Genomic DNA, 57,671 nt, shown 5'->3' on the forward strand with positions numbered 1-57,671 from the left:
GGCCGACGGCGACGTCCGCTACGACGGCGGCATCTGCTACGGCGGCGACGTCCGTTGAGTCGGACGGCGTTGGGTCACCCAGCAGGCCCAACGACGTCGTGTCAGCGGACGCCGCCGCCGAGATGAGGGCGGAGGCGGAAAGATCCGATCCGCTGGTGGTGTCCGCAGCGTTTGCCGCGGTGCAGCCGAGGGCTAGGAGCCCGCCGGCAAAGAGGCTGCCGAGCAGCCCCCTGCGAAGGTTGGAACTCATGGTGATGTCTCCTGAAAGAGTTGAGGTTCGGGCGGCAGTGAGCTGCCCGTATGGCCACGTACTGCCCAAAAGGGCAGGGTGGACTCAACTAGTCAGGAGAAGAACCGGGGTCGAAGGACACCGGTGCGGGAGCGTGCTCGGAAGCCTCGCCGGCGCGTACCGGGCCAGCATCAGGAATGTTGAAGTTGAAGGTGTTCAGCCATGCGGCCGAGCCCGCGGAATTGGCGGAGGAAGCGCCGCTGCCGGTGCCCGAACCGGGCGCAGCCGGGACCTGGGCAGGGTGCGGCGAGCCATCCGTCGTTTCGGACTGGTCACCGCTCATGGCGGGCAAAGCTTGCCCGGCCGGTGGACCGGCGGATGAGCGCGCAAGAGTAGTTGCGTCCGTGCCAGGAGTTGCTGCTGTAAACAGGGCTGGAGCAGCGTTAGCAGACAGGTCACCGGCAAACGCCGCATCGGTTACTGCAGATTCAATTCCGGTATCTGCGGGAACGGCCTGAAGAACGTCCGCTGCCGGTTCCGCGGACGCCACCTCGGCCAGTTCTGGAACTGGAACAGGAAGCGGAGCAGCGCCGGTCACGACATCCGCGACTGGCTGCACGACCGGCTCAAGCACAGGGAGAGTCGCCACGACCGGCGGGACAACAGTCTCCACCACGGCCGAGGTTGCGCCGTCTGCAATCTGCGCGACGGGCTCGGAAATTGCAGTAACGGTGCCGGCCGGGACAACCTGGTTAACTACCGGTACAGATGCTACGAGGTTATCCGCCACAGTTGAGACCTGCTCCGCCACGGGTTGCAGCAGGCCGGCCGCAGGTGGTGCGGCGGGGGCCTGGACAGGCGGTGCGGGCACTACCGGCACAAGATTCTCCGTCACCGACTGCGTAGAGCTAGTGACGCCCCCCAACAGGGATGACGTGTCCGGAAGCAGGTCTGCAGAGGCCGACGTGGCCGAGAATGTCAGCCAGGTAAAGGCAGCGGCACCAGCAAGAAGGACCGGCCGCAGGGCACGCCACGGTGAACGAGATTCACCCATGCGTACCACCCCCAGTACTGCTGCATTCGACGATGCCTATAGCGTAAGACCGGATATTGCAGAAAGTCTAGGGACTTCTAAAACAAATCGACAAAATCAAAACATTCACAGGCCTCATCATCACAGGGGCATTTAAGTCCGTCATGCAATTGATTCCGCATGAAAAACAGGCGTATGAGTCATGAGGATCTTGACTGCTTAGTCATGCCCTTCAGTGGCTGTCATTCGGGTAGCTGACGCCGAGCTGGGCACGCACGCCGTCAAACAAGCGCATGACGTTCAAAGAATCCTCGAGAGGCATGACGGGGCTTTCGGTGAGGCCCTGCTGGATGCAGCGCGTCACCTCGCGCAACTCATAGGTGTAGCCCTTGCCCACGACGTCGAAGGTCTCGGTCCTGTGGTCGGAACGGCCCGTGACAATGCTCAGTTTGTGGGGGTTGTTGATGGATCCGACGCTTTGCAGGAAGCCGAGGTTGCCGGCCACGGTGGCGGTCCGTGGCCCGTGGGACAACAGCGACGAGGTGAGTTGTACCTGTGCGCCGTGGCTGTAGCCAAGGGTCATCGCATTTTGGGCGTCCACGCCGTCGTCGTTGACGACGCCCATGGCGCTGACCGTCTGCGGAAAGCCAAGGGTTCCCAGCGCCCACAGGAGGGGGTAGACCGAAATGTCCAGGAGCGCTCCGCCGCCGTCCCCGCGCGCCCAGAGGCGGGAGGTGGGGGAGTAGGGGGCGGGGAAGCCGAGGTCGGCCGACACCCAGTGAAGGTCTCCGAGCTCGCCGGAGGCCGCGATTTCGAATGCCCGCTGCATGCCCGGCAGGAAGCGGCTCCAGACCGCCTCCATCAGGAACAGGTTGCGGCTCCTGGCGACGTCGATGAGCTCCCTGGCTTCGCGCGCATTGACAGTGAAGGCCTTTTCGCAGAGGACGTGCTTGCCGGCGTTGAGGGCTGCGAGGACAATCTGGTGGTGCTGGGCATGGGGCGTGGCGACATAGACGACGTCCACCGCCTCGTCGGCGAGCAGTCGCTGGTAGCCGTGCACGCCGTCGTCGTCCCCGTACGCCGTGGAGACGCCATAGGCTGCGGCGAAGGCATCTGCAGTCTCCTGTCCGCGGGAACTGACAGCGTACAGTTCCGCGTCCCCCAGCAGGGCAAGGTCCTGGGCCACCGACCGGGCAATGCCGCCGGTGGCAATGATTCCCCAGCGCAGGGAGTTCCCGGTGGCGGAGCGGGGGTCTGTGTTGGGCTGGTTGGACAGCCACGGCGTGGCGATGGGCGCGGTCATGGCCCAATCCTGTCACAGCAGTGCGCAGGGGTTTGCTGTCTATCCGCTGTAAGTGAGCGGGCGTTGGGGAATTGGGTGCTAAAAGTGAGCGGGCGTTGGCGGGGAGGGCCCGACGCCGGCCCTCCCCGTCCGCTCGCGGCCTGCGGCTTAGACGGGGGCTGCCGCCGCGGTGGCCCGGTTCCGGACCGGTTCCTCCGTCAGCCTGCCCTGCTGCAGCCGGAAGCGGCGGTCGGTCTTGTTCGCCAGGGCCCGGTCATGCGTGACCACCAGGATGGTGGTGTTGTGGTCGCGGCACAGCGCACTGAGCAGTTCGATGATGTGGTCGCCGGTCTGTTCGTCCAGGTTGCCGGTGGGTTCGTCCGCCAGAATGAGCTTGGGCTCATTGGCGAGGGCCCGGGCAATCGCCACGCGCTGCTGTTCGCCGCCGGAGAGCCGGTTGATCCGCCGGTCATGCTTTTCCGGGACCAGCTGCACCTGTTCCAGCAGCTCTTTGGCGCGCTGCAGCCTGGCCGCCTTCCTCATCCCGGCGAACTCCATGGGCAGCATGACGTTATCCACGGCGGACAGGTTGGGGATCAGATTGAACTGCTGGAACACGAAGCCGATGTCCCGGCGCCGGTACTGGGTCAGCTTCGCGTCCGGCATGCTGGCCAGGCTGACGCCGTTTACTGCGACGTCTCCGCTGGTGGGCTTGTCCAGCGCGCCCAGGAGGGACAACAGGGTGCTTTTTCCGCTGCCGCTCTTACCCACGATGGAGGCAAGGGTCCCCTGCTCCAGTTCGAAGCTGACATCGTTTACTGGCTTGATGGTGCGGTCACCGGAGTTGAAGGTGCGGACCAGGTTCTTGACTTCAATCATGGTTATTCTCCTCGCAGGACTTCGATGGGCCGGATACGTGCGGTGAGCAGGGCCGGAACAAGCGCGCCGATGGTGGCAACGCCGAACACGGCCGCGATGCCGGCGACGATAACGTCGGGGGAGGCGCTTGCCGTGACCGAAGTCAGCAGCTGTGAAGCCCCGCCGAACGGGCCTCCCGGGCCGCCCCCAGGGAAGCCGGTGCCTCCGGGCATGCCCCGGCCGGTGGTGGCGGCCGCCGTCGTGGTGGTGTTGGTTGAGATCAGGGCCGAGGCGATGCCGCTGCTGGCAAACGCGGCGATGACAGCACCCGCTGCACTGCCCAGCGCGGCGAGGACGAGGGCTTCAAGGACGAACTGGAGGCCGATGGTGCGGTTGGGTGCGCCGATCGCCTTGAGCACTCCGATTTCCCGGCGGCGCTCGCGGACCAGCATGACCATGATGAGCAGGATGATCAGGCCCGCCGTGCCCAAAGCGGCAATGAACGCGATATAGGAGATGTTCTTGACGCTGTCCAGGGAGCTGACGGCAGTTTCAAGGTTCTGGCCCTGGGTGACGTCCGCCTTATCCGTGCCGAGTGCCTCCTGGAGGGCGGCCTTGGCTGCCTCGACGTGTTCGAGTGAGTCGACGGTGACGATCATGCTTGAAAGTTCACCGGGGAGGCCTGCGAGGGTCTGCGCCGTGGGGAGCGTGACGTAGACGGCGTTATTTCCGAAGGTCGTCCCGGCGTCAAACAGGCCGGCCACCGTGTAGGTCTGGTCGTTGATGGTGAAGGTGGATCCGACGGCCAGTCCGTTCTTCTCCGCGAGCGTGGTGCCGAGCAGCGCATTGGTGGACTCGGCGTTGTAGTCGCCCAGGCCGTTGCCTTCGGTGATGGCCAGCGCCTTTCCAGTGGTGTCAACCTCCGCGCCGATACCTGTTGCGGTGATGGGCAGCGAACGGACTGGCTGGGTTGCTGTGGTGCCCGTGGTGCCGTTGGCGGCCTGGTTGCGGTTGCCCAGTGTCCCGGCGTCGACGGCGGCCGTGAGGCTCGTGGTCAGCGTTGCCGCGGCCTGTCCACCGGATACGCCCTGGCCGCCACCGGGGCCAGTCTGACCACCGGCTGCCTGTGCCGCAGCTTCGGCCGCGTTTCGCAGCCGAAGGGAGGAAATCCCGACAACGGCACTGACGTTGGGGACGGCAGTAGCGGTTGCTGCCTGCTCGCTGGTCAGGGGCTCGCCGCCGCCCTCGAACCCTTGGCCGCCTGCCGGGTTCACGGTGAGCACCGTACCCACCGAGGCATTCAGCTCCTGGACCTTGGCTCCGACGGCCTGGTTGGCCACAAGCATGGCCAGGGCCAAACCGATGGCGACTGCCAGGACTGCCACGACGGCAGCCGTTCGAACCTTGTTTCTGAAGGCATTGCCAACACTGCGGGCAAGGACGCTCACTGTACTCCTAGGAATCGGTGCAGGCCGGCGGGCCCGCTTTCAAGCTCCACAGTTGTTAGGCAGCCTGTGCGGGCATCGGGCCGGACCTATGTTTCAGCTGTGAAATGCCCTTGACACCCGGGTGACAGCGCACGTAAGAATGAAGCACCGCTGAGAAACCGATTTCTCAGCGGTCATCAATGTTTATCTTTATCCACACCCAGCAAGGCATGTGGTTTATTTGGCATGCCGGAAATAAGGCCGATGACGTCCCTGAAACGCGATAAGACAGGCACTTCCACCCCCAGCAGGCTCCGACGGACTGCAGGAATGGCAGCCGCTGCCTCGGCACTGGCGCTCGTTGCCGGGTTGTCCGTTGCAGTTCCCGGAACTGCCAGCCCGGCTCCTACAGGCGGCGGGACCATCCGGCCTGATGATGCGGCACCTACTGGTTGGGCCGCCGTCGGACGCGGGACAAACGGCGGTGCAGGCGCGCCGGCGGAAAATCGGTATGAGGTGGAGACGTTGGCAGATCTCAAGTCGGCGCTGGCCAACAACGGCCAGCCGACGGCGCCCAAGATCATCTATATCAACGGAACCATCAACGGCAACCAGGCAGCGGACGGCCGGATCCTTGGCGAGCAGGACTACGCCGCTGGCTACGACATCAATAAATACATCTCCTGTTTCGGGCCTGACGGAAAAATGTGGAGCGACCAGACTTTCGAATACTGCAAGAAGCAAAGGCAGTTGCGGCAAACCGGCAGCAACAACATGAAGCGGCAGATCGAGGTGAGTATCCCCAGCAACACCACGGTGATCGGGCTGGGCGCCGACTCCGGTTTTGTGGGCGCGAACATCGTGATCCTGAGCGCCACGAACGTGGTGATGCGCAACCTCAGCGTGGAAGCTCCGGTGGATTTCTTCAGCACGTGGTCGCCCGATGACGGGGACGGGGCCTGGAACGCCCGGTTCGACGCCGTCTCCTCCGTAACGTCCAACCACCTGTGGATTGACCACGTGCGGCTGACTGACGGCCGGTACCCCGACAGCGAAGCGCCGGTTGGACCGAACGGCAAGCCGGCCAACCGGCACGACGGCCTGCTGGATCTCAAGGACGGCACCGACTACGTCACCATCTCCAACAGCAAACTCACCAACCACGACAAGACCATGCTCCTGGGCTCCGGTGACGAGCACGTGGACAAGGACGGCGGCAAGCTGCGCGTCAGTTACATCGGCAACCACTTCGAGAACATCCAGCAGCGCGGACCGCGTGTGCGTTTCGGCCAGGTCCACGTCCTGAACAATTACTTTGTGGGGAGCACTGACCATCCGCAATACCCCATGGTGAGTGAAGGCCAGGGCGGCAACAGCTACTTCCTGGGCGCCGGCTACGAGTCACGGATCTTCTCCGAGGGCAACGCCTTCGACTACACGGGGCCCGGAGCTGATCCGACCATCATGGTGAGCAGCTACAACGGGCACCGCTTCAGCGATACCGGTTCCTGGTTCAACGGGGAGGCCGCGGACCTGAATGCCGCGGCGAGGGCCTCCTTCGAACAGAACCGGGCGGAGGCGCTCGCGGAAGCGGAATCATCCGGCACCGCCGCCCCTGACTGGACCGGGTGGGAGTTCACCACCGACGTCGGCTGGGACCCGGCGGATGCCTACCGCTACAAGGCGTTCACTACCCCGCAGGCAGTGCGGAACCACGCCCTGCAGTTCACGGGCCCGGGAGTGCTGGCTGTCAAGCGCTAAATCACCTGCGACATAAGAAAAGCCCGGCCCTCCGAAAAGGAGGACCGGGCTTTTCCGGAGTGAATTACTTGGTGATGGGTTCGAGAACCGGATCGCGACGTAGGCGGTCTTCACGTTCTCGGCCGTGACGATAACCGGCTCCAGCAGGTATGCCGGGACAGTCTTGACACCGTTGTTGTAGGAGTTGGGATCGTTGATCTCCAGTTCCTTGCCGGCCTGGAGGTCCTTCACCATGGTGATGGCGTGCTCCACGAGCTTTCGGGTGTCCTTGTTGATGGTGGAGTACTGCTCGCCGGCCATGATCGACTTGACCGACTCAACCTCGGAGTCTTGCCCGGTGACAACCGGAAGCGGCTTGCCGGCGGCCTTGACGGAGGTCAGGACTGCGCGGGCCAGGGTGTCGTTGGGGGAGAGGACGCCGTCCAGCGACTCGCTGGTGTAGCTGCCGGTCAGCAGCGTGTCAGCGCGGCGCTGGGCGTTCTCAGCCTTCCAGCCCTGGGTCACAGCCTGCTCGAAGCTGGTCTGGCCCGAGACGACCTTGAGGGTGCCGTCGTCGATCTTCGGCTTCAGGACGCTCATGGCGCCGTCGAAGAAGACCTTGGCGTTGGCGTCATCCGGGGAGCCAGCGAACAGCTCGATGTTGTAGGGGCCGGACGGCTTCTTGGCTTTGAGGCCTTCCAGCAGGGCCTGGCCCTGGAGCTCGCCCACCTTGAAGTTGTCGTAGGCCACGTAGTAGTCCACGTTCTCGGTGTTCAGCAGCAGGCGGTCGTAAGCGATAATCGTGGCGCCGGCGTCCTTGGCCTGCTTGAGCTGGGTGCCCAGCTGCGAGCCGTCAATGGCGCCCACAATGATGACCTTGGCACCCTTGGTGACCATGGCGCTGATCTGGTTCTGCTGTTCGGATACACCGCCGTTGGCGAACTGCACGTCAGGCTTGAACCCTGCCTCGCTAAGGCCGTCGTTGAACAGCTTCTCCGCAAGGACCCAGTTCTCGCTGGTCTTCTGCGGAAGCGCGACGCCGATGGAGGAGTCCTGTTCGAACCCCCCGGCGCCTTCGGTCCCGCCGCCGGTTGTGGTCTCGGAGCGGCCGCAGCCCGTCAGCGCCAGTGCTGCGATGGCAGCTACCGCTGCGGCCTTTCCTGCTTTACCAAACATTCGCATTGTTGGTTCTCTTTCTCTTTGTGGTGAAACGCTATTCAGGCTTTAAGGCTCAGGCTTCCCGGGCGATGGCTTCTTTGGTGGAGGTGGTTTCGTCGGGCTGGATGGGGTTGCTGGGGCCGCCGGAGGAGCGGCCGGAGTTCCTCATCAGAAGGCCGATGATGGACTTCTTGCCCTGGCTCTTGTTGTAGACGTCGAAGGCGACGGCGATCAGGAGCACCAGGCCCTTGATGATCTGGGTGAGGTCGGCGCCGACGCCCAGCAGTTGCAGGCCGTTGTTCAGGACGGCCATGACCAGGCCACCAATAATGGATCCGACCACGGTGCCCACACCGCCGGTGACGGCGGCGCCGCCGATGAAGACTGCGGCGATGGCGTCAAGTTCCCAGCCGACGCCGTCGAACGGTCCGGAGGCGGTGGACCGGCCGACGAAGATCATGCCTGCCAGGCCGGCGAGGATGGACATGTTCATCATGACCAGGAAGTTGACCTTCTTGGACTGGACGCCGGACAGCTCGGCCGCGTGCCGGTTGCCGCCCACTGCGTAGACGTGGCGGCCGAGGATGGTGCGGGAGGAGATGAAGCCGTAGATCAGCACCAGGACGGCCAGGATGAGGCCGGGGATGGGGAAGGAGGTGCCGGGCCGGCCGGTGGCGAAGAGGTAGGTGGCGTACAGGATGGCGGCGGCGATCAGGACGAGCTTCAGTGCGGTGACCCACATTTCCGGGACTTCGGCGCCGAGGGCTTTGGCGCGGGCCCGGGAGCGGAGTTCGCCCCATACAACGAACGCGGCGGCGGCGATGCCCAGCAGGAGGGTGAGGTTGTTGTAGCCGGTGTCGGGGCCGACTTCGGGCAGGTAGCCGGCGCCCAGGTACTGGAAGTCGTTGGGGACCGGGATGGTGTTGGATTTGCCGACGAACTGGTTGAAGCCGCGGAACAGGAGCATGCCTGCCAGCGTGACGATGAAGGCGGGAATGCCCACGTAGGCCGTCCACCAGCCTTGCCATGCACCGATCAGTGCACCCAGCAGCAGCCCGAGCAGGACGCCGGCATACCAGGGAATGCCCCAGTCGCGGATGGCCAGGGCCACGGTGACGCCCACGAACGCTGCCACGGACCCGACAGAGAGGTCGATGTGGCCGGCGATAATGACCAGGACCATGCCGATGGCCAGGATCAGGATGTAGGAGTTGCCGTTGAAAAGGTTGATGACGTTGCCGGGGGTGAGGGTCCGGCCGTCGGTGGCGATCTGGAAGAAGACGATCAGTGCCACCAGGGCGAAGATCATGCCGAATTGGCGGGTGTTGCCGCCAAACAGCTTCTTGAGGGCGTTCATGGTGTCAGTCCTTGTGTCCGGAAGGTTCTGGGATGATCCAGAGGGTCAGGCGGCTTCGGCTTTTCGTGCTGAGGTCATCAGTTTCATCAGGCTTTCCTGGCTGGCCTCGTCTTTGTTCAGGACGCCCGTGATGGCGCCTTCGAAGATGGTGTAGATACGGTCGGACAGGCCCAGGAGTTCGGGGAGTTCCGAGGAGATGACAATGACCCCCTTACCCTGGTTGGCGAGTTGCTGGATGATGCCGTAGATCTCGTACTTGGCGCCAACGTCGATGCCGCGGGTGGGTTCGTCAAGGATCAGCAGGTCCGGGTCGGTGAACATCCACTTGGCCAGGACCACTTTCTGCTGGTTGCCGCCGGAGAGCTTGGCAACGCCTTCCTCCACGGACGGGGTCTTGGTGCGCAACGACTTGCGGTACTGCTCGGCCACCGTGAATTCCTGGTTGGGGTCCACCACGTAATTGCGGCTGATCTTCCGCAGGTTGGCCGATACCGTGGTGGTTTTGATGTCATCCAGCAGGTTCAGCCCCAGGGACTTGCGGTCCTCGGTGACGTAGCCCAGCCCGGCGTCGATGGCCTGGCGGACGGACTTGAGGGTGATTTCCTTGCCGTCCTTGTAGATCTGGCCGCTGATGAACCGGCCGTAGGAGCGGCCGAATACGGAGCGGGCAAGCTCGGTGCGGCCCGCGCCCATGAGCCCGGCGAACCCGACGATTTCACCCCGGCGGACGAAGAAGCTGGAGTTCTTGCAGACCAGCCGGTCCTGCACATTGGGGTGCCCCACGGTCCAGTTCTTGACCTCGAAGAACACCTCGCCGATCTTGGGGGTGTGGTCCGGGAACCGGGACTCGAGGGTACGGCCCACCATCCCTTTGATGATGCGGTCCTCATCCACGCCGTCGGCCTTGACGTCCAGCGTTTCGATGGATTTGCCGTCCCGGATGATGGTGATGGAGTCTGCGATCTGCTCGATCTCGTTGAGCTTGTGGGAGATGATGATGCTGGTGATGCCCTTGGCTTTGAGGCCGAGCATCAGGTCCAGCAGGTGCTGGGAGTCGGACTCGTTGAGCGCGGCAGTGGGCTCGTCCAGGATGAGGATCTTCACGGACTTGTTCAGCGCCTTGGCGATTTCCACGAGCTGCTGCTTGCCGACGCCGATTTCCTTGATGGGGGTGTCCGGGTCTTCCCGGAGGCCCACCCGGGCCAGCAGGTCCAGGGACCGGAGCCGTGCTTCGGCCCAGTCGATGATGCCGCGCTTGGTGGGTTCGTTGCCCAGGAAGATGTTCTCCATGATGGAGAGTTCCGGGATCAGTGCCAGCTCCTGGTGGATGATCACGATGCCGGCGTGCTCGCTGGCCCGGATGTCCCGGAACTGCTGGACCTGCCCCTGGTAGACGATGTCGCCGTCGTAGCTCCCATAGGGATAAACACCCGAAAGGACCTTCATCAGGGTGGACTTGCCGGCGCCGTTCTCACCGCAGATCGCGTGGATCTCGCCCGCCTTCACCCGCAGGCTTACGTTGTCCAGGCTTTGACGCCTGGGAATTCCTTGGTGATGGACCGCATCTCGAGGATGATCGGTTCGTTTTGCGTGGCCTGGGACGTCATAAGCCCTAACCCTCCAATGCAATGACTTCTTTGTCCGGCCGGCAAAGCGCAGGGCCGTCTGATGAAAAAGTAAACTGGATCACAGCTGTTGTCGTCAAGTCTTGAACGCAATTGCCGGATAACGAAACGGTCTAGGTTTTCCTGATTCCAGCGTGCTGGAAGACGAGTGCTGCCGCGCCGAGCGCTTCAGCACGGTCCCCGAGGGAGGACATGGTGAGGGTGGTGGTCTCACCAATCACCGGCACCGCATGCCGCACCAGGCCGCGGCGGATCGGGTCCAGCAGCAGGTCACCCAGGCCCGCCAGGGGTCCGCCCACCACGATCACCTCGGGGTTGATCAGGTTGGCCACGTTCCCCAGTGCGCGGCCCACGGACAGGCCCGCATCGTCCACCACCCGCAGCGTCGCCGGGTCCCGGTTCAGGGCCTTCCGGACGATGTCGGCCGGCGTCAGGGGCCTGTCCTCGCCGCGGCTCAGAAGCTCGATCATGGTGGTGGTGGAGGCGATGGTTTCCAGGCATCCCCGGTTCCCGCAGCGGCAGACGAGGCCCTGCTCGTGGATGGTGGCGTGGCCTATTTCACCGGTGATCCCAACGTTCCCGTAGTAGGGGGCGCCGTTGAGGATCAGCCCCGCGCCGATGCCCGAACCGATCTTCAGGAACATCAGGTTGCTGACCCCTGTGTGCTGTCCCCAGGTGACCTCTGACCACGCTCCCAGATTGGCGTCATTGTCAACGAACACGGGGATTCTCAAGGTTTCCTCAAGATGCTGGAGGATGTTGATTCCCACCCATTCGGGAAGGATGGCCCCCTGCGCCACGGTCCCGGTCCGGCGGTCGATGGGCCCCGGAATTCCGACGCCGGCACCCACTACGGCGGACCGTTCAATGCCGCTGTCCTGCAACAGTTTGTCCAGGAGGACGACGGCGGCCTGGATCCCTTCCTCAGCCTGGTGGCCGAGGGGAAGCATGACCGATTCCTCGGCGATGATGTGGTAGCTGAGGGAGGCCAGGACCACCCGCAGATGCCGGCGGCCGAAGTCGATCCCGACCGCCACGGCACCGTTGCTGTTGAGCCGGACGTTAAGTGCCCGGCGGCCGGAACTGGTGATCGGTTCCGTGGATGCCAGGCCCGAGTCGAGCATGATTTTGACGATGTTGGACACCGTTGCGGTGGAGAGGCCCGTCTGCCGGGCAAGCTCTGCCTGCGTGGAAGGACCGCCCATCAGGCTCTCGATGATCCGCTGCTGGTTCAGCTGCCGCAGGGCGGACTGGGAACCCGGATTTTTGGGCTTGCTCCTCGTTGAGCGCGGGGTTGCGGACATGCTAAGAAGATTGCCCTATTCCCGGTCTTGGCGTCAAGAAGTTAACGCATCAGTCCGCAGCCCTCGTTGCCTGAACCGGGACGATCCGGCCGTGAACGTTCGTCCCGCGGTGCAAATGGCCCCGGCCCGCCGGCGCATCCTCTGGCTACGCTGGGAGGAGCGGCCCACCAGGCGGCCGCTCCAACGATGGAAGGTGGTAGCGGTGCTGCTGGCACTTCTGCAGGCCAACTCTGCAGTCCTTGATCCTGAGGCCAACTGCGCCGTCATCGATGCCGCCGCCCGGGAAGCGGCAGCGGCCGGAGCCCGGGTGCTGCTCACCCCGGAGCTTTTCCCGGTGGGGTATGCCCCGCGCAAACTGCGGTCCGGGCTGGATCCGGAAGTCCTCCCCACGCTGCGCGCAACACTTGCCGCCACCGCCCGCCGCCACGGCATCGGGCTGGTCTACAGCCTTCCGCGTGTCATGGCCGAGGGGGACTGGCAGATCAGCGCCACCCTGCTGGACGCGAACGGGGAGGTGTTGCTGGAGTATGGAAAAGTCCATCTGTTTGGACCGGACGAGCGTGCGGCCTTCAGTCCGGCAGCAGAGCGTCCCGCCGTGGTGGACTTCCAGGGAATCCCCACGTCCATGGTCATCTGCTACGACGTGGAATTCCCGGAAGCCGTGCGGGCCGCGGCGGCCGGCGGCGCCGAGCTGCTGCTGGTGCCCACGGCGCTGGCCCACGGGTTCGACGACGTGCCCCAAGTGCTGCTCCGGGCCAGGGCACTCGAAAGCCAGCTGACCGTCGCCTACGCCAACCACTCCGGAGTGGAGGACGGCTGCAGGTTCCTCGGCGGCAGCGTCATCGCCGGCCCGGACGGGAAGCTGCTCGCCGCAGCCGGGGAAGGGCCGCAGTTGCTCTTCGCCGACGTGGATGGAGAAGCGGCAAAACGTGAGCGCGCCGCCGTGCCCTACCTGGACGAGCGCCGCCCGGACGTCTACCGCGCCTGGGAAGACTAAGCACCTGTACCGTTGTCCGGCGCTGCGCCGGTTATCGCTGCGGAATCGGCAAACTGCAGGGCGATCCACAGCTCCGCCCGCGTTCCGGCCTGCGCCAGGTCCACATCCAGGATTTCCGCCAGGGCGTTGATCTGCCGGCGGACGCTGTTCCGGTGCAGACCCGTGTCCTTGGCTGTCGCGTCCCAGTTGCCATTGGCGCCCAGCCATGCGCGGAGGACCTGGAGCTGGGCTTCGCGGCGCTCCGGCTCCTGCCCAAGAACGGGCGCCAGCAGGCGGGAGGCCAGCATGCCGCCTGCCTCACCGCCCAGCAGGCCGGTGACAGACCAGGTCAGTTCCTCTTCGCGGACGGTGGTCCCCGTAGCCTGGACCCGGGGACGCAAAGCCGACGCGCTGCGGTAGGCAGCGGCAAGGGCTGGCAGTTCCGCGGCGCCGCCCACCACCAGACGCCAGCCCAGCTGCTCCACCTCGGCCAGCAGTTGGTCGTCAACCTTAAGCCGGGTCACGGCGGCGAAGCCGTAGTCGGTGAGTTCCACCATTTTTGTGTCGAACAGCCGCCGCCATTGCAGCAGTTCGCGCACGGGACCGTCGGCCGCAGCCGCTGCTTTGGGCCGGATGCCCTGCACCACCCGGACCAGCCCGCTCCGGGTGCCCCCGACGCTCTGCGCCAGCAGGTCCCGCAGGGTGTTCAGCCGGTGGTGCTGGCCCCTGCAATGCTTTCCGGATGCAGGAGCAACGCCGTGGCCAGCTGGCTGGGCGCCAGGGAACCGCTGGTCCGCTGCCGGACCAGGAGTTCCAGGAGGCCCACCACCGAGGAGACTACGTTGTTCTGTGCGGGGGTCAGCGGCTTGTCCGTGCCGAGCAGCAGGCCGCCCAGGGTGGCATCCCTGGTGCTCCGCAGCGGGTGGCCGAACACCAGCGCTGACCCCGGAACGTCAAAGGCTTCAGTTTCCACCCGCGGGCCGCTGCCCGCGAGGAGCCTTTTGAGCAGCGGCTGGAGCGTGGAAAGTTCGACGGCGGTACCGGCGCGGGCGCGTACCCTGCCGTCCGCGCCAACCAGGACGGCCCAGGCCGGAACCCGCTGCGCCAGGGCCGCCAGCAACTCGTGCTCCGGGCGGGGCGACAGGACCGCCCGCATGAGGTGGCGGTTGGTCTCGGCGAGCTGGCGGAATACCTGGGCGTTCCCTGACTCGAGCAGCTTGGAGAACTCGAGTCCCAGCGCGGCGAACGGGATGCTGGCGGGTACCGCCACCAGCGTCAGGCCGTGGTTGCGGCAGGCCGCCAAGACATCAGCGGGCACTTCGTCGAAGTACGGCTCAAGGCCGAACCCCAGCGCCGCGACGCCCGCGGCGACGAGGCGGCGGACGTACGCGTCGGCGACGGCTGCACCCGCTGCGGCTACCTCGCCACCGGGGCCCGTTCCGGCGTCGTGACCGGCGCCGTTGACGCTGCGCCGGAAAGGCAGTCCGGCGGTCAGCACGAACTCGCCGTCAAGCAGATACGGCGTGGGGTCTTCAAGCTCGCTGGGCTCAACCCACCGCAGGGGAGTATGGCCGTTGCCGGCATCGTGCAGCATGGCCACGCCCGCAGGCAGCGAGGCAAGGAACTGGTTCAGCGTCACGGCGTCCAGGGCCGGAAGTCCCGCGGAAGCAGACTCGCTTGCTGGTGCATTGCGTCTCATGAGTGAAGACTATAGGTCATTTTGCACAGCTTGAGATGCGGCTCACACCCCTACGCTGGGGGAGGGGAAACCAGTCCAACCATTCAACGACACGAACGGACGTCAACGATGACTGTGCCTACACTTTCGGGCCAGGTACCTGCCCGCGCGGCCGCCCGGCCCACCCTTGGAGCGCAGCTGCTGCGCCGCAAGCCCATCGCGCAGATGGTCAACGAGGCCGAGGCCGGCCAGGGCGGACCCCGCCTCGTCCGCAGCTTCGGCGTCCTGCAGCTGACCATGATCTCCGTGGGCGCGACGCTGGGCACGGGCATCCTGGTCATCCTGGGTGAATCCGTGCCGCTGGCCGGTCCCGCCATCTGGATCTCGTTTGCGATCGCGGGGCTCGCCGCGCTGTTGTCCGCGGTATCGTACGCGGAAATGGCCGGCCTGGTGCCCGTGTCCGGCTCCAGCTACTCCTACACGTACGCCACCATGGGCGAGGGCATGGCATGGATCTGTGGCTGGTGCCTGGTCCTTGAATACGCGGTGTCCGTAGCTGCCGTGGCCGTTGGCGCCGGTCAGTACGTGAACGAGAGCCTGGCTGTGTTCGGCACAGCGCTGCCGGACGCCCTTTCGCAGCCTCCGGGCGACGGCGGCATGGTCAACATTCCCGCAATGGTCATCGTGGTGCTGGCCACCGTCCTGCTGGTCCGCGGCGCCAAGGAAAGTGCCTGGATCAACACCGCCATCGTGGTGGTCAAGGTAGGCATCCTGCTTTTCTTCTGCGCCGTCGCCTTCACTGCCTTCAACGCAGGCAACTTCGAACCCCTGTTGCCGATGGGCGCTGCCGGTGTTTCCGCCGCCGCGTCCCGCGTCTTCTTCTCCTACATCGGCTTCGACGCCGCCTCCACCGCCGGCGAGGAAGCCCGCAATCCCAAGCGCGACCTGCCGCGCGCCATCATGCTCTCCATGCTGATCGTCACCACCATCTACGTGCTGGTGGCAGTGGCCGCGATCGGTGCCCGCCCGTGGGGCTGGTTCGACGGCACCGAGGCCGCCCTGGTGAAGATCCTGGAGGAGACCACCGGCCAGCCCTGGATTGCCCTGGTCTTCGCCGTCGGCGCTGTCCTGGCCATCGCCAGCATTGTCCTGACGGTCCTCTACGGCCAGACCCGCATCCTGCTGTCCATGTCCCGCGACGGCCTCATCCCTGCCGTCTTCGGCCGCGTCTCCCGCCGCACCGGCACCCCCGTTGCCGGAACCCTGCTGGTGGGCATCGCCGTCGCGCTGACCGCCGGACTGGTGCCGCTGGGTTCGCTCGCTGACGCCACCAGCATCGGTACCCTGTTCGCTTTCGCACTGGTGAATGTGGCGGTCATCTACCTCCGCCGGACGCGGCCCGAACTGGAACGCACCTTCCGGGTCCCGCTGTTCCCGCTCACCCCCATCCTTGGCGCCTGATGTGCGGCTACCTGATGGCCAACCTCGGCGCGGACACCTGGGTGACCTTTGCCGTGTGGATGCTGGTGGGCCTCGCCGCCTACCTCGCCTACGGACGGCGCAACTCCAGGGTGGCGGCCCTGGATGAGGGGGAATACCGTGAATTGTCCGCCATGTCCCTCACCAGCAAGCCCTGACCGCTCCCAGCCACGTACCGACGCCCCGAACCAACAAAAGGCAGACCTTCCATGACCATCGCCACCGAACTTCCGGCCTCCGACCCGTCCAGCACCTCCACGTTGACGGAGGAAGGCGCCAGCCGGCGCCCGGAAGAGCAAACCGCGCCCATCACCATGCTCAATCCGGACTTCCCGTTCAGCTACGACCACTACCTGGCACACCCGGACGGCCTGGGATCGGTGCCGGAGGACATGCTGGGCACCGAGGTTGCGGTCATTGGCGCCGGCCTGTCCGGCCTGGTGACGGCGTATGAGCTGATGAAGCTGGGCCTGCGCCCGGTGGTCTACGAGGCGGACCAGATCGGCGGGCGGCTCCGCACCGCCGCCTTCCCCGCTGCCCCCGGCGTGGTGGCGGACCTGGGCGGCATGCGGTTCCCGGTCTCCGGCAGGGCGTTCTACCACTACGTCGACCTGCTGGGCCTGGAGACCCAGGATTTCCCCAACCCGCTGGCCGCGGCCACCTCCAGCACCGTGATCGAGCTCGCGGGCAAGAAGCACTACGCCGAAAAGCCCACCGACCTTCCGGCCTTCTTCCGCGAGGTTGCGGACGCCTGGAAGTCGGCAGTGAACGACGGCGCGAAGTTCGCGCAGATGCAGGACGCCATCCGTGCACGGGATACGGCCCGGATCAAGGAGCTGTGGAACGAGCTGCTGCCGCTGATGGACGAGCAAACGTTCTACGGGTTCATCGCAGCGAGCGAGTCCTTTAAAAAGGCAGGCTTCGCGCACCGCGAGGCCTTCGGGCAGGTGGGCTTCGGCACCGGCGGCTGGGACACCGACTTCCCCAACTCCATCCTGGAGATCCTGCGGGTGGTGTACACGGACGCGGACGACCAGCACCGGCTCATCCGCGGGGGAGCGCAGCGGCTGCCCGAGGCACTGTGGCAGCACGCGCCGTCGGGCATGAGGCACTGGCCCGAGGGCACGTCGCTGGCGTCACTGCACTCCGGCTCGCCCCGCGGCGCCGTGGGCAAGATCAGCCGCGACCAGGACGGCAACCTGCGGGTCCGCGAACGGTGGGGCCGCGAAGCCAGCTACCCGGCGGTGGTGACAACGTGCCAGTCCTGGCTGCTGTCCACCCGGATCCACACCGAGGAGGCGCTGTTCCCGGCGGAGCTGTGGACCGCCATCGAGCGCTCGCACTATATGCAGTCGTCCAAGACGTTCGTGATGGTGGACCGGCCGTTCTGGAAGGACATCGACCCGGAGACGGGCAACGAGGTCCTGTCCATGACCCTGACCGACCGGCTCAACCGCGCCACGTATCTCCTGGACAACGGCCCGGACCAGCCAGCAGTCATCCTGCTTTCCTACACCTGGAATGATGATGCGCTGAAATGGCTCGCCCTGGACGCTGATGAGCGCGTGGAACTGATGCTCCACTCGCTGGAGCAGATCTACCGGGCGTGGACATCGCCAGCCACATCGTGGGCCAGCCGATCACCGTGTCCTGGGAGGCGGACCCCAACTTCATGGGCGCCTTCAAGGCCAACCTGCCCGGCCAGTACCGCTACCAGCAGCGGCTGTTCACCCACTTCAAGCAGGACCGGCTGCCGGAATCCCAGCGCGGCATCTTCCTGGCCGGCGACGATGTGTCCTTCACCGCCGGCTGGGCCGAAGGCGCGGTCACCACGGGCCTGAATGCAGTGTGGGGCGTGGTGAACCACCTGGCGGCTCCTCGGCGCCTGCCAACCCCGGCCCGGGCGAACTGCTGGACGCGATCGGCCCGATCAGCCTGGACTGACGTGTTCTATGGGGCGTGAAGCTCCCGGTGCTTTGCCGCGAGCTCCACGTACCGGGCAGCATTGGCGCGCACGCCGTCGTACTCCTCGTCGGTGAGTTCACGGCGCACCTTTCCCGGAACGCCCGCCACGAGCGAGCGGGGCGGGACCACGGTTCCTTCCAGGACCACGGCGCCGGCCGCCACCAGCGAGCCGGCGCCGATCACCGCGCCGTTGAGGACGGTGGCGCCCATGCCGATCAGGCAGTCGTCCTCCACCGTGCAGCCATGCACGACGGCGGCGTGCCCCACGCTGACGCGTTCGCCCACCGTGCAGGGGAAGCCGGGATCGGCGTGCAGCACCACGTTGTCCTGCAGGTTGCTGCCCGCGCCCACCGAAATGGCGGCGGTGTCCGCCCGCACGGAGACGCCGTAAAAGGCGCTGGCGTCCGCGCCCAGGCTGGCGTTGCCGATGATGGACGCCGTGGGAGCAACGAAAGCTGATTCATGGACTGCCGGGCTGCTGCCGGCGAAAGGGTACAGGGGAGCCATGGCAACACCCTAGGCCACTCCCGGGTGCGGCTGCTGCCCCCGGCCCAATGTGACCGGCGGGTCAGGCGGGGGAGCCCGGGGTGCGGAAGACCAGGAACTGGTAGTGCTGCGTCCAGGCGCCCCGCCCCGGCCCCGACTCGTCCCCTGTTCCCTCCGGCCAGGTGCGGAAGTGTTCCACCTGGCCGTGTTCGCCGAAGATCCCCCGGACGGAAGCGTCGCTCCGGCGGCTGAAGAACCGGCGCGGCTCCTCATCGTCTTCCGGGTTCAGGACCTCCTCATCGTCCCCGGACCACAGTCCGACGGCGATGGGCGAGCCGGGCGCACACACCCGGACCAGCTCGCCGGCCACCTCGTGGATGAGGGTGTTGGGCACGTGCAGCAGCGTGCTCATGGTCCAGCCTGCGGCAAAGGAGCCGTCCGGAAACGGCAGGCTCCGCCCGCTGGCAACACGGGCATTCAACCCCTTGGCGGCGGCAAGGCGGACGCTTTCCCCGGACAGGTCCACGCCGCAGTAGTGCAGGCCGGCACGGACAAACTCAAGTCCCTCCACGCCGGTGCCGCACCCGAGTTCGAAAACGGACTGCCGGTGTTCGCCCTTGAGCAGCCGGATGAACCACTCCCGGCATTCCACCCGGTGGGGCGTGCCAGCCGGGTGTTGCGGAGCGGGGCCTGCCGGTCATAGAACAGGGCGAGGTCAGCCTCATGGTCCGCGTGCCCCGGTGCGTCAGCCATGGCTTCAGCCTAAAGCCGGACGGCTGGTTCCGGAGCTAGTTGGAAACCGGCTAGTTGAAAACCACCGTCCGGTTGCCGTCCAGCAGCACCCGGTGCTCAGCGTGCCACTGCACCGCCTGGACCAGGGTGCGGCCCTCAACATCGCGGCCCATCTGCACGAACTGCTCGGCGGTGCGGGCATGGTCCACGCGGATGACTTCCTGCTCGATGATGGGGCCCTCGTCCAAGGCAGCTGTCACGTAGTGTGCTGTTGCGCCGATCAGCTTCACGCCGCGCGCGTGGGCCTGGTGGTACGGCCTGGCGCCCTTGAAGGACGGCAGGAAGGAATGGTGGATGTTGATGGCCTTGCCCGTCAGCTCGGTGCAAAGCTCATCGGAGAGGATCTGCATGTAACGGGCCAGGACCGTCAGTTCGATGTCATGCTCGGCGATCAGCGCCCGCAGCTTGTCCTCGGCCTGGACCTTGGTGTCCTTGGTCACCGGAATGTAGTGGAACGGGATGCCGTAGAAGCCGGCCAACCCGGCCAGGTCCTGGTGGTTGGAGACAATGGCCGGAATCTCTATCGGCAGGGTGCCGGAACGCTGCTGGAACAGAAGGTCGTTCAGGCAGTGGGCTGACGTGCTGGCCATGACCAGGGTCCGCACCTTCTGGCCCACGGCGTGCAGGCCCCACTGCATGCCGAAGGCCTCAGCAACCGGCTCAAGCGCCGCACGCAGCTCGGCCGCGGACGCCGCCGTCGTCACTTCCACGCGCATGAAGAAGTTCCCTGTGGCGGGGCTGCCGTACTGCTGCGAGTCCAGGATGTTGCAGCCTGCGACCAGCAGGGCACCTGCCACGGCGTGGACGATTCCGGGGCGGTCCGGGCAGGACAGGGTCAATACATACGCTTGGTTCAGCTGCTGTTCACTCACGCGTACAAGCCTACCCGCGCGGCGGGCGCCGGTTTTGGTAGGCTGGAAGGGTCGCAACTGGCGTTGGGTGGCTAACCACCAGGGAGCGGCAATCACGAAGACCACGGATCGTACGCCTGGGCCGAGGGTCATGTTTTGCCGGAGGGTGGGGCTGCACTGCGTCCAGTGCTGCAGCGCCATGCCCCCGCGCTTTCACGCCCGTTCATCAACGCGGTGCGAAGACGCGCCAGCCGGTAGCCTGACCTAAGCAGTGCCCAATCCCTAGCCAGGAGTTCCCCGTGACTACCACAGCCACCTCAACCACAGCCGTCAGCAACCAGCCGCTGGCCGAGCTGGATCCCGAAATCGCCGCAGTCCTGGACCAGGAGCTTGGCCGCCAGCGCGGCACCCTGGAGATGATTGCCTCCGAAAACTTCGCGCCCCGCGCCGTGATGGAAGCCCAGGGCTCCGTCCTCACCAACAAGTACGCCGAAGGCTACCCGGGCCGCCGCTACTACGGCGGCTGCGAGTACGTTGACGTCGCAGAGCAGCTGGCCATCGACCGGGTCAAGGCCCTGTTCGGCGCCGAGTACGCCAACGTCCAGCCGCACTCCGGTGCGCAGGCCAATGCCGCAGCACTCTCCGCCATGATCACCCCCGGCGACAAGATCCTGGGCCTGTCCCTGGCCCACGGCGGCCACCTGACCCACGGCATGAAGCTGAACTTCTCCGGCAAGCTCTACGAGGTAGCGGCCTACCAGGTGGAGGAAGACACCTTCCGCGTGGACATGGACAAGCTCCGCGAACAGGCCATCAAGGAAAAGCCGCAGGTCATCATCGCCGGCTGGTCCGCCTACCCGCGCCACCTGGACTTCGCAGCCTTCCGCTCCATCGCGGACGAAGTGGGCGCGCTGCTCTGGACGGACATGGCGCACTTCGCCGGCCTCGTCGCCGCCGGCCTGCACCCGAGCCCGGTCCCGTACTCCGACGTGGTCACCTCCACCGTGCACAAGACCCTGGCGGGTCCGCGCTCCGGTGTGATCCTGGCCAAGGAGCAGTGGGCCAAGAAGCTGAACTCCAACGTTTTCCCCGGCCAGCAGGGCGGGCCGCTGATGCACGTCATCGCTGCCAAGGCCGTGGCCTTCAAGATCGCCGGCACGCAGGAATTCAAGGAGCGCCAGGAGCGTGTCCTGGAAGGCGCCAGGATCATCGCTGACCGCCTGAACCAGGCCGACGTCGCCGAGGCCGGCGTCTCCGTCCTGACCGGCGGCACCGACGTGCACCTGGTCCTGGTGGACCTGCGCAACTCCCAGCTGGACGGCCAGCAGGCCGAGGACCTCCTGCACTCGGTGGGCATCACCGTCAACCGCAACGCCGTGCCGTTCGACCCCCGCCCGCCGATGGTCACCTCCGGCCTCCGGATCGGTACCCCGGCGCTGGCCACCCGCGGATTCGGCGCAGCCGAATTCACCGAGGTTGCCGAGATCATCGCCACCGCACTGAAGGCCGGCAGCAGCGCCGACGTCGAAGCCCTGCAGGCGCGCGTCGACAAGCTGGCAGCGGACTTCCCGCTCTACCCGCAGCACGAGCAGTGGTGACCCATGCCTGAAACCACAACTGCACAGATCCTCGACGGCAAGGCTACCGCCGCTGCCATCAAGGCCGAGCTGACCGAACGCGTGGCCGCACTCAAGGCCAAGGGCGTCGTTCCCGGCATCGCCACTGTGCTGGTGGGCGCGGACCCGGCTTCGCAGCTGTACGTCTCCATGAAGCACAAGCAGTCTGTGCAGATCGGGATGAATTCGATCCAGCGCGAGCTTCCGGCAGATGCAACCCAGGCGCAGGTTGAAGCCTCATTGATGAACTCAATGCGGATCCCGCCTGCCACGGGTACATCGTGCAGCTGCCCCTGCCCAAGCATTTGGACACCGATGCATCCTGGAACGCATCGACCCCGCCAAGGACGCGGACGGCCTGCACCCCACCAACCTTGGCCGCCTGGTGCTCAACGTCAACAGCGAGATCACCTCGCCGCTGCCCTGCACGCCCCGCGGCGTGATCGAGCTGCTGGAGCGCAACGGCTACAGCCTTGCGGGCAAGCACGTGGTGGTGGTGGGGCGCGGCGTCACGATCGGCCGGTCCATCGGGCTGCTGCTCACGCGCCGGGACGTCAACGCCACGGTCACCCTGACGCACACCGGCACCACCAACCTCTCGGAGCTGCTCCGGCAGGCGGACGTGATCGTGGGCGCCGCAGGCGTGAAGCACATCGTCAAAGCCTTGGACGTCAAGCCGGGCGCGGCCCTGCTGGACGTCGGGGTCACTCGGGAAACCGATCCCGAAACGGGCAAGAGCAAGGTCTACGGCGACATTGATCCGGCCGCTGCCGAGGTGGCGGGCTGGATCTCGCCGAACCCCGGCGGGGTGGGTCCCATGACCGTGGCGCTGCTGATGACCAACGTGGTGGAAGCTGCGGAACGCCAGGCAGGCATTGCCAGCTAGTCTTCCGCTTCCCCAAACGCCCGACGGCGGCACGCCACCTTTCCGCGAAAGGCGCCGTGCCGCCGTCGGGCGTTTAAACGGAACTGCAAGTCCCCTTCCACATCCCCGGGCCCTCCACTAGTCTGCGGAGGGTGCACAACGAAGCCATCCTGCCTGCCGGAACGCGTGCCGGCAGCCCGCCGCCGCGCGGCACGGTCATCGCGGCCGAAAACCTGACCAAAAGGTACGGCGACGTGGTGGCGGTGGACGGCATCTCGTTCACCGTGCCGGCAGGCGAGTCCTTCGGCCTGCTGGGCCCCAACGGTGCGGGCAAGTCCACCACCATGAAGATGATCGGCGGGGTCACCGGGCGCACCTCCGGCAGCCTCAACATCATGGGCCTGGACCCGGATTCCTCCGGGCCCGAAGTGCGGGCGCATCTGGGGGTGGTGCCGCAGCAGGACAACCTTGACGAGGAACTGCGCGTCCGGGACAACCTCATCGTGTATGGGCGCTACTTTGGCCTGCCAATGAGCTACCTGCGCCCCAAGGCCGACGAACTGCTGGAGTTTGCGCAGCTGACGGACAAGGCAAAGTCCAAGGTGGACGCCCTCTCCGGCGGCATGAAACGGCGCCTGACCATCGCCCGTTCGCTCATCAACGAACCACACATCCTCCTGCTGGACGAACCCACCACAGGCCTGGACCCGCAGGCCCGGCACGTCCTGTGGGACCGGCTGTTCCGGCTCAAGGAACAGGGCGTCACGCTGATCCTCACCACGCACTACATGGATGAGGCGGAGCAGCTCTGCGACCGGCTCATCGTGGTGGACAAGGGACGCATCATGGCGGAAGGTTCCCCGGCCAGGCTCATCCGGGAACATTCCACCCGCGAGGTGGTGGAACTGCGGTTTGGATCGGAACGGAACGCCACTATCGGCGCGGAGCTGGACGGCATCGGGGAACGGCTGGAGGTGCTGCCGGACCGGGTGCTGATCTACGCGGACGACGGCGAGGGCGCGCTTGAGCAGGTAGCGTCCCGCGGCCTGCGGCCGCTGACCTCGCTGGTCCGCAGGTCATCACTGGAGGACGTCTTCCTTCGGCTGACAGGCAGGAGCCTCGTTGACTGAGCAGGGGCTGCCGGGCCTGCCAAGCCCTCCCGCGTTGCGGGCGCACGGCCCTGCAGTCGCCGCCGCGAAAGCCCGCTGCTGGGGTGCCTTCTACTTCGCCGAGCAAGTGCTCCGGGTCATGAAGAACTACGGCTGGTCCATCCTGATGTACAGCGTCGGCCAGCCGGTGGCCTACCTTTTCGCCATGGGGGTAGGGCTTGCCACGCTGGTGGACGGGCAGGGCGCCGCCGCTTTCGGGGGAGTCAGCTACCTGACCTTCATCGCGCCGGCACTGCTGGTGTCCGCCGCGGTGATGACGGCCGCCAACGAGTTCACCTTCCCGGTGATGGCCGGGTTCAAGTGGCGCCGGACCTACTTTGGCCCGCATGCGTCCCCGCTGACGCCGGCCCAGATCGCGGCGGGCCACATCATGGCCGTGACGCTCCGACTGCTCCTGCAGTCCGCTGTCTACTTCGCCGCCGTCGCGCTGTTTGGCGCCGCCCCGTCCGGCGGCGCATGGGCAGGCATTCTGGTGGCAACACTCGCCGGGCTGGCCTTCGGGCTGCCGCTGATGGCCTATTCCGCGTCCATCACGGAGGACAAGGGCCAGTTCGCACTGGTGATGCGGCTGATCGTGATGCCGCTGTTCCTGTTCTCCGGCACCTTCTTTCCGCTGGACACACTTCCGCTGGCCGTCCGCTGGATCGGCTGGATCTCACCCATCTGGCACGGCACCGAACTCGGGCGCGTGGCCAGTTACGGCTACCAGGAACCGCCGCTGCTGACACTGGTGCACGTCGCGGTCCTGGCCGCACTCGCCGTGGCGGGCTGGGTGCTGACCCGGCGCCGGTTCGCGGCAAGGCTGGGCCAATGAGCCGGACGGTGCCTCCGGCGGCGGGGCGCAGCGCCACCGAGGAAGCCCTCGACAGGCCTTTCGGCAGGCTCTATTCACGCAACGCCAGAGCCGTGATCTCGCGCGGGCTGATGGCCACCCGGAGCAGCAACTGGCTGGTGATGCTGTCCGGGTTCTTCGAGCCGGTCCTGTTCCTGGTGTCGATGGGTGTGGGCCTGGGGGCCATCGTGGGGACGGTGGAGGGCCCGGGCGGCGGCGAGATCAGCTATGCGGCCTACATCGCTCCGGCCCTGCTCGCCGTCTCGGCCATGAACGGGGCGGTGTACGACTCCACGTGGAACGTCTTCTTCAAGATGCACTTCGCCAAGCTGTACCAGGGCATGCTGTACACCTCGCTGGGACCGCTGGATGTTGCCCTGGGCGAGATCTTCCTGGCGCTGCTGAGGGGGATGCTCTACGCCACCGGCTTCACCGCCGTCATGGGGGTGATGGGGCTGATCACCTCGCCCTGGGCGCTCCTGATGGTCCCGGCCTCCGTGCTCATCGCGTTTGGATTCGCCAGCATGGGGATGGGCATCACCAGCTTCCTGAAGACCTTCCAGCAGATGGACTGGATCAACTTCATCCTGCTCCCCATGTTCCTGTTCAGCGCCACGTTCTACCCGCTCAGCGTCTACCCGGAGCCCATCCAGTGGTTTATCCAGGCCATGCCGCTCTGGCACGGGGTGGAACTGCTGCGCCAGATCAGCGTGGGGACCTTCACGGCCGCAACGCCGCTGCACGTTGGCTACTACCTGGCGATGACCGCCGTCGGCATGCTGCTGACCACCCTGCGCCTGCGGCAGCTGTTCCTCAAATAGGGGCCGGCCGCAGGGAGGGGCGGGCTGTTCGCCGGAGGTGGAAGCGGGCGGAAGCATACCCGGGGGTTTGAGAGAATAGCTTCATGCAATCTCTGGGCAGCTCCAAGTCATCCGCAAAACCCGCCAGGGGCGGCTTCTCCATGTTCCGCATCAGCGGTCCCGGGCTGATGGTCCTGGTGACGGCCTTCGTTGTGGCCGTCATCTTCGCAGCCAACCAGAACGACGTGGTGGGCTGGGTTGTTGCCGTGATCGCCCTCTTCTGGCTGCTGCTGGCCTGCTTCGTGGTGTTCAGCATCCAGAAGGCCGCCAAGAAGGCCGGAGCCAAGTTGACCGAAGCCCAGAATGCCTTCACCGGCCGCGGCGCCTACGCCCCGGCCGACCAGGGCGGAACGCGTGTTGTTGCCGAGCGCAGCGAAGCGGACGAGGTCCGCGACCTGAAACTGGACCACTCGTTTAAGATCGTGCAGGTGCAGGTGCGCGTGGTGAACGATGAACGCGCCAAGGGAGCTGCTGCCAACCAGGACACCATCATGCGCGCCTTGGAAACCATCGAGATTACCGCCACCAACGCACGTGACATGATCAAGTCCTCGGGGGGCAGCGGGGACCCGGTCACCGGCACCATCATCGACTAGAGTGGAGCGGGTGAGCTCGGCATTGAAGAAGGACCACCTTCGCATCGCATCCGTAAACGTGAACGGCCTCCGGGCTGCCTACAAGAACGGTATGGCGGCGTGGCTGGAGCCGCGCGAGGTGGACATTCTTTGCCTCCAGGAGGTCCGCGCCCCGGACGCCATCGTGCGGCAGCTGCTGGGCGATGGCTGGCACATCCTGCATGCCGAGGCGGAAGCCAAGGGCCGGGCAGGGGTGGCCATCGCCTCACGCGAAGAGCCCCTGGCCACCCGGAACGGCATCGGTGACGACTACTTCGCGACCGCCGGGCGCTGGGTGGAAGCCGATTTCCGGCTGACCGACGCTGCCGGTGAGCGCGTGCAACTGACCGTTGCCAGCGCCTACGTGCACTCGGGCGAGGCGGGCACGCCCAAGCAGGACGACAAGTACCGCTTCCTTGACGCCATGTGCACCCGCCTGCCGGAACTGACCAAGCACAGCGACCATGCCTTGGTGGTGGGGGACCTGAACGTGGCCCACACGCCTTTGGACATCCGGAACTGGAAGGGCAATCTCAAGAAGGCCGGCTTCCTCCCGGAGGAACGCGCCTACTTTGACCGGTTCTTCGGCGAGGACATCGGCTGGCACGACGTCCACCGCACCATGGCTGGCGAGATGGACGGGCCCTACACCTGGTGGTCCTGGCGCGGCAAGGCGTTTGACAACGACGCAGGCTGGCGCATCGACTACCACATGGCGACGCCCGCGCTGGCAGCCTCGGCGGTCTCCGCGTCGTGGACCGCGCTGCCTCCTATGACACCCGCTTCTCCGACCACGCACCCCTTGTAGTGGACTACCAGCTCTAAACCCGCAGCTCCCAGCCCCGAAAGTTTCCTCCCCATGACTAGCCAGACTTCCCCGGCCGCCAAGAAGCGCATCCTCTCCGGTGCCAAGCCCACTGCGGACTCGCTGCACCTCGGCAACTACATCGGTGCCGTCCGCAACTGGGTGGACATGCAGGCGGAGTACGACGCCGTCTTTTTCATCCCCGACCTGCACGCCATCACGGTCGACTTCGATCCCACGGACCTGGCCAGGCGCACCCGGATTGTTGCCGCGCAGTACATCGCTGCCGGCATCGACCCGGACAAGAGCATCTTCTTCGTCCAGTCCCACGTGCCGGAGCACGCGCAGCTGGCTTGGGCCCTGAACTGCATCACGGGTTTTGGTGAGGCCTCCCGGATGACGCAGTTCAAGGACAAGACCCAGAAGTCCGGTGCGGACGCCGCCACGCTGGGGCTGTTCGCGTACCCCACCCTGATGGCAGCGGACATCCTGCTCTACCAGACGGACCTGGTCCCGGTGGGGGAGGACCAGCGCCAGCACCTGGAGCTGACCCGCAACCTGGCCCAGCGCTTCAACACACGGTTCGGGGCAACGTTCACCGTTCCGGAGGCGACGATCGTCAAGGAAAGTGCAAAGATCTACGATCTCCAGAACCCCAGTGCCAAGATGTCCAAGACCGGCGAGTCGCCCAACGGGGCCATTCAGCTGCTGGAGGACCCCAAGATCGCGGCCAAGCGCATCAAGTCCGCAGTGACGGACGCCGGCACCGAGATCAGGTTCGACCGCGAGGAGAAACCCGGCGTTTCCAACCTGCTGACCATCTACTCCTCGCTCACCGGCAAATCCATCGCCGAACTGGAGGCGGAGTACCAAGGCAAGATGTACGGCCATCTGAAAGTTGACCTCGCCGACGTGGTGGTCGAGTTCGTCACCCCGCTGCGCGACCGCACCAACGAGCTGATGTCCGACCCGGCAGAGCTGGACCGGCTGCTGGCCCTCGGCGCCGAACGCGCCCGTGAAATTGCCTCGGTCACCCTTGGCCAGGTGTATGAGCGCATGGGCTTCCTGCCCTCCCTGAGCCTCGCGGGAGTCCGCTAGCGCCATGGCATCCAGCGTAGGCGTCATCCTGGGGTTCCCTCCTGACATTGCGGAGGAGCTGCAGCGCTGGCGGGCGTCCTTCGGTGACCCGCTGGCGGACGTTGTGCCTGCCCACATTACGCTGGTGACCACCACGCCCACGCACGACTGGGACGCCACGTGTGAGCATGTCCGCGAGGTGGCGCGCCGGCAGAGCCCGTTCATGGTGACGATCGCCGGCACCGGGACGTTCCGTCCCGTTTCCCCGGTGGTCTTCATCAACGTGGAGGAAGGGTTCGAGGACTGCGTTGAGCTGCACGAGAAACTCCAGCAGGGCCCGCTCCAGCGGGAGCTGCCTTTCGCCTACCACCCTCACGTCACCATCGCCCACGACGTCGCCCCGGAAAGCCTTGATGAGGCCGAAACGGCGCTGAAAAACTACAGGGCCACCTTTCCCGTGGTTAGCATGGGTCTGTACGAGCACGATGCAGACGGCATTTGGCAGCTACGGGAAGAGCTGGACTTTGGGACCGAAACTGACAACCACGCCGGCACCAGATTCGCGGAAGCCGCCGCGGAAGCAGCACCCAAAGCAGGCGGAGCAGCAGCCTCTTCCCACTGAACGTGCCCAGCTGAAGCTTGCCGTCATCCAGAAACGGATTGACTGGGGTAAGGCCCGCAGGTCCGGCGGCGGCCCGATCTCCGCGCTGATGGCCATGTTCCAGTGGATCCTGGCCCGGCTCAACGCTTTCCGGCCGATGCGCGCCTTCCGGCACTACACCCTCCAGCGCGGCCCGCTGATGAGCGCCGGCATCGGCTTCAACATGTTCTTCTCCATCACAGGCCTCCTCACCACCGGCTTCTCCGTCGCCGGCCTGGTCCTGCGCGGCCAGCCGGCCCTGCTGGACACCATCATCAGCAGTGTGGCATCGAGCGCACCCGGGCTCCTGAAGCTCAACGGCGGCGCCGGGCTGGTGGACCCGCAGGACCTGTTGAATCCGGACGGGCTGGGCTGGACAGCGTCATTGGCTCGCTGGTCACCGTGGTCACCTCGCTGCGCTGGATTTCCGGGATCCGGGAGGGGCTCCGCGGGGTCCTTCAGCTGCCCCCGCTCACGGTCAACCCCGTCCTCCTGAAGCTTCGCGATGCCGGAACGCTGCTGCTCCTGGGTGTTGCCCTGGTGATCAGCGCCGGGGCGTCGCTGGTGTTCGGAGCAGCTGCCGGATGGGTCTCGGACTTCCTGCGGCTTGATGACGCGCTGGCGGGTCCGCTGGCCACCTCCGTCAAGATCACCGTTCCCCTGGTCCTGGGCTGGGCCACCGCCTTCATCATGTACAAGTTCGCTGCGAGCCTTAAACTGTCCCGCCGGGCACTGCTGGAGGGCACCGTCCTGGCGGCCCTCGGCACCGGCCTGCTTCAGATCTTCAGCACCGAACTGCTCGCCGGCGCCAGCCGCAACCCCATCCTTGCGCCGTTCGCCATCATCATCGGCCTCCTGATCTGGTTCAACCTGGTGAGCCAGGTGTACCTGATCTCAGCGGGCTGGGCTGCCATCCGGGAGGCGGACCAGCACCTGAATGCGGCGCCCGGCAAGAAGATCCTGGGCGCCCGCAGGGCGACCCCGAAAACCTGACGCAGCTTTTACTCCGGCAACGCCATAACCCTTGACCACGGCCGGAGGGGCTTGATACGTTTCACGAAACCGCTTTCTCACGAGGAAGAAGCTTGCCCAATGACGCGTACCTGCCCCGTACCCTCCTCAAGTCAGTCGCAATGCTTTCCGCGGCAGGCATGCTGGCCCTGACTGCCGGCTGCTCCAGCCCCTCGTCCAGCGGCGGTGGAGATGGTCCCGTCGAAATCCGTTTCTCATGGTGGGGCAACGCCGCCCGGGCAGAGATAACCAATAAGGCCATAGCAGAGTTTGAGGCGGCGCACCCCGATATCAAGGTGAAGCCGGAGTACGGGGACATCAGCGGCTACTTTGACAAGCTGGCAACCCAGGTGGCGGCCAATGACGCCCCGGACGTGATCACCATGGGCGGCGCCTACCCGGCGGAATACGCCAACCGCGGGGCCCTGCTGGATCTTTCAGAGGTCAGTTCTTCATTGGACCTGTCCGGGATGGACCAGGGAGCGCTGGAAAACGGCCAGGTCCAAGGCAAGCAATATGGTGTTTCCACCGGCGCAAACGCGCTTGCAATCGTCGCGAACCCGGCGGTTTTCGAAGCCGCTGGTGTGCCCCTGCCGGACGACAGCAGCTGGAGTTGGCAGGACTTCGCCAGGATCGCCGCAGACATCACGGCAGGAAGTCCCAAGGGAACCTACGGTACAGCTACGGTCATGACCCATGATTCCCTCGACGCTTTCGCCCGCCAGAACGGTGAATCGCTGTACACGCAGGACGGCCAACTCGGCCTCAGTCAGGACACGGTCCGGAAATACTTTGACTACTCACTGGAACTGAGTGAATCGGGGGCTGCCCCGAACGCCTCTGAAACCGTGGAGAAGCTCAGCGTCAGCACCGAGCAGACCCTGATGGGTACCGGGCAGGCCGGCATGATGCTCACCTGGAGCAACTCGCTGACCGCCCTCAGCAAAGCTTCCGGGGCCGAACTGAAACTGCTCAGGCTTCCCGGCGAGACGCCCACGCCGGGAATCTGGCTCCAGTCCTCGCAGTTCTACACCATCTCGGCACGCAGCAAGCACACCGAAGCTGCGGCAAAGCTGGTGAGCTTCCTCGTGAACAATGAGTCGGCTGCCAAAATCATCCAAAGCGACCGCGGCGTCCCGAGCAACTCCGACATGCGGACCGCGGTCCAGGACCTGCTCACGCCGGCAGGGGAAGGCGGAGGCAGCTACATCGACCAGATCGGCACGATGGACTTCGCCCCCACCTTCATTGGCCCCACGGGTTCCACGGCCGTCTCCGAGATTACTGCCCGGATCAACACCGACGTCCTGTCCAAGCGGCTGACGCCGGAGCAGGCGGCCGCCCAGTGGATGAGTGAAAGCAAGGCTGCGATCGGCCGGTGACCCTGCCGGCGGGCCATGGCGTAAGCGCTAGGAGATGTTCCCGGCGTCGAGGTACTGGTCCGCCCACGCAGCGATAATCCGTGCTGCGCGTGCCGCCTGTCCCTTTCCCGTCAGCAGATGGTCACTGCCCTCGAGCGAGACAAAATTGCGCGGGTGGCGGGCCGTCTGGAAGATGGTGCTGGCATTCTCGATTCCCACGGTGTTGTCCGTGGGGGAGTGGAGCACCATCAGCGGCTTGTGCAGCTGCCGGATGCAGTCGGTGAGGTCGGCCCTCTCCAGGTCCTCCACGAAGTGCTTGCGGATCTCCACCCGCTTGCCGCCGAGGTCCACCTCGGCGCTGCCCTCACTCAGGATCTTGTCCAGCGCAGCGTCAAAGACATGGGCCACGTGCTTGGGCGAGAAGGGGGCGCCTACGGTTGCGACGGCGTCGAGCTCCGGAATTTCCCGGGCCGCGGCGAGCACTGCGGCGCCGCCGAAGGAGTGGCCCACCAGCAGGGAAATCGCCTTTCCCTCGCTCCGCATGAACTCGGCAGCCTTGACCGTGTCCGCCACCTTGTGGCTGAACGAACCCGCGGACCACTCCCCGGCGGAACCGCCAAGGCCCAGGTTGTCGAAGCGCAGCATGCCTACACCGCTGTCCGCCAGGGCCTTGCACATCCGGGAGGCCGACGGTGCGTCCTTGCCCAGGGTGAAGCCATGCGAGAAGACGCCCCAGCCCTTGACGGGGCCATCGGGCACATCGATGATGCCGGAGAGGATCTCTCCCGTGGAGCCGGCGAACGAGACTTTTTCCGTGCGGGACACCGCGTCCCCTTTCTGTCGTTGATACGACGACGGCGCCGCTCACCGTACGTTTCCGTACAAGGTGGGCGACGCCGTCGTCCGCTTGATCCCTGGTCAGATCTTGCGGGAAAGAATTGCCTGCTTGACCTCGGCGATCGCCTGGGTCACCTGGATGCCACGGGGGCACGCCTCCGAGCAGTTGAAGGTGGTGCGGCAGCGCCACACGCCTTCCTTGTCGTTGAGGATCTCCAGGCGCATGTCACCGGCATCATCGCGCGAATCGAAAATGAAGCGGTGTGCGTTGACGATGGCCGCGGGGCCGAAGTACTGGCCGTCAGTCCAGAACACCGGGCAGGAGGACGTGCACGCGGCGCACAGGATGCACTTGGTGGTGTCATCGAACCGCTCGCGGTCCTCGGCGGACTGCAGGCGCTCCCGGTGGGCTCGTGGCCCTTGTTGATGAGGAACGGCATGACCTCGCGGTAGGACTGGAAGAACGGCTCCATGTCCACGATGAGGTCCTTCTCCACCGGCAGGCCCTTGATGGGTTCCACGGTGATGGGCTTGGACGTGTCCAGGTCCTTCAGCAGGGTCTTGCAGGCCAGGCGGTTGCGGCCGTTGATGCGCATGGCGTCGGAGCCGCACACGCCGTGGGCGCAGGAGCGGCGGAATGACAGGCTGCCGTCCATCTCCCACTTGACCTTGTGCAGGGCATCTAGCACGCGGTCCGTGCCGTACATGGTGAGGTGGAAGTCGTCCCAGGTTGCCTCTTCGGAGACCTCCGGGTTGTACCGGCGGACGCGCATGTGCACATCGAACGTGGGGATTTCGCCGCCACCGCCGACGCCGGCAGGCAGTTCAATCTTTGAGGCTGGCTCAGCGATTTCAGCGGTCATCTTAGTACTTCCTCACCATCGGCTCGTAGCGGGTAAAGACAACCGGCTTGGTGGCGAGGCGGATGCCGGCAATTGACTCTGCCGATCCGTCAGCCGGCGCGTGGTCGTCCTTGTACGCCATGGAGTGCTTCATAAATTTCTCGTCGTCGCGGTCCGGGAAGTCCTCGCGGAAGTGTCCGCCGCGGGATTCCTCGCGGTGCAGGGCGGCCACGGTCATGACCTTCGCCAGTTCCAGCAGGAAGCCCAGCTCTACGGCTTCCAGCAGGTCCAGGTTGAAGCGCTTGCCCTTGTCCTGGACGTTGATGCGCTTGTACCGCTCCTCGAAGGAGGCGATGTCGCGCAGGACCTGGTTCAGCGTGTCTGCCGTACGGAACACCTGCATGTTCGCGTCCATGGTGTCCTGCAGCTCCTTGCGGATCTGGGCCACCTTCTCATCACCGTTGCCGTTGCGGGCAATGTCCAGCAGTTCGGTGGTGTACGCCACCGGGTTCTCCGGAAGCTCAACGAACTGGGCGGTCTTGGCGTATTCGGCGGCGGCGATGCCGGCCCGCTTGCCGAACACGTTAATGTCCAGCAGCGAGTTGGTGCCCAGGCGGTTGGAGCCGTGCACGGACACGCAGGCCACCTCACCGGCGGCGAACAGGCCGGGGACCACGGTGTCGTTGTCCTGCAGGACTTCGGTCTCGATGTTCGTCGGAATGCCGCCCATGGCGTAGTGCGCCGTGGGGAACACCGGAACGGGCTCGGTGTAGGCTCGACGCCAAGGTAGGTGCGGGCGAACTCCGTGATATCCGGAAGCTTCGCGTCGATGTGGGCCGGCTCCAGGTGGGTCAGGTCCAGGAGAACGTAGTCCTTGTTCGGGCCACAGCCGCGGCCTTCACGGACTTCGTTGGCCATGGACCGGGCCACGATGTCACGGGGCGCCAGGTCCTTGATGGTGGGGGCGTAGCGCTCCATGAAGCGCTCACCCTCGGAGTTACGCAGGATGGCACCTTCACCGCGGGCAGCCTCGGAGAGGAGGATGCCCAGGCCGGCCAGGCCGGTCGGGTGGAACTGGAAGAACTCCATGTCCTCCAGCGGAATGCCGCGGCGGAAGGCGATGCCCATGCCGTCACCGGTGAGGGTGTGGGCGTTCGAGGTGGTCTTGAAGACCTTGCCGGCGCCGCCGGAGGCGAACACCACGGACTTGGCCTGGAAGACGTGCAGTTCACCCGAGGCGAGGTCGTAGGAGACGACGCCCGCCACGCGCTTCTGCTTGTACGGGGTGCCGTCCTCGCGGACCGCGTCCTCTTCGACCGTCAGGAGGTCCAGGACGTAGTACTCGTTGTAGAACTCCACGTTGTGCTTGACGCAGTTTTGGTACAGCGTCTGCAGGATCATGTGGCCGGTGCGGTCCGCGGCGTAGCAGGCGCGGCGGACAGGCGCCTTGCCGTGGTCGCGGGTGTGGCCGCCGAAGCGGCGCTGGTCGATCCGGCCTTCGGGCGTGCGGTTGAACGGCAGGCCCATCTTTTCCAGGTCAAGCACGGCGTCGATGGCTTCCTTGGCCATGACCTCGGCGGCGTCCTGGTCAACCAGGTAGTCGCCGCCCTTGACGGTGTCGAACGTGTGCCATTCCCAGTTGTCTTCCTCGACATTGGCAAGGGCTGCACACATGCCACCCTGGGCCGCACCAGTGTGCGAGCGGGTGGGGTAGAGCTTGGTCAGTACTGCTGTGCGCGCACGCTGACCTGATTCGATCGCGGCGCGCATGCCAGCGCCACCGGCACCGACGATGACGACGTCGTACTTATGGACCTGCATACCAGATGCTCTTTCTCTCAAAATTCGCTATGGAACAACGGGGCGGCGTTGCCTGCTCCGCAAAACAGGGCCCGCGGAAAAGCCCGCGGGCCCGGGGTGGTGCCGGTGCTAGGCAGGGCAGAAGCCGCCCGGCAGGGGAACGCCGTCCACGACGGGGCACGGATCGAAGGTGAAGATCACCAGGGTGCCCAGGACGATGATGACCACGGTGGCGGAGTACAGGACCGTCTTCAGCCAGCGGCGGGTGGTGTCCTTCTCTGCGTAGTCATTGATGATGGTGCGCACGCCATTGGTGCCGTGCAGCATGGCCAGCCACAGCATGGCCAGGTCCCAGAACTGCCAGAACGGATCCGCCCACTTGCCGGCCACGAAGCCGAAGTCGATGGCCTTGATGCCTTCGCCCACCAGGAGGTTCACGAAAAGGTGCCCGAAAATGAGGACCACCAGCACCACGCCGGAGAGGCGCATGAACAGCCAGGCGATCATTTCGAAGTTGCCGCGGCTGCCGCCGTTGCGGCGGTACTGGGGGGCGATCCGCCCGCTGCGGGGGCTCTCGATGGTTGCAGACATGGCTTAGTGGCTCCCGAGGGCGAGGGACAGGTGGCGGATGGAGAAGGCGACCATGGTCACGACCCACAGGCCCAGGACTGCCCACAGCATCTGCCGCTGGTACTTGGCGCCCTTCTTCCAGAAGTCGACCGCGATAATCCGCAGGCCGTTAAAAGCGTGGAACACGATGGCAGCGACAAGGCCGGTTTCGCCCAGGGCCATCAAGGGGTTCTTGTATGCACCGATCACGGCGGTGTAAGCCTCGGGAGACACACGCACCAAGGAGGTGTCCAAAACGTGGACCAACAAGAAGAAAAAGATCACTACACCGGTAATACGGTGTCCTACCCAGGACCACATGCCTTCACGGCCGCGGTACAAGGTGCCAGCTGGTTTTGTCGGCACTGATAAACCTCCCTGCAACACAGCGGCGCTGGCATGAGATCCACGCGGGGGGAACGCCTGCTGCGAGAGCACTCGTAGCTCAGGCCTAAATCTAGGCTCAGCTAACAGCTTATTCAATTTAGGAACGCCTTGGTGCCCTGTAGTGGCGCGGATTTCCGAAAATTATGAGACAAACACCACACTGCCCGACCCCTTGTTGGCCACACTGTGTCAGCGCTGCGGTGCGCGCCGGAGGCTCCAGCAGCCCGTCAGCTAAAGTAGGCGGTGATGAGTACAGACAAAGTGACAAGCCCGGCATCACCCCTTGACCGCTTCATCGCGGTGATCCCGGCCGGCGGAGTGGGGACCCGCCTCTGGCCCCTGTCACGAGCCGCAGCTCCCAAATTCCTCCACGACCTCACGGGTTCGGGCAGTACGCTGCTGCGCGCCACCTATGACCGGCTGCACCCGCTGGCCGGAAACCGGATGCTGGTTGTTACCGGCAAGGCGCACCGCGATGCGGTGTGCCGCCAGCTTCCCGAGGTCACGGACTCCGACCTGGTACTCGAGTCCGAGCCCAAGGATTCGGCGGCAGCCATCGGGCTTGCCGCGGCCATCCTGCACGAGCGCGATCCCGGAACCATCATGGGGTCCTTCGCCGCCGACCAGGTGATCAGCCCGGACGACCTTTTCCAGGCGGCCGTCCGCGAAGCCATCCACACCGCCGCCGCCGGCAAGATCGTGACCATCGGCATCAAGCCACGCACCCGTCCACCGGATTCGGGTACATCCGTTCAGGCCAGGACCTCCACATCGAGGGCGCACCCAGCGCACAGGATGTTGTGGAGTTCGTTGAAAAGCCGGACGAAGTGGTGGCCCAGCAGTACGTGGACAGCGGCAACTATGTGTGGAATGCCGGCATGTTCGTTGCGCCGGTTGCGCTGCTGCTCAAGCACCTCGAAGCCAACCAGCCGGAACTGTTCAAGGGCCTGCAGGAAATCGCGCGTGCCTGGGACACCCCCGACCGGGACGAGGTCACGTCCCGCATCTGGCCCACGTTGCCGAAAATCGCCATCGACTACGCCGTGGCAGAGCCCGCCGCCGAGGCCGGGGACGTCGCCGTTGTGCCCGGAACCTTCCGCTGGGACGACGTCGGTGACTTCGCTTCCGTGGGCCGGCTCAACTCGGCCAAGGAAGTGGATGACGTGACAGTCCTCGGTGAAGGCGCGCGTGTCTTCACCGAGAACTCCAGCGGCGTGGTAGTCACGGATACCAAGCGCGTGATCGCCCTGATCGGCATCGAGGACGTGGTCATCGTGGACACCCCCGATGCCTTGCTGGTCACCACTATGGCCAACTCGCAGCGGGTCAAGGCAGCCGTTGACGCACTCAAGGCCAGCGGCGACACGGACGTCCTGTAACCCAAAATTCGCCTGCAGTTCCAGCCGTCACGGTTGCCCGGGATGTAACGCGGTAACCGTGATGGCCTGTATTGCGTCCATCCTCGCTAGAGTGATGAAGTGCGTAATTACACTACTGAAGCCGAGCCCACCGCCCTGGTGTCGCCCTGGCTCGAGCCGCTCCTGCCGGAACTGATCGAATTCCGCCGGGACCTGCACGCGCACCCCGAACTCTCCTTCAAGGAGTACCGGACCACGGACAAACTGGCCGAACGGCTCGAGGAGGCCGGCCTGAAACCCCGCCGCCTTGAGGGCACCGGGCTTACGGTGGACGTCGGCGAAGGCCCCATCGCAACCGCCCTGCGCGGTGACATCGACGCCCTGCCCATCATCGAGGAAACGGGCCTGCCGTTCGCGTCGAAGAACCACGGCGTCACCCACGCCTGCGGCCACGACGTTCATACCGCCACCATGCTGGGCATCGCCTGGTGCTGCACCGCATGCACCAGGAGACGCCCCTGGGCGGGACCGTCCGGATCATCTTCCAGCCTGCCGAGGAGACCATGCCGGGCGGCGCCCACGCCTGCATCGAGCAGGGCGTCCTGGAGGGCGTGCCCCGCATCATGGCGCTGCACTGCGATCCGCGCATCGAAGTAGGCAAGATCGGAACGCGCATCGGGGCCATCACCTCGGCATCGGACACCATCCGGATCGAGCTTTCCGGCCGGGGTGGGCACACCTCCCGGCCGCACCTGACAGAAGAGCTGGTTTTCGCCCTGGCCCAGATCGCGGTCAACGTTCCCGCGGTCCTGTCCCGCAGGGTGGACGTCCGCAGCGGCGTCTCGGTCGTCTGGGGCCAGATTGCCGCCGGTTCCGCGCCGAACGCGATCCCCGGTACCGGCTACATGGCGGGAACCATGCGCTGCCTGGACCGCGACGCCTGGCACGAGGCCGGCGAGCTGCTGGACGAGGTTGTCCACCAGGTGGCGGCGCCCTACGGCGTGGATGTCAGGCTTGAACACACGCGGGGTGTGCCGCCGGTGGTGAACTCCGAACATGAAACCGCGATCATCGAGCAGCCGCCCGCGCGGAAATCGGCGAGAGTGCCGTGGTGCTGACCCCCCAGTCCATGGGCGGGGAGGATTTTGCCTGGTTCCTCGCCGAGCTTCCCGGCGCCATGATGCGCCTGGGCACCAAGACTCCCGGGGGCGAGGAATACGACCTGCACCGCGGTGACTACATCGTGGACGAGCGGGCGCTGGGCCTGGGCATCCGGGTCCTCACCGCGGCTGCCCTGCGCACCATCCGCGACCTCTAAACGCTTGCAGGAAAAGGCCCGACGCCGGCACGTGCTGAAGTGCCGGCGTCGGGCCTTTCCATGCCCCGGCCAGGCACCCACGCCCGAGTAAGTTGTGCACAATTTAGTTGTCCGATATTGTTCTTGGTATGAGTGAAGCCCCCCGCCTGGACCGCCAGGTCTGTTTTGCGCTCTATTCGGCCTCCCGCGCAGCAACCGCGGTGTACCGTCCCGTCCTTGAAGACCTGGGCCTGACCTACCCGCAGTACCTGGCAATGCTGGTGCTCTGGGAGAACGAGCCGCGGGGCGTGAAGGAACTGGGCGATGAACTGGGCCTGGACTCCGGAACTTTGTCGCCGCTGCTGAAGCGGCTTGAGGCCCTTGGCCTGGTTGAGCGGCGCCGGTCCGGCGAGGATGAGCGCAGGGTGGCTGTCCACCTCACTCCAGCGGGGAGGAGCCTGAGCGCAAAGGCGTCATCCATTCCGCAACGGCTCGCCGACGCCGCAGGCCTCTCTGCCGCAGAGCTGGAGCAGCTGCGCGAAACCCTGGGCAAACTCACCGCCGCCTCCATGCTGCGCTCTGACCGCTTTGCCTCCGGAACCACCCCATGAGTATTGATCCCGACAGAACGGATATTTTCATGAAGCCCCTCTACACAGCAGTTGCCGTCGCCTCCGGTGACGGCCGCGACGGCACCGCCCGTACCCGTGACGGCAGGCTGGACGTTTCCCTCGCCAGCCCGGTTGAACTCGGCGGCACCGGCGACGGCACCAATCCCGAGCAACTCTTTGCCGCGGGGTATGCCGCCTGCTTCCACTCCGCACTCCGCCTGGTGGCACGCCAGGAGCGCGCCGACCTGACGGATTCCGCCGTTGCTGCCAAGGTCCACCTTGGCAAACTTGACGGCGAAGGCTTCGGCCTGGCCGCCGAACTGGAGGTCGCCCTGCCCGCACTGGACCGGAAGACAGCCGAGGCCCTGGTTGCCAGGGCGCATGAGATCTGCCCCTACTCCAACGCCACCCGCGGCAACATCAGCGTGGACATCAAGGTCCTGGAGTACGCGGCATGAGCGCCGCCACCCTTCCGGCCGCCACCCGCGAAATCCGGCTGGCATCGCGCCCGGTGGGCCGTCCCACCGCAGAAAACTTCCGGCTCGCAGAGTCGCCGTTGCCTGCACTGGGCGACGGGCAGGTCATGGTGAAGAACCTCTTCATCTCCGTTGATCCCTATATGCGCGGCCGCATGAACGACGTCAAGTCGTACTCGCCGCCCTTTGAGCTGGATGAAGCGCTCGACGGCGGTGCGGTGGGCGAGGTGATTGCGTCCCGTTCCGCGGCACTCAAGGAGGGGGACGTCGTCGTGCATTCGCTGGGCTGGCGGGAATACGCCGTCCTTGACGCGGAAGCCGTGAAGCCAGCCCGCACGGACCTGGCGCCGGCTCCGGCCTTCCTGGGTGCCCTCGGCATGACTGGCCTTACCGCCTACGCCGGGCTGCTCAAGGTCGCCGAATTCAAGCCCGGTGACGCCGTGTTCGTCTCCGGCGCGGCAGGGGCCGTCGGCTCACTGGTGGGCCAGATCGCCAAGGCCATGGGTGCTTCCCGGGTCATCGGATCGGCGGGTTCGCCGGCCAAGGTGGCCAGGCTCCTTGATCTTGGCTTCGACGCCGCCTTCGACTACCACGACGGTCCCGTGCGGGACCAGCTTGAACAGGCGGCGGGCAGCGCCGGCATCGACGTCTACTTCGACAACGTGGGCGGAGAGCACCTTGAAGCTGCCCTGTCCGTGCTGAATATCGGGGGACGGGTGGCCATGTGCGGCGCCATAGCGCAGTACAACGCCACGGAGCCCTCGCCGGCCCCGCGCAACCTTGCGCTGGCCATCGGAAAGCAGCTCACCCTGCGCGGCTTCCTGGTGGGCGGCCAGCGGCAGCATTCGGCAGAGTTCGCAGGCAAGATGGCAGGCTGGCTGGCCGACGGCACCGTCCGCTACGACGAGACCATCGTGGACGGGCTGGAGAACGCCCCGCAGGCATTCATGGACCTGCTGGACGGTGCCAACACAGGCAAGATGCTGGTCAGGCTCTAGCCCTTTCGCCCGCTCCGACTGTGGGGGGTGCCGCCCGAATGCGGCACCCCTACTGGTTGGTAACAACTTGTAAACAATCTCCGGGAAGTTGCCCCGCCGTGCTATTGGACGTGGCGCAGGCCACTAAAGTGGGTGCCATCAGTGCGCTCCGGCGCAGTGCTGCGAGCCCTCAGTGAAAACAGAATTTCAGTGCAGAAACGGACACTCATTGAATTCGAGCCGTAGCGCCACTCTCTTCATCCTGGAGGAATCTTGATGTCATCACTGCGTGCACACCTCAAGCGCGGTTCCGTTGCCGGCCTTGCCACGGTGGGCGCCACAGCGCTCGTGCTGGCCGGCTGCGGTGCGCCTCCCGAAGCCGGCAGCGGCCCGACGGCCGGCGCCAGCGACTACACGGGCTGCATCGTCTCCGACTCGGGCGGGTTCGACGACCAGTCCTTCAACCAGTCCTCCTACGAGGGGCTGAAGAAGGCCGAGGCGGACCTGGGAATCAAGGTCAACCAGGTGGAGTCCAAGACCAACAACGACTTCGAGCCGAACCTTCGGGCCATGGTGACCGCGGGCTGTGACCTCACGCTGACCATCGGCTTCCTGCTCGGCGACGCCACCAAGAAGCAGGCCGAGGCCAACCCGGACAGCCACTTCGCCATCGTCGACTACAGCTACAACCCGCCGATCAGCAACGTCAAGCCGATCATCTATGACACCGCGCAGGCCGCGTTCCTGGCAGGCTACCTTGCCGCCGGTACCACCAAGACCGGAACCGTGGCAACGTTCGGCGGCATCAAGCTTCCCACCGTGACCATCTTCATGGACGGCTACGCCGACGGTATCAAGTACTACAACGAACAGAAGGGCAAGGACGTCAAGCTCCTTGGCTGGAACAAGGAAGCCCAGGACGGCAGCTTCACCGGTGACTTCGAAAAGCAGGATGTCGGCAAGCAGCTCACCCAGAACTTCCTGGACCAGGGCGCAGACATCGTGATGCCCGTTGCCGGCCCGGTGGGCAAGGGTGCCGGGTCCGCCCTCAAGGAAGCCAAGGCTGCCGGCAAGGACGTCAAGCTGATCTGGGTCGACTCCGACGGCTACCTCACCGCCCCTGACTACAAGGACATCATGCTGTCCTCGGTCATGAAGACCATGGGTGAAGCCGTGGAGGCCGTGGTGAAGGATGACACGGAAGGCAAGTTCAGCAACGAGCCTTACGTCGGCACCCTCGCCAACGAAGGCGTCCAGCTGGCACCCTTCCACGATCTCGATTCCCAGGTTCCGGCGGACCTGAAGGCCGAGCTGGAGCAGATCGAGAAGGACATCATTGACGGAAAGCTGAAGGTGGAATCCGCGGCCAGCCCCAAGGCCTGATTCCTGCCTGAGCGCCACCGCCCGGCCCGTTACCGACAGGCCGGGCGGTGGCGCTTTTTGCTGGCCGCATTTCGGGCCCGCCGCCCGCTCATCCTCCGGCTGCACCCACTAGGCTGGTGCTGCAGCCTCATATCCCGTCCGGTGGACCACCGGACGCTTCGAGATTGGTCAGAGTTTTGAAACTTGAACTCAGAGGGATCACTAAGAGATTTGGCACGCTGCTGGCCAACGACCACATAGACGTGGTGGTTGAGCCCGGACAAATCCACTGCCTGCTTGGCGAAAACGGGGCAGGCAAATCAACCCTGATGAATGTGCTGTACGGGCTGTATGAGCCCACCGACGGGGAAATCCTCATCGACGACAAACCCGTATCCTTCCGCGGACCGGGCGACGCCATGGCCGCCGGGATCGGCATGGTGCACCAGCATTTCATGCTGGTCCCTGTTTTCACGGTGGCCGAGAACGTCGCGCTGGGCGCCGAGCCCACCAAGGCCGCGGGCTTCCTGAACCTCGACGAAACACGCCGCCGGATCAAGGAGATCTCGGACCAGTACGGGTTCGACGTCGACCCCGACGCCCTGGTGGAGGACCTTCCGGTGGGCGTCCAGCAGCGCGTGGAGATCATCAAAGCACTGGTCAGGAATGCAAAGGTCCTGATCCTGGACGAACCCACGGCCGTCCTGACGCCGCAGGAGACGGACGAACTCCTGGACATCATGCGCCAGCTGAAATCCGGCGGCACCTCGATTGTCTTCATCTCCCACAAGCTGCGGGAGGTCAAAGCCGTGTCGGACACCATCACCGTGATCCGGCGCGGCAAGGTGGTGGGTTCGGCCGATCCGTCCGCCGCCACCTCGGAACTCGCCTCCATGATGGTGGGGCGGGCCGTGAGCCTTAACCTGGACAAGGCGCCGGCGAAGCCCCAGGAGAAGACGTTCGTGGTGCGCGACCTGACCGTGATCGCACCGAACGGCCAGCACGTGGTGGACGGACTCAGCTTCGACATCGCCCGGGGCGAAATCCTGGCCATCGCCGGGGTGCAGGGCAACGGCCAGACCGAGCTGACCGAAGCCATCCTGGGACTGCAGGACCGGGTCTCCGGATCGGTCACCCTCGACGGCAAGGAACTCCTGGGCCGCCCGGTCAAGGAGGTCCTCAAAGCGGGCGTCGGCTTCGTACCCGAAGACCGCAAAGTGGACGGCCTGGTGGGCACCTTCTCCGTGGCTGAAAACCTGGTCCTGGACCTGTACGACAAGCCGCCGTTCGCCAGGGGCATCAGCATGAGCCCGGCCAGGATCCTCGAAAACGCCAAGGCACGGATCGGCGAGTTCGACGTCCGCACCCCCTCGGCGGCCGCGGCCGCCGGGACCCTGTCCGGCGGCAACCAGCAGAAGGTGGTGATGGCGCGGGAGCTTTCGCGTCCCCTGCGGCTGTTCATCGCCTCCCAGCCCACCCGCGGCGTGGATGTGGGCTCCATCGAATTCCTGCACCGCCGTATTGTCGCCGAGCGCGACCAGGGCACTCCCGTCATGATCATCTCCACCGAACTGGACGAGGTGATGGAGTTGGCGGACCGGATCGCCGTCCTCTACAAGGGCAAGCTGGTGGGCGTCGTCCCCGCCGGCACCAGCCGCGAAACCCTGGGCCTGATGATGGCCGGGATCCCGCCGGAGGAGCACGCGCATGCACCGCAGGCCGGGCCCGCCGCCGCCACAACCACCGCTTCCACTCCAGACGTTGAGGGAGACGACCATGTCTGACAACCAACCTGCCAAGCACGCGGCCGGGGACGGGCATGGCAGCACGCCTTCCGGCAAGCCCCACCACAAGGCCAGCCAGGCGGAAGAGGACACCGCCGCCGTCGTCTCCGTTGACACCGCCGGCGGTGCCATGGAGCCCTCCGCCGTACCCGCCACCGCCCAAAGCGGACAACTTCCGGGCGGCCCGGACACAGTGCTCCGCAGGATCTTCACCGGCAGCGGTATGGTCTCGCTCCTGGCGGTGCTGCTGGCCCTCATCATCGGCGGCCTCCTGATCGCCAGCACTGACGCGCGGGTTGCCACCACCTCCACCTACTTCTTCGCCCGGCCCACTGACTTCCTCTCCGCGCTCTGGGACGCAGCCACCCGCTCCTACGTGGCCCTCTTCCAGGGCTCGGTCTTCAATCCCCGCGGGAACAGCGTGGCCGCCCAGTTCGCGCCCTTCATGGAAACGCTCACCATCGCCACGCCGCTCATCACGGCCGGACTGGGCGTGGCCCTGGCGTTCCGCGCAGGCCTCTTCAACATCGGCGCCCAGGGCCAGATCATTGTGGCCGGCATCCTCGCCGCGTGGGTGGGCTTCGCGCTGCACCTGCCGTTCGGCCTGCACCTGCTCCTGGTCCTGGTGGCAGGCATCGTGGGCGGCGCCCTGTGGGGCGGACTGGTGGGCGTGCTCAAGGCACGAACCGGCGCCCACGAGGTCATCCTGACCATCATGTTCAACTACATCGCACTGTATTTCCTGCGGTACCTGCTGAACACGCCGGCGTTCCAGCGCCCGGGGGAGTCCAACCCCATTTCCCCCATCCTGGATCCCACTGCCGTCTATCCGCAGATCTTCGGCACCCAATACCGGCTCCACCTGGGCTTCATCCTGGCCATCGGCGCCACCTTCCTGGTGTGGTGGCTGCTGAACCGGTCCACCATCGGCTTTGAATTCCGGGCCGTGGGCGCCAACCCCAAGGCGGCCCAGACCGCGGGCATCAACGTTTCCCGCTCCACCATCCTGGTGATGGCCATGGCCGGCGCACTGGCCGGAATGTCCGGCGTCGCGCAGGTGGCGGGAACCGAGAAGGTGCTCACCGACGGCGTTGCCGCCACGTACGGCTTCGACGCCATCACCGTCGCGCTGCTGGGACGTTCGACGCCGTGGGGCACCTTTGCGGCCGGCCTGCTGTTCGGCGCCTTCCGCGCCGGGGCAGTCCAGATGCAGATCCAGACCGGCACCCCCATCGACATCGTCCTGGTGGTGCAGTCCCTGATTGTCCTGTTCATTGCGGCGCCGCCGCTGGTCCGCGCGGTCTTCGGACTGAACCCGCGGCGGAAGAAGCCTGCCCGTCCGGCAAAGTCCCGGCAGGCAGCCACTACCGGAGGTGCAGCATGAGCACAACAGTTTCGTCCCCCCGCCCGGGAACACCGCAGCCTGCCGGAACCGACGCCGGTGCCGCCGCCCTTTCCGCCAAGCCGGTGGGCTGGAAGACGCCCGTCCTGCTGGCAGCCTTCGGGCTGGTGGCCCTGGTCTTCTTCGGATTCCTGGCCCCCAACCAGACGGCAAGCTTCGGCATCTCCACGGGCGAGGACTTCTTCCAGCTTCCTGCCCTCGCGGTGAACGCGTTCGCCGGCGGCATGGTGCTTTCCGTGCTGATGCTGGGGCTGGCCGGCTACGCGGTCTACCTCAAGACCAAAGACAGGCCCGCGCCGGGCTGGCTGCCGGTGACCTTCATCGTCCTGTTCGTTGCAGCATTCCTCATCTGGGTTGTGGGCGGTGCCCGCACCCCCAGCATTTCGCTGGCCGGGCTGATCGCCGGCTCGGTCACCCTGGCCGTTCCGCTCGTGTTCGGCTCGCTTTCGGGCGTCCTCTGTGAACGGGTGGGCGTGGTCAACATCGCCATCGAGGGCCAGCTGCTCGGCGGAGCATTCACGGCGGCCATTGTGGCCAGCATGACGCAGAATCCGTTCATCGGGCTCCTGGCCGCCGCGGTCGCAGGTGCGTTGGTGTCCATGGTGCTGGCACTGTTCAGCATCAAGTACCTGGTCAACCAGATCATCGTCGGCGTCGTCCTCAACGTGCTCGTCTCCGGCGTCACCGGCTTCCTGTTCAGCACTGTCATGCAGGAGGACAGCGAACGGTTCAATTCGCCGCCCGGGCTGGAGGCCATCGAGATTCCGGTCCTCTCCAGCATTCCGGTGATCGGCCCCATCCTGTTCCGGCAGTCCCTGGTGGGCTACCTGATGTACATTGCCGTGCTGGTGGTCTGGGTGGGCCTGTTCAAGACCCGGTGGGGCCTGCGGGTCCGGGCTGTGGGGGAACACCCGCAGGCCGCGGACACCCTCGGCATCAACGTGAACGCCACCCGCTTCTGGAACGTCACCCTGGGCGGCGCCGTCGCGGGGATCGGCGGTTCGTTCTTCACTCTGGTGGCCATCGACAGCTTCACCAAGGAGATCTCCGGCGGCCGCGGCTTCATCGCCCTCGCCGCCTGATCTTCGGCCGGTGGAACCCGATCGGGGCGTTCTTCGCGGCGCTCCTGTTCGGGTTCGCGGACAACCTGCAGAGCATCGTCACCATCATCGGAACCCCGGTCCCCAGCCAGTTCATGGCCATGCTGCCGTACCTGGTTACCGTCCTCGCCGTCGCCGGCCTGGTGGGCAAGTCCAGGGGACCGGCAGCCAGCGGCATACCCTACGTCAAGGGATGACCGGCGTGGACCAGGCAACCACAGTGGACTGGCAGGCGCTGGAAGCCGCCGCCGTCGCCGCCATGCGCAACGCCTACGCCCCCTATTCCGGGTTTCCGGTGGGGGCAGCGGCCCTCGCCGGTGACGGGCGGATCGTCAGCGGCTGCAACGTGGAGAACGCCAGCTTCGGGCTGACCCTCTGCGCCGAGTGCGTCCTGGTAGGCAACCTGCAGATGACCGGCGGCGGACTGCTGCGCGCGTTCTACTGCGTGGACGGCAGCGGCAACATCCTGATGCCCTGCGGCCGCTGCCGGCAGCTGCTCTACGAGTTCCGCGCCCCGGACATGGAGCTCATGACCACCCGGGGCATCAAGACCATGGACCAGGTACTGCCCGACGCCTTCGGTCCCGAACACCTGGAGGAAACCGGTGACTGACAGCAAAGCCGAAGCATTCGACGCCGTCGACATCATCCGCACCAAGCGGGACAAGGGCACCCTGAGTCCGGAACAGATTGACTGGACCATCGATGCCTACACCCGGGGCGCCATCGCCGACGAGCAGATGGCCGCGCTGAACATGGCCATCCTGCTGAACGGCATGAACCGGACGGAGATTGCCCGCTGGACGGCGGCCATGATCGCCTCCGGCGAGACCATGGACTTCTCCGGCCTTCGGCGGCCCGACGGCGGCCTGAAATACACCTCGGACAAGCACTCCACCGGCGGCGTGGGGGACAAGATCACCCTGCCCCTGGCCCCGCTGGTTGCGGTGTTCGGGGTGGCAGTGCCCCAGCTGTCCGGCCGCGGCCTCGGCCACACCGGCGGGACGCTGGACAAGCTGGAGTCCATCCCTGGCTGGCGTGCTTCCCTCAGCAACGAGGAAATGATGGCACAGCTGCAGGACGTCGGGGCGGTCATCTGCGCCGCCGGTGCCGGCCTGGCACCGGCGGACAAGAAGCTGTACGCGCTGCGCGACGTCACCGGCACCGTGGAAGCCATCCCCCTGATCGCCTCGTCCATCATGAGCAAGAAGATCGCCGAGGGCACCGGCTCCCTGGTCCTGGACGTGAAGGTGGGCAGCGGCGCGTTCATGAAGGACGAAGCCTCGGCCCGCGAGCTGGCCGAAACCATGGTGGCGCTGGGCAAGGACGCAGGGGTCAACACGGTTGCCCTGCTCACCAACATGGACACCCCGCTGGGCCTCACGGCCGGAAACGCCATCGAGGTGGAGGAATCCGTGGAGGTCCTGGCAGGGGGCGGCCCGGAGGACGTGGTGGAGCTGACGGTCCGGCTCGCGGAGGAGATGCTCGCCGCCGCAGGGGTGCACGGCGCCGACCCGGCGGCCGCGCTCAAGGACGGCCGCGCCATGGACGTGTGGAACCGGATGATCCAGGCGCAGGGCGGGGATCCCCGGGCGAAGCTGCCGGCGGCGCGGGAGTCCGAAACGGTGTACGCCCCGGCTGACGGGGTCCTCGTACAGCTGGACGCCCTGGCCGTGGGCATTGCCGCCTGGCGCCTGGGAGCAGGACGCGCCCGCAAGGAGGACGCGGTGCAGGCCGGCGCCGGCGTCAGGATGCACGCGAAGCCCGGCGCGGTGGTCCGGGCCGGGGAACCGCTGATGACCCTGCTCACCGACACCCCGGAGAAATTCGCGCGGGCCAAGGAGGCCCTGGAACACGCTGTTGTGATCGCCCCGGAAGGATCAAGGCCGGCGCAGCGGCTGATCCTGGACCGCATAGCATAGGGGATCATGCAAGCCATCAATGACTTCATCCTCGCCGCAGCCGGGCAGCCCTGGGTGCTTTTCCTGGTGCTGGCATGCTGCGTCATTGACGGCTTCTTCCCGCCCATTCCCAGCGAGTCCGTAGTGGTGGGGCTGTCCGCCGTGGCCGCCACGGCGGACGTCCCCAACCCCTGGCTCCTGATGCTCGTAGCGGCGCTGGGTGCCTTCTCGGGGGACAACATCGCCTACCTCATCGGACGCCGCGTAGGCACCACCCGCTGGTCCTGGATGCGGCGTCCACGCATGCAAAGCGCCTTCCGCTGGGCCGGCGGGGAACTGCGGAAACGCCCGGCCTCACTCATCCTCGTTGCACGGTTCGTGCCCATCGGCCGCGTCGCGGTGAACCTGACGGCAGGCGCCACCCAGTACCACCACCTCCGCTTCATCGCCCTCACAACCCTCTCGGCCGTGCTCTGGGCGGTGTACTCGGTGGGAATAGGGCTGTTCTTCGGCCAGTGGTTCGAGGAGAACCACCTGCTGGGAGCCGTCATCGCCATCGTCTGCGCCGTGGCGCTCGGCATTGTGGTGGACGTGGTGATCAACCGCCTCCGGCGGCAGACACCGGTGGTCGAACGGATGCGGGAACCCGAAGCGTAGGTGAACCGTTGTGCAACAAAGTCAAGTCATAGCGAATCCCGTCCCGCCATGGGACACTTAGGAACGATTTCCGCTACGGCAGCGTCGCTATAGCTGCGTCATCATTGTCTAGGAGCAAGACCGCGTGGAGTTTATTAATGAGGCCGTGCTCCATGCAGCGGGCCAGTGGTGGATCTACCCCGTCCTGCTCGTGTTTTTCTTCGTGGACGGCTTCGCCATGGTGGTCCCGAGCGAAACCCTCATCGTGGCCCTGGCAGCCTTCGCCCGGCACAGCGGCGAACCCAACCTCTGGATCCTTGGCACCACCGCGCTGGTCGGGGCCATCGCCGGGGACAACATGGCGTTCATGCTGGGACGCCGGATCGGGCTGGACCGGTGGAAATGGATGCGCCGGCCCAAGGTCAGGAAGGCCTTCAGCTGGGCGCGCTACGAGCTGGACAAGCGCGGTGCGGTCCTGATCTTCACGGCCCGCTACATCCCCTGGGGACGTGTCGCCGTCAACTACGTGGCGGGCAGCACCGGCTTCGGCCACCGCAGGTTCTTCCTCCTCGATGCCTTCGCCTGCATCACCTGGGTGGGCTACTCCATCGGAATCGGGCTGCTGGCCAGTTCCTTCCCCTGGCTGCACCACAACCCGCTGCTCAGCGCCGTCATCGCCGTCGTCTTCGCCATCATCCTCGGCATCCTGATCGACCACCTGCTCCGCTGGTGGCACAAGCACCTGGCCCGGAACGACGCTGAAGAGGTGGATGAATGGCTCGACGGCGGGCCCTCCGGCGCCCGCAACGGCCAGCCCGGGTCCAGCGTCCTTGCGCCGTCAGCCGACGGCGGCCCGGCAGCACCCTAGCCGCTGGCTTTGCGCCCCTGCCCACCCTAAGGTGGGAACGTGACTGAGCCTATTGTTGACGCTGCCCCTGCCATGGATTTTGACCTGAAGAACCTGCCCAAGGTTTCGCTTCACGACCATCTGGACGGAGGCCTCCGCCCGGCAACCATCATCGAACTGGCCGAGGCCGTGGGGCACACCCTGCCGTCCACCGATCCCGTGGCACTGGGCCAGTGGTTCCGGGAGTCGGCCGACTCCGGCTCCCTGGTCCGCTACCTGGAAACGTTCGACCACACCGTGGCGGTCATGCAGACCTCCGAGGGCCTGTACCGGGTGGCCAAGGAATTCGTCGAGGACCTGGCGGACGACGGCGTCGTCTACGGCGAAGTGCGGTGGGCGCCCGAACAGCACCTCCAGAAGGGCCTCACCCTGGATGAAGCCGTGGAAGCAGTCCAGGAAGGCCTCGAGGCCGGTGTTGAGTCGGTGGGGGAGAGCGGCCGTGAAATCCAGGTGGGCCAGCTGATTACGGCCATGCGCCATGCCGACCGCGGCCAGGAGATCGCCGAGCTCGCCGTCCGCCACCGCAACCGCGGCGCCGTGGGCTTCGACATCGCCGGCGCGGAAGACGGCTTCCTGCCGTCCCGCTTCAGGGACGCCTTCACCTACCTGGCCCAGCAGAACTTCCCCGCCACGGTCCACGCTGGTGAAGCTGCCGGACTGGAAAGCATCCAGTCGGCGCTCGTGGACGGCCGCGCGCTCCGCCTGGGCCACGGCGTGCGGATCGCCGAGGACATCATGGTGGAATTCGACGACGACGCCGAGGACACGATCGGCCTGGTCACCCTGGGCGACCTGTCGAGCTGGATCCGCGACCGCGGCATCGCCCTGGAAATCTGCCCTTCCTCCAACCTGCAGACCGGTGCGATCGAGCCGTTCGGCGAAAGCATCGAAAGCCACCCCCTGGACATGCTGTACCAGCTGGGCTTCAACGTCACCATCAACACCGACAACAGGCTGATGAGCGGCGTCACCCTGACGGACGAGTTCGAGCTGCTGGTGGAGACGTTCGACTACGACCTCGACGACCTGCTCGAGCTCACCCTGAACGCCGCCGAGGCTTCCTTCCTGCCCCTGGAGGAGAAGGAGGCGCTGGTGGAGTACATCAACGACGCCTACGCCAACCTTGGCTGAGCAGCAGGACAACAGCACCCCCGTGGGGGAGCTGTTGTCCGTGATTGCTGCGCTCCGCGAGCACTGCCCCTGGATGGGCGCGCTCACACACGCGTCGCTCGTGGAATACCTCCTCGAGGAAGCCTACGAAGTGGCCGAAACCATCGAGGCGGGCCATCCCGATGCCGAGCTCCAGGGCGAGCTGGGCGACGTGCTGCTCCAGGTGGTGCTGCACGCCCGTCTCGCCGAGGAGCGCGGGGCCTTCAGGTTCGACGACGTCGCCCGCGGCCTGGCTGCCAAGATGGTCCGGCGGAATCCGCATGTCTTTAGGCCCGACGGCTCGCTGCAGGACACCTTCCCGGCCACGGTGGACGAGATCGTGCAGAAATGGGACGCGGTGAAGCGGGAGGAACGGCCCGCCCGCACCAGCCACTTCGAAGGGATCCCGCAGAATCTGCCCGCGCTTGCCCGGGCACAGAAGTCGGTGGACCGCGCAGCCCGCGCCGGGGCGCCCCTGCCCGCAGGGGCCACCGCCCCCGCAACGGAGGAGGAACTCGGGGAGCTGCTCCTCGCCGTCGTACGCTCCGCGCATGACGCCGGATTCGACGCCGAACGTGCCTTGCGCGGGGCTGTGCGGCGCTACCAGCAGGAGAAATCCGCGTCCCAACCCCATCATGACGTCCGGGGCCCGGACAGTTTTCCGTAACCCGGACCACTCTCGACTACGCTGGTTCCTGACGAGTACGTCGAGTCTTTCTGCAAGATCCCCCCGTTAATCGCCCATAAGGAGCAAATTCATGGCGCTTATCGATGCCATCCACGCCCGCGAGATCCTCGATTCCCGTGGCAACCCGACCGTAGAAGTCGAGGTCCTGCTCTCCGACGGCCAGATCGGCCGCGCAGCAGTACCGTCCGGCGCTTCCACCGGCGAGCACGAGGCCGTCGAACTGCGTGACGGCGACAAGGGCCGCTACCTCGGCAAGGGCGTCCAGAAGGCTGTCGACGCGATCATCGACCAGATCGCACCGGCCCTGACCGGCTTCGACGCCACCGACCAGCGCTCCATCGACCAGGCCATGCTGGACCTGGACGGCACCCCGAACAAGGGCAAGCTGGGCGCCAACGCCATCCTGGGTGTTTCCCTGGCCGTGGCCAACGCAGCCGCCGCCTCCGCCGACCTGCCGCTCTACAAGTACCTGGGCGGCCCCAACGCGCACGTCCTGCCCGTGCCGCTGATGAACATCCTGAACGGCGGCTCCCACGCGGACTCCGACGTCGACATCCAGGAATTCATGATCGCCCCGATCGGCGCCGAAACCTTCTCCGAGGGCCTGCGCTGGGGCGTTGAGGTGTACCACAACCTCAAGTCCGTCCTGAAGGAAAAGGGCCTGTCCACCGGCCTCGGCGACGAGGGCGGCTTCGCCCCGAACCTGCCCTCCAACCGGGCCGCGCTGGACCTGATCCAGGAAGCCATCAAGAACGCCGGCTACACCCCGGGCAAGGACATCGCCCTGGCCCTGGACGTGGCATCCTCCGAATTCTTCAAGGACGGCGCCTACCAGTTCGAGGGCAAGTCCCTCAGCTCGGCCGAGATGAGCGCCTACTACGCCGAACTCGTGGCCGACTACCCGCTGGTGTCCATCGAGGACCCGCTGGACGAGAACGACTGGGACGGCTGGAAGACCCTCACCGACGCCATCGGCGACAAGGTCCAGCTGGTGGGTGACGACCTCTTCGTCACCAACCCCTCCATCCTGCAGCGCGGCATCGACACCCGCACCGCCAACTCGCTGCTGGTGAAGGTCAACCAGATCGGCTCCCTCACCGAGACGCTGGACGCCGTCAGCCTGGCGCAGCGCGCCGGCTACACCACCATCACCTCCCACCGCTCCGGCGAGACCGAGGACACCACCATCGCCGACATCTCGGTGGCAACCAACGCCGGCCAGATCAAGACCGGCGCACCGGCCCGTTCCGAGCGCGTTGCCAAGTACAACCAGCTGCTGCGCATCGAAGAGGAACTCGACGACGCCGCACGCTACGCAGGCCGCAGCGCGTTCCCGCGTTTCAAGGGCTAGTAGCCGCGTAAAGCATTAAACGGTGGCTATGGTTGAAAGACCATAGCCACCGTTGTTGTTTCGGCAGCATCCGTCAGCCCGGTTGTTGACCAGCGCCGTTTTGTTGTTCAGCACAGACAGTGGCGGCCGCAGGCAGGCCGCGTTCAGGAGTGTCATGGCTACCCGCCGTCCCAAAGTCCCCAAGGTCAGCCCCGCCCGTCCGGAAAGGGAAGCCGACGGCGCAGACGTCATCCAGGCGGATTTCGGCTCGGCCAAGGACAACCTGGGCCCGGCAGGACGGCCCGGCGCCGACAGCAAGCCCCGGAAGGCTCCAGCCGGCAAGGCGCCGGCACCGGGCGCATCAACAGGGCGGGCCAGGCCCGGAAAGGGCAGCAGCGCAACCAGCGGTGCCTCTGACCATCCCGCCGAGGAGGACCAGCAGCCTGTTCCGGCGAAGGCATTTTCCGGGCGGATGCTGGCACTGGCCGTGGTGATGGTGGCCATTACCATCATGCTGGCGCCCACGGTGAAGATCTTCTTCGACAAGAAGGCCGAAATCGACGCGCTGAATGCCGATATCGCCGCGCGAGAGGCCGAAGGCGACCGGCTCCGCCAGCAGGTCTCCCGCTGGCAGGACCCCAACTACGTGAAACAACAGGCCCGCGACCGCATTAACATGGTTATGCCGGGCGAAACCGGCTACTGGGTCTTCGGCAGCGATTTGCCCGCGGGAGACACCAGCAGCCAGACCGGTGCAGCAGCACAAGACCCCGCCGATCTGCCGTGGGTGGATTCCCTGTGGGAGTCCATCGAGCGCGCGGCCACAGACTGAACCGCAAAAGGAAGGACGGCCCGCGACAGTGGAACACAACACGGCAGCCGCCCGGGACGACTCCCGCCAACCATCAGCACACGATCTCGAAGTATTGAGCCGGCAGCTGGGACGTCCGGTCCGCGATGTGGTGGAAATCCCCGCCCGCTGCGTGTGCGGCAACCCGCTGGTGGCGGCAACGGCTCCGCGGCTGAGCAACGGCACGCCGTTCCCCACCACCTTCTACCTGACCCACCCCGTGATCACCTCCGCGGTATCCCGGCTTGAGGCGGCAGGGGTCATGAACACCATGAACGAGCAGCTGGCCGGCGACGCAGAACTGTCCGCCGCCTACCGGTCTGCGCACGAAGCCTACCTGGCCGCCCGGGATGCAATCGGCCGGCGGTCCGGCATCGGTGCTGTTCCGGAAATTGACAGGGTCTCCGCCGGGGGCATGCCCACGCGCGTCAAGTGCCTGCATGTCCTGGTGGGGCACTCGCTTGCTGCCGGACCGGGCGTGAATCCGCTGGGGGACGAGGCACTGCGACAGATCCGCGAATGGTGGACGACGGACAGGTGCTATTGCGAGGGTGCCTGGGACACCACCGGCGAAGCTCCTTCCCGGGACCTCAGCCGGCATGGACCGCAGGGCCTGCCGGACATCGTGGGCCGCCCCGCCCCGGTGCGAAAGTCGGCCAATCCTGCCGAGGCCGCCCAGTGACCCGGGTAGCCGCCATCGACTGCGGCACCAATTCCATCCGCCTGCTCATTGCCGATATCGAGCGCAGCAACGGCACCACCAGCCTTACCGACGTAGTGCGCGAGATGCGCGTGGTGCGGCTGGGCGAAGGCGTTGACGCCACCGGCGAGCTCGCCCCCGCCGCACTGGAGCGCACATTCGCTGCCACGGCCGATTACGCAGAGCTGATCCGGGAACATGGCGCTGAGGCCGTCCGGTTTGTTGCAACCTCAGCCAGCCGGGATGCCCGGAACCGGGAGGTCTTCGTGGACGGGATCCGCAACCTCCTCGGCGTGGAACCTGAAGTCATCTCCGGCGACGAGGAAGCTGCGTTGTCCTTTGCCGGTGCCAGCAGTGTCCTGCCCATCCTGGACGGCCACCAGGTACTGGTGGTGGACCTGGGCGGCGGCAGCACGGAGTTCGTCCTCGGCACCGCACAGGGCGTCACCGCAGCGAAGTCCGTGGACGTCGGCTGCGTCCGGCTGACCGAACGGCACCTGCGGAACGATCCGCCCACCGCGGAACAGATCTCGGCCGCGGAAGCGGACGTGGACGCAGCCATGGCCCTTGCCCAACGGGACGTTCCGCTGGAGCAGGCGACCGCCGTCGTCGGTGTTGCCGGTTCCATCACCACCATCACAGCCCATGCCCTCCGGCTGCCCGAATACCGGCCGGACGACATCCACGGCGCTGAACTGCCGCTGGACACGGTCCGCGCCGCCGCCACGGACCTCCTGGAGATGGACCGGTCCGAGCGCGCCGGGCTGCCCTACATGCACCCGGGCCGCGTGGACGTGATCGGCGCCGGGGGACTGGTGTGGCGCAGGATCCTCGAGCGCCTGAGGGAACTCACCGGCGGCAGGATCACTACGGCGACGGCCAGCGAGCACGACATCCTCGACGGCATTGCCCTGAGCATCGGCTGAACCCGGATGCGATCCCTAACCCACCCGGCACTGCACAGGACAGCGGCCGCCGCGCTTGCCCTGGTCCTCGCCGCCTGCTGCCTGGTTACCGGCCTCATCACGGCTCCGGCGGCGCGCGCGGACGAGTGGCGGGACAAGCAGTACTGGCTGGCAGACTCCGGCATCACCAAGGCCTGGGAAGTATCCAAGGGCGCCGGCGTCAAGGTGGCCGTCATCGACAGTGGCGTGGACGCCCAGCACCCGGATCTTAAGGGAGCGGTGGCCGGCGGCTACGACGCGTCCGGATCCGGCCAGCCGGACGGCCAGAAGAGCGTCGGGTCCAAGCCTGAACACGGCACCCTGGTGGCCACCATGCTTGCCGGCCGCGGGCACCAGCCCGCCGACAAGACTGCTTCCCCCACGCCCGGCCCCGCCGGACCGGCACCGGACGGCATCATCGGCGTGGCCCCCGAGGCCCAGATCCTGTCCGTGTCCACATGGCTCGGCTCACCGAACCCCTCCGGCAAGAGCGACCAGGACCAGATCCCCGAAGCGGTCCGCTGGGCAGTGGACAACGGGGCAAAAGTCATCAATATCTCGCTCGGCAGCACCACCCCGCAGTGGCCGCAAAGCTGGGACGCCGCCTTCCTGTACGCCGAGCAGAAGGACGTTGTGATCGTCGCGGCTGCAGGGAACCGGATCGGCGGCAACACCCAGGTGGGAGCCCCGGCCACCATTCCCGGCGTCCTCACTGTCGCCGGCCTGGACCGCTCTGGAACGGCAAGTGTTGACGCGTCCTCGCAAGGCATCAGCATCGGCGTGGCAGCACCGGCCCAGAACCTGCTGGGCGGCCTGCCGGGCGGCGGATACGCCGAGTGGGCGGGGACTTCCGGATCCACGCCCATCGTGGCCGGCGTGGCGGCACTGATCCGCTCCAAGTGGCCTTCCATGAGCGCCGAGCAGGTCATTAACCGGATCGTCTCCACCGCCAGGGATGCGGGGGCGCCGGGCAAGGATCCCCTGTACGGGTACGGCATCCTCAACGCGGAAGCGGCCCTGAAGGATGACGTTCCCGAAGCGAAAAGCAATCCCCTGGGAACCATTGCCGAGTGGATCCGGGTGCACCGGCGCGGCAACCTGGCCACCCCCACCCCGGTCCCCACGGCGGAGGCGCCGGTGGCTGCCCCGGCGCTTCCGGAAGCAACCGTCCCCGCCGCTGAGCCGCCGTCACAGCGTGATACTGCCATCGGAGGTGCTGTTGTCATCGGATTCGCACTGCTGTTCGTGGCCATCATCGCCGCGGCGGTCATCCAGCTGCGCCGGGCGGCGCGGGACCCCGCGCTGAAGGGGGAGGAGCTGGAAACAGGTGCCCTGGAAAAGGTGCATTCGGTGCGGAAACCCTAGCGTAACGGGCCCTTCGAGCAGTTAGTGAAGATTTTCACAAACTGCGCTATCCTTAAACTATGGCAACCACCCCAGAGCTCCAGGACCGTCCCAGGGTACTCGTCGTCGGCGGCGGGTACGTCGGCCTGTACGTAGCACTCAAACTGCAGAAGAAGATCGCGAATGCCGGTGGCATCGTCACCCTCGTGGATCCACTGCCCTACATGACTTATCAGCCGTTCCTCCCCGAGGTGGCCGGCGGCAACATCGAGGCCCGCCACGCGGTGGTGTCCCACCGCCAGCACCTCAAGCAGACCGAACTGATCCAGGGCCGCGTCACCTCGATCGACCACGCCAACCGCACCGCGGTCATCGCTCCGTCCGACGGCGGCGAAAACTTCGAGATCCCCTACTTCGACGTTGTCCTGGCCGCAGGTGCCATCACCCGAACCTTCCCCATCAAGGGCCTCGCGGACAAGGGCATCGGCCTGAAGACCATCGAGGAAGCCGTTGCGCTGCGGAACAAGGTCCTGGAGCGCATCGAGGTTGCCTCCACCATGACCGATCCCGCCGCCCGCGCCAAGGCCCTCACCTTCGTGGTGGTCGGCGGCGGTTTCGCCGGCATCGAGTGCATCACCGAGATGGAGGACCTGGCCCGCGCCGCGGTCCGCAACAACCCGAGGATCAAGCAGGAAGAAGTCCGCTTTGTCCTGGTGGAAGCCATGGGACGCATCATGCCCGAGGTTACGGCCAAGCAGGCCGAATGGGTCGTTGAGCACCTGCGCAGCCGCGGCATCGAGGTCCTGCTGAACACCTCGCTGGACAGCGCGGAGGGCACCCTCAAGCTCATCAACCTCCCGGACAAGTCCCCTGCCCAGGAGTTTGAAGCCGACACCCTCGTGTGGACGGCCGGCGTCCAGGCCAACCCGATGGTCCGCTCCACCGACTTCCCGCTGGAACCCCGCGGCCGCGTCCGCGTCCTTCCGGACCTGCGCGTCGCCGGCGACGAAGGCATTGTGGACAACGCCTGGGCTGCCGGCGACATCGCCGCCGTGCCTGACCTCACGGGCAAGGGCCTGCCGGATGGCACCTGCGTCCCCAACGCCCAGCACGCGCTCCGCCAGGCCAAGCGCCTTGCCAAGAACCTGTGGGCTTCCCGCTGGGAGAAGCAGCTGAAGGACTACAAGCACAAGAACCTGGGTGCTGTGGCAGGCTTCGGCGAATGGAAGGGCGTTGCCAACATTAACCTGATCGGCAGCATCGGCCTCAAGGGCGGGCTCGCCTGGCTGG

41 protein-coding genes, 14 pseudogenes and 1 riboswitch (1 of these 56 running past the window's edge) are annotated in these 57,671 nt (G+C 66.1%); of the genes and pseudogenes, 36 read left to right on the forward strand and 19 right to left on the reverse strand.

Annotated elements, in window-relative coordinates:
* The 5 genes and pseudogenes from G205_RS10895 to G205_RS10915 all read right to left on the reverse strand — a co-directional run.
* A pseudogene (locus G205_RS10895) lies at positions 1 to 250 on the reverse strand (cell wall anchor protein); the annotation flags it as partial.
* An 88-nt stretch (positions 251 to 338) separates the two neighbouring features.
* Entirely contained in the window at positions 339 to 572 is a 234-nt protein-coding gene (locus G205_RS22785) for a hypothetical protein (RefSeq protein ID WP_235046867.1), read from the reverse strand.
* Between the two features lie 922 nt (positions 573 to 1,494).
* On the reverse strand, positions 1,495 to 2,565 hold the full coding sequence (locus tag G205_RS10905) for a Gfo/Idh/MocA family protein (protein ID WP_009358002.1): 1,071 nt from the start codon (positions 2,563 to 2,565) through the stop codon (positions 1,495 to 1,497).
* Between the two features lie 147 nt (positions 2,566 to 2,712).
* A complete protein-coding gene (locus tag G205_RS10910; RefSeq protein WP_009358003.1) occupies positions 2,713 to 3,423 on the reverse strand; it encodes an ABC transporter ATP-binding protein in 711 nt (236 codons plus the stop codon).
* Positions 3,424 to 3,425: 2 nt separating this feature from the next.
* Positions 3,426 to 4,850: an ABC transporter permease gene (locus tag G205_RS10915; protein WP_009358004.1), complete on the reverse strand. Its 1,425-nt coding sequence runs from the start codon at positions 4,848 to 4,850 to the stop codon at positions 3,426 to 3,428.
* A 309-nt stretch (positions 4,851 to 5,159) separates the two neighbouring features.
* Here G205_RS10915 and G205_RS10920 point away from each other — a divergent pair, with 309 nt between their 5' ends.
* Positions 5,160 to 6,590 carry a pectate lyase family protein gene (locus G205_RS10920; RefSeq protein ID WP_235046868.1) on the forward strand — a complete coding sequence of 477 codons (1,431 nt, stop codon included), beginning with the start codon at positions 5,160 to 5,162 and terminating at the stop codon, positions 6,588 to 6,590.
* Between the two features lie 64 nt (positions 6,591 to 6,654).
* Here the strand turns inward: G205_RS10920 and G205_RS10925 are convergent.
* From G205_RS10925 to G205_RS10940, 4 genes and pseudogenes are all read right to left on the reverse strand, one after another.
* Positions 6,655 to 7,751: pseudogene (locus G205_RS10925) on the reverse strand (substrate-binding domain-containing protein).
* A 49-nt stretch (positions 7,752 to 7,800) separates the two neighbouring features.
* Positions 7,801 to 9,084, reverse strand: a complete 1,284-nt coding sequence (mmsB, locus tag G205_RS10930; protein WP_009358007.1) for a multiple monosaccharide ABC transporter permease — start codon at positions 9,082 to 9,084, stop codon at positions 7,801 to 7,803.
* Between the two features lie 45 nt (positions 9,085 to 9,129).
* Positions 9,130 to 10,691, reverse strand: a pseudogene (mmsA, locus tag G205_RS10935) (multiple monosaccharide ABC transporter ATP-binding protein).
* Positions 10,692 to 10,822: 131 nt separating this feature from the next.
* Positions 10,823 to 12,013 carry an ROK family transcriptional regulator gene (locus G205_RS10940; protein ID WP_009358010.1) on the reverse strand — a complete coding sequence of 397 codons (1,191 nt, stop codon included), beginning with the start codon at positions 12,011 to 12,013 and terminating at the stop codon, positions 10,823 to 10,825.
* Positions 12,014 to 12,215: 202 nt separating this feature from the next.
* Here G205_RS10940 and G205_RS10945 point away from each other — a divergent pair, with 202 nt between their 5' ends.
* Complete coding sequence (locus tag G205_RS10945; protein WP_009358011.1) at positions 12,216 to 13,010, forward strand: nitrilase-related carbon-nitrogen hydrolase; 795 nt, start codon at positions 12,216 to 12,218, stop codon at positions 13,008 to 13,010.
* Here G205_RS10945 and G205_RS10950 read toward each other — a convergent pair.
* Positions 13,007 to 14,688, reverse strand: a pseudogene (locus tag G205_RS10950) (PucR family transcriptional regulator ligand-binding domain-containing protein). The gene G205_RS10945 and the pseudogene G205_RS10950 overlap by 4 nt on opposite strands.
* Before the next feature lie 108 nt (positions 14,689 to 14,796).
* Between G205_RS10950 and G205_RS10955 the strand changes: the two are divergent.
* Both G205_RS10955 and G205_RS10960 read left to right on the forward strand, forming a co-directional pair.
* Positions 14,797 to 16,304, forward strand: a pseudogene (locus tag G205_RS10955) (amino acid permease).
* Between the two features lie 51 nt (positions 16,305 to 16,355).
* A pseudogene (locus G205_RS10960) lies at positions 16,356 to 18,090 on the forward strand (flavin monoamine oxidase family protein).
* A gap of 6 nt (positions 18,091 to 18,096) precedes the next feature.
* Here G205_RS10960 and G205_RS10965 read toward each other — a convergent pair.
* The 3 genes from G205_RS10965 to purU all read right to left on the reverse strand — a co-directional run bounded on the left by G205_RS10965 (position 18,097) and on the right by purU (position 20,261).
* Positions 18,097 to 18,618: a gamma carbonic anhydrase family protein gene (locus G205_RS10965; RefSeq protein ID WP_009358012.1), complete on the reverse strand. Its 522-nt coding sequence runs from the start codon at positions 18,616 to 18,618 to the stop codon at positions 18,097 to 18,099.
* 61 nt (positions 18,619 to 18,679) lie between these two features.
* Positions 18,680 to 19,249 (reverse strand): class I SAM-dependent methyltransferase, encoded by a 570-nt coding sequence (locus G205_RS10970; RefSeq protein WP_009358013.1) that lies wholly within the window; start codon positions 19,247 to 19,249, stop codon positions 18,680 to 18,682.
* A gap of 151 nt (positions 19,250 to 19,400) precedes the next feature.
* Positions 19,401 to 20,261: a formyltetrahydrofolate deformylase gene (gene purU, locus G205_RS10975; protein WP_009358014.1), complete on the reverse strand. Its 861-nt coding sequence runs from the start codon at positions 20,259 to 20,261 to the stop codon at positions 19,401 to 19,403.
* 43 nt (positions 20,262 to 20,304) lie between these two features.
* Positions 20,305 to 20,390: riboswitch (ZMP/ZTP riboswitch) on the forward strand.
* Between the two features lie 149 nt (positions 20,391 to 20,539).
* Here purU and glyA point away from each other — a divergent pair.
* From glyA to G205_RS11030, 11 genes and pseudogenes are all read left to right on the forward strand, one after another.
* Positions 20,540 to 21,838 (forward strand): serine hydroxymethyltransferase, encoded by a 1,299-nt coding sequence (gene glyA / locus G205_RS10980; RefSeq protein WP_009358015.1) that lies wholly within the window; start codon positions 20,540 to 20,542, stop codon positions 21,836 to 21,838.
* 3 nt (positions 21,839 to 21,841) lie between these two features.
* Positions 21,842 to 22,742 (forward strand): annotated as a pseudogene (locus tag G205_RS10985) (bifunctional methylenetetrahydrofolate dehydrogenase/methenyltetrahydrofolate cyclohydrolase).
* Positions 22,743 to 22,873: 131 nt separating this feature from the next.
* Entirely contained in the window at positions 22,874 to 23,851 is a 978-nt protein-coding gene (locus tag G205_RS10990; RefSeq protein WP_009358016.1) for an ABC transporter ATP-binding protein, read from the forward strand.
* Positions 23,844 to 24,704: an ABC transporter permease gene (locus G205_RS10995; protein WP_009358017.1), complete on the forward strand. Its 861-nt coding sequence runs from the start codon at positions 23,844 to 23,846 to the stop codon at positions 24,702 to 24,704. The genes G205_RS10990 and G205_RS10995 overlap by 8 nt, the downstream gene beginning before the upstream one ends.
* Complete coding sequence (locus G205_RS11000; RefSeq protein ID WP_009358018.1) at positions 24,701 to 25,543, forward strand: ABC transporter permease; 843 nt, start codon at positions 24,701 to 24,703, stop codon at positions 25,541 to 25,543. The genes G205_RS10995 and G205_RS11000 overlap by 4 nt, the downstream gene beginning before the upstream one ends.
* Before the next feature lie 83 nt (positions 25,544 to 25,626).
* Positions 25,627 to 26,178, forward strand: a complete 552-nt coding sequence (locus tag G205_RS11005) for a hypothetical protein (protein WP_009358019.1) — start codon at positions 25,627 to 25,629, stop codon at positions 26,176 to 26,178.
* Positions 26,179 to 26,188: 10 nt separating this feature from the next.
* A pseudogene (locus G205_RS11010) lies at positions 26,189 to 27,021 on the forward strand (exodeoxyribonuclease III).
* Between the two features lie 34 nt (positions 27,022 to 27,055).
* Positions 27,056 to 28,099 (forward strand): tryptophan--tRNA ligase, encoded by a 1,044-nt coding sequence (trpS, locus tag G205_RS11015; RefSeq protein WP_009358021.1) that lies wholly within the window; start codon positions 27,056 to 27,058, stop codon positions 28,097 to 28,099.
* Between the two features lie 4 nt (positions 28,100 to 28,103).
* Positions 28,104 to 28,700 (forward strand): 2'-5' RNA ligase family protein, encoded by a 597-nt coding sequence (locus G205_RS11020; protein WP_009358022.1) that lies wholly within the window; start codon positions 28,104 to 28,106, stop codon positions 28,698 to 28,700.
* 37 nt (positions 28,701 to 28,737) lie between these two features.
* Positions 28,738 to 29,711, forward strand: a pseudogene (locus G205_RS11025) (YihY/virulence factor BrkB family protein).
* Between the two features lie 140 nt (positions 29,712 to 29,851).
* The gene (locus G205_RS11030; protein WP_052014105.1) at positions 29,852 to 31,111 is read left to right on the forward strand and encodes an ABC transporter substrate-binding protein; all 1,260 of its coding nucleotides are present in this window, start codon (positions 29,852 to 29,854) and stop codon (positions 31,109 to 31,111) included.
* Positions 31,112 to 31,138: 27 nt separating this feature from the next.
* Here G205_RS11030 and G205_RS11035 read toward each other — a convergent pair whose 3' ends face one another.
* From G205_RS11035 to sdhC, 6 genes and pseudogenes are all read right to left on the reverse strand, one after another.
* Positions 31,139 to 31,915: an alpha/beta hydrolase family protein gene (locus tag G205_RS11035; protein WP_009358024.1), complete on the reverse strand. Its 777-nt coding sequence runs from the start codon at positions 31,913 to 31,915 to the stop codon at positions 31,139 to 31,141.
* Positions 31,916 to 32,008: 93 nt separating this feature from the next.
* Positions 32,009 to 32,790: pseudogene (locus G205_RS11040) on the reverse strand (succinate dehydrogenase iron-sulfur subunit).
* Position 32,791: 1 nt separating this feature from the next.
* Positions 32,792 to 33,184 (reverse strand): hypothetical protein, encoded by a 393-nt coding sequence (locus G205_RS24035; protein WP_420874310.1) that lies wholly within the window; start codon positions 33,182 to 33,184, stop codon positions 32,792 to 32,794.
* 240 nt (positions 33,185 to 33,424) lie between these two features.
* Positions 33,425 to 34,590: pseudogene (locus G205_RS24040) on the reverse strand (FAD-binding protein); the annotation flags it as partial.
* 108 nt (positions 34,591 to 34,698) lie between these two features.
* On the reverse strand, positions 34,699 to 35,160 hold the full coding sequence (locus tag G205_RS11050) for a succinate dehydrogenase hydrophobic membrane anchor subunit (RefSeq protein WP_009358025.1): 462 nt from the start codon (positions 35,158 to 35,160) through the stop codon (positions 34,699 to 34,701).
* Between the two features lie 3 nt (positions 35,161 to 35,163).
* Positions 35,164 to 35,544 (reverse strand): succinate dehydrogenase, cytochrome b556 subunit, encoded by a 381-nt coding sequence (sdhC, locus tag G205_RS11055; protein ID WP_009358026.1) that lies wholly within the window; start codon positions 35,542 to 35,544, stop codon positions 35,164 to 35,166.
* A 267-nt stretch (positions 35,545 to 35,811) separates the two neighbouring features.
* Between sdhC and G205_RS11060 the strand changes: the two are divergent.
* The 21 genes and pseudogenes from G205_RS11060 to G205_RS11160 all read left to right on the forward strand — a co-directional run.
* Positions 35,812 to 36,944 (forward strand): annotated as a pseudogene (locus G205_RS11060) (mannose-1-phosphate guanylyltransferase).
* A 99-nt stretch (positions 36,945 to 37,043) separates the two neighbouring features.
* Positions 37,044 to 38,241, forward strand: a pseudogene (locus G205_RS11065) (amidohydrolase).
* Positions 38,242 to 38,369: 128 nt separating this feature from the next.
* Positions 38,370 to 38,831, forward strand: a complete 462-nt coding sequence (locus tag G205_RS11070; RefSeq protein WP_009358030.1) for a MarR family winged helix-turn-helix transcriptional regulator — start codon at positions 38,370 to 38,372, stop codon at positions 38,829 to 38,831.
* Between the two features lie 29 nt (positions 38,832 to 38,860).
* Positions 38,861 to 39,289, forward strand: coding sequence for an organic hydroperoxide resistance protein (locus G205_RS11075; RefSeq protein ID WP_009358031.1), 429 nt, complete (start codon positions 38,861 to 38,863; stop codon positions 39,287 to 39,289).
* Entirely contained in the window at positions 39,286 to 40,305 is a 1,020-nt protein-coding gene (locus tag G205_RS11080) for an NADP-dependent oxidoreductase (RefSeq protein ID WP_009358032.1), read from the forward strand. The genes G205_RS11075 and G205_RS11080 overlap by 4 nt, the downstream gene beginning before the upstream one ends.
* Before the next feature lie 255 nt (positions 40,306 to 40,560).
* Entirely contained in the window at positions 40,561 to 41,667 is a 1,107-nt protein-coding gene (locus G205_RS11085) for a BMP family lipoprotein (protein ID WP_009358033.1), read from the forward strand.
* 176 nt (positions 41,668 to 41,843) lie between these two features.
* Entirely contained in the window at positions 41,844 to 43,430 is a 1,587-nt protein-coding gene (locus G205_RS11090; RefSeq protein WP_035752778.1) for an ABC transporter ATP-binding protein, read from the forward strand.
* The gene (locus G205_RS11095; protein WP_009358035.1) at positions 43,423 to 44,814 is read left to right on the forward strand and encodes an ABC transporter permease; all 1,392 of its coding nucleotides are present in this window, start codon (positions 43,423 to 43,425) and stop codon (positions 44,812 to 44,814) included. The genes G205_RS11090 and G205_RS11095 overlap by 8 nt, the downstream gene beginning before the upstream one ends.
* Positions 44,811 to 46,129: pseudogene (locus tag G205_RS11100) on the forward strand (ABC transporter permease). Before G205_RS11095 ends, G205_RS11100 begins: the two are co-directional and overlap by 4 nt.
* Entirely contained in the window at positions 46,126 to 46,545 is a 420-nt protein-coding gene (locus G205_RS11105; protein WP_035752781.1) for a cytidine deaminase, read from the forward strand. The pseudogene G205_RS11100 and the gene G205_RS11105 overlap by 4 nt, the downstream one beginning before the upstream one ends.
* Entirely contained in the window at positions 46,538 to 47,854 is a 1,317-nt protein-coding gene (locus tag G205_RS11110) for a thymidine phosphorylase (protein WP_009358037.1), read from the forward strand. Before G205_RS11105 ends, G205_RS11110 begins: the two co-directional genes overlap by 8 nt.
* A gap of 6 nt (positions 47,855 to 47,860) precedes the next feature.
* Complete coding sequence (locus G205_RS11115) at positions 47,861 to 48,490, forward strand: DedA family protein (RefSeq protein WP_009358038.1); 630 nt, start codon at positions 47,861 to 47,863, stop codon at positions 48,488 to 48,490.
* Between the two features lie 124 nt (positions 48,491 to 48,614).
* On the forward strand, positions 48,615 to 49,337 hold the full coding sequence (locus G205_RS11120; RefSeq protein ID WP_009358039.1) for a DedA family protein: 723 nt from the start codon (positions 48,615 to 48,617) through the stop codon (positions 49,335 to 49,337).
* Positions 49,338 to 49,376: 39 nt separating this feature from the next.
* Positions 49,377 to 50,507 carry an adenosine deaminase gene (locus G205_RS11125; RefSeq protein WP_009358040.1) on the forward strand — a complete coding sequence of 377 codons (1,131 nt, stop codon included), beginning with the start codon at positions 49,377 to 49,379 and terminating at the stop codon, positions 50,505 to 50,507.
* Between the two features lie 73 nt (positions 50,508 to 50,580).
* Complete coding sequence (locus G205_RS11130; protein WP_085939501.1) at positions 50,581 to 51,192, forward strand: MazG nucleotide pyrophosphohydrolase domain-containing protein; 612 nt, start codon at positions 50,581 to 50,583, stop codon at positions 51,190 to 51,192.
* Positions 51,193 to 51,283: 91 nt separating this feature from the next.
* Complete coding sequence (eno, locus tag G205_RS11135) at positions 51,284 to 52,564, forward strand: phosphopyruvate hydratase (RefSeq protein ID WP_009358042.1); 1,281 nt, start codon at positions 51,284 to 51,286, stop codon at positions 52,562 to 52,564.
* 154 nt (positions 52,565 to 52,718) lie between these two features.
* Positions 52,719 to 53,375, forward strand: a complete 657-nt coding sequence (locus G205_RS11140) for an FtsB family cell division protein (protein ID WP_009358043.1) — start codon at positions 52,719 to 52,721, stop codon at positions 53,373 to 53,375.
* A gap of 28 nt (positions 53,376 to 53,403) precedes the next feature.
* Entirely contained in the window at positions 53,404 to 54,075 is a 672-nt protein-coding gene (locus G205_RS11145) for a DUF501 domain-containing protein (protein ID WP_009358044.1), read from the forward strand.
* Positions 54,072 to 55,019 (forward strand): Ppx/GppA phosphatase family protein, encoded by a 948-nt coding sequence (locus G205_RS11150; protein WP_009358045.1) that lies wholly within the window; start codon positions 54,072 to 54,074, stop codon positions 55,017 to 55,019. Before G205_RS11145 ends, G205_RS11150 begins: the two co-directional genes overlap by 4 nt.
* Positions 55,020 to 55,025: 6 nt before the next feature.
* Positions 55,026 to 56,402 carry a S8 family serine peptidase gene (locus G205_RS11155; protein WP_009358046.1) on the forward strand — a complete coding sequence of 459 codons (1,377 nt, stop codon included), beginning with the start codon at positions 55,026 to 55,028 and terminating at the stop codon, positions 56,400 to 56,402.
* 59 nt (positions 56,403 to 56,461) lie between these two features.
* Positions 56,462 to 57,671: part of an NAD(P)/FAD-dependent oxidoreductase coding region (locus G205_RS11160; protein WP_009358047.1), annotated on the forward strand (this coding region is incomplete at its 3' end). Its footprint extends 187 nt past the window's final position; the window shows 1,210 of its 1,397 annotated nt.

The sequence above is a fragment of the Arthrobacter nitrophenolicus genome (assembly GCF_000332815.1).
Lineage (GTDB): Bacteria > Actinomycetota > Actinomycetes > Actinomycetales > Micrococcaceae > Arthrobacter > Arthrobacter nitrophenolicus.

Bases quoted from the DNA above. Each gene is read 5' to 3' on its own strand.
- G205_RS22785 (WP_235046867.1), bottom strand. From the start codon at position 572: ATGAGCGGTGACCAGTCCGAAACGACGGATGGCTCGCCGCACCCTGCC.
- G205_RS10905 (WP_009358002.1), bottom strand. From the start codon at position 2,565: ATGACCGCGCCCATCGCCACGCCGTGGCTGTCCAACCAGCCCAACACA.
- G205_RS10910 (WP_009358003.1), bottom strand. From the start codon at position 3,423: ATGATTGAAGTCAAGAACCTGGTCCGCACCTTCAACTCCGGTGACCGC.
- G205_RS10920 (WP_235046868.1), top strand. From the start codon at position 5,160: ATGGCAGCCGCTGCCTCGGCACTGGCGCTCGTTGCCGGGTTGTCCGTT.
- mmsB (WP_009358007.1), bottom strand. From the start codon at position 9,084: ATGAACGCCCTCAAGAAGCTGTTTGGCGGCAACACCCGCCAATTCGGC.
- G205_RS10940 (WP_009358010.1), bottom strand. From the start codon at position 12,013: ATGTCCGCAACCCCGCGCTCAACGAGGAGCAAGCCCAAAAATCCGGGT.
- G205_RS10965 (WP_009358012.1), bottom strand. From the start codon at position 18,618: ATGGCTCCCCTGTACCCTTTCGCCGGCAGCAGCCCGGCAGTCCATGAA.
- G205_RS11000 (WP_009358018.1), top strand. From the start codon at position 24,701: ATGAGCCGGACGGTGCCTCCGGCGGCGGGGCGCAGCGCCACCGAGGAA.
- G205_RS11005 (WP_009358019.1), top strand. From the start codon at position 25,627: ATGCAATCTCTGGGCAGCTCCAAGTCATCCGCAAAACCCGCCAGGGGC.
- trpS (WP_009358021.1), top strand. From the start codon at position 27,056: ATGACTAGCCAGACTTCCCCGGCCGCCAAGAAGCGCATCCTCTCCGGT.
- G205_RS11020 (WP_009358022.1), top strand. From the start codon at position 28,104: ATGGCATCCAGCGTAGGCGTCATCCTGGGGTTCCCTCCTGACATTGCG.
- G205_RS11030 (WP_052014105.1), top strand. From the start codon at position 29,852: ATGCTTTCCGCGGCAGGCATGCTGGCCCTGACTGCCGGCTGCTCCAGC.
- G205_RS24035 (WP_420874310.1), bottom strand. From the start codon at position 33,184: ATGGACGCGAACATGCAGGTGTTCCGTACGGCAGACACGCTGAACCAG.
- G205_RS11050 (WP_009358025.1), bottom strand. From the start codon at position 35,160: ATGTCTGCAACCATCGAGAGCCCCCGCAGCGGGCGGATCGCCCCCCAG.
- G205_RS11070 (WP_009358030.1), top strand. From the start codon at position 38,370: ATGAGTGAAGCCCCCCGCCTGGACCGCCAGGTCTGTTTTGCGCTCTAT.
- G205_RS11075 (WP_009358031.1), top strand. From the start codon at position 38,861: ATGAAGCCCCTCTACACAGCAGTTGCCGTCGCCTCCGGTGACGGCCGC.
- G205_RS11080 (WP_009358032.1), top strand. From the start codon at position 39,286: ATGAGCGCCGCCACCCTTCCGGCCGCCACCCGCGAAATCCGGCTGGCA.
- G205_RS11085 (WP_009358033.1), top strand. From the start codon at position 40,561: ATGTCATCACTGCGTGCACACCTCAAGCGCGGTTCCGTTGCCGGCCTT.
- G205_RS11095 (WP_009358035.1), top strand. From the start codon at position 43,423: ATGTCTGACAACCAACCTGCCAAGCACGCGGCCGGGGACGGGCATGGC.
- G205_RS11105 (WP_035752781.1), top strand. From the start codon at position 46,126: ATGACCGGCGTGGACCAGGCAACCACAGTGGACTGGCAGGCGCTGGAA.
- G205_RS11115 (WP_009358038.1), top strand. From the start codon at position 47,861: ATGCAAGCCATCAATGACTTCATCCTCGCCGCAGCCGGGCAGCCCTGG.
- G205_RS11130 (WP_085939501.1), top strand. From the start codon at position 50,581: ATGGGCGCGCTCACACACGCGTCGCTCGTGGAATACCTCCTCGAGGAA.
- eno (WP_009358042.1), top strand. From the start codon at position 51,284: ATGGCGCTTATCGATGCCATCCACGCCCGCGAGATCCTCGATTCCCGT.
- G205_RS11140 (WP_009358043.1), top strand. From the start codon at position 52,719: ATGGCTACCCGCCGTCCCAAAGTCCCCAAGGTCAGCCCCGCCCGTCCG.
- G205_RS11155 (WP_009358046.1), top strand. From the start codon at position 55,026: ATGCGATCCCTAACCCACCCGGCACTGCACAGGACAGCGGCCGCCGCG.